51 protein-coding genes (1 of these 51 running past the window's edge) are annotated in these 55,652 nt (G+C 72.3%); 29 read left to right on the top strand and 22 right to left on the bottom strand.

Annotation, left to right across the window (positions count from 1 at the left end; all coding sequences use genetic code 11):
* On the top strand, positions 1-830 hold the 3' portion of the coding sequence (locus ACIBQZ_RS19685) for an RNA polymerase sigma factor (RefSeq protein WP_396090332.1). Its footprint begins 397 nt before the window's first position; the window shows 830 of its 1,227 coding nt (coding positions 398-1,227); its start codon lies off the left edge, out of view; it ends in the stop codon at positions 828-830.
* Between the two features lie 85 nt (positions 831-915).
* Here the strand turns inward: ACIBQZ_RS19685 and ACIBQZ_RS19680 are convergent, their stop codons facing one another.
* Positions 916-2,139 (bottom strand): MFS transporter, encoded by a 1,224-nt coding sequence (locus tag ACIBQZ_RS19680; RefSeq protein ID WP_396090153.1) that lies wholly within the window; start codon positions 2,137-2,139, stop codon positions 916-918.
* A gap of 93 nt (positions 2,140-2,232) precedes the next feature.
* Between ACIBQZ_RS19680 and ACIBQZ_RS19675 the strand changes: the two genes are divergently transcribed.
* Positions 2,233-2,733, top strand: coding sequence for an Lrp/AsnC family transcriptional regulator (locus tag ACIBQZ_RS19675; protein WP_396090152.1), 501 nt, complete (start codon positions 2,233-2,235; stop codon positions 2,731-2,733).
* Between the two features lie 41 nt (positions 2,734-2,774).
* Here the strand turns inward: ACIBQZ_RS19675 and ACIBQZ_RS19670 are convergent, their stop codons facing one another.
* Together ACIBQZ_RS19670 and ACIBQZ_RS19665 are read right to left on the bottom strand one after the other, a co-directional pair.
* Positions 2,775-3,227 (bottom strand): pyridoxamine 5'-phosphate oxidase family protein, encoded by a 453-nt coding sequence (locus ACIBQZ_RS19670; protein ID WP_396090151.1) that lies wholly within the window; start codon positions 3,225-3,227, stop codon positions 2,775-2,777.
* Positions 3,228-3,268: 41 nt separating this feature from the next.
* Positions 3,269-4,546: a tetratricopeptide repeat protein gene (locus ACIBQZ_RS19665; RefSeq protein ID WP_396090150.1), complete on the bottom strand. Its 1,278-nt coding sequence runs from the start codon at positions 4,544-4,546 to the stop codon at positions 3,269-3,271.
* Positions 4,547-4,722: 176 nt separating this feature from the next.
* Here ACIBQZ_RS19665 and ACIBQZ_RS19660 point away from each other — a divergent pair, with 176 nt between their 5' ends.
* From ACIBQZ_RS19660 to ACIBQZ_RS19645, 4 genes are read left to right on the top strand one after another with little or no spacing between them, the layout of a single operon-like run.
* Positions 4,723-6,132, top strand: coding sequence for a DUF4331 domain-containing protein (locus ACIBQZ_RS19660; RefSeq protein ID WP_396090149.1), 1,410 nt, complete (start codon positions 4,723-4,725; stop codon positions 6,130-6,132).
* A gap of 50 nt (positions 6,133-6,182) precedes the next feature.
* Positions 6,183-6,623, top strand: a complete 441-nt coding sequence (locus ACIBQZ_RS19655) for a hypothetical protein (protein WP_396090148.1) — start codon at positions 6,183-6,185, stop codon at positions 6,621-6,623.
* Positions 6,624-6,636: 13 nt separating this feature from the next.
* Complete coding sequence (locus ACIBQZ_RS19650) at positions 6,637-7,230, top strand: sigma-70 family RNA polymerase sigma factor (protein ID WP_396090147.1); 594 nt, start codon at positions 6,637-6,639, stop codon at positions 7,228-7,230.
* Positions 7,227-8,258 (top strand): maleylpyruvate isomerase family mycothiol-dependent enzyme, encoded by a 1,032-nt coding sequence (locus ACIBQZ_RS19645; RefSeq protein WP_396090146.1) that lies wholly within the window; start codon positions 7,227-7,229, stop codon positions 8,256-8,258. Before ACIBQZ_RS19650 ends, ACIBQZ_RS19645 begins: the two co-directional genes overlap by 4 nt.
* A gap of 20 nt (positions 8,259-8,278) precedes the next feature.
* On the opposite strand, the gene ACIBQZ_RS19640 is transcribed toward ACIBQZ_RS19645, so the two are convergent.
* Positions 8,279-9,421 carry a N(5)-(carboxyethyl)ornithine synthase gene (locus ACIBQZ_RS19640; protein WP_396090145.1) on the bottom strand — a complete coding sequence of 381 codons (1,143 nt, stop codon included), beginning with the start codon at positions 9,419-9,421 and terminating at the stop codon, positions 8,279-8,281.
* Between the two features lie 347 nt (positions 9,422-9,768).
* Between ACIBQZ_RS19640 and ACIBQZ_RS19635 the strand changes: the two genes are divergently transcribed.
* Positions 9,769-10,209 (top strand): STAS domain-containing protein, encoded by a 441-nt coding sequence (locus ACIBQZ_RS19635; RefSeq protein WP_396090144.1) that lies wholly within the window; start codon positions 9,769-9,771, stop codon positions 10,207-10,209.
* Between the two features lie 21 nt (positions 10,210-10,230).
* On the opposite strand, the gene ACIBQZ_RS19630 is transcribed toward ACIBQZ_RS19635, so the two are convergent.
* Positions 10,231-10,866 carry a GNAT family N-acetyltransferase gene (locus ACIBQZ_RS19630; RefSeq protein WP_396090143.1) on the bottom strand — a complete coding sequence of 212 codons (636 nt, stop codon included), beginning with the start codon at positions 10,864-10,866 and terminating at the stop codon, positions 10,231-10,233.
* A 109-nt stretch (positions 10,867-10,975) separates the two neighbouring features.
* Complete coding sequence (locus ACIBQZ_RS19625; RefSeq protein ID WP_396090142.1) at positions 10,976-11,629, bottom strand: lysophospholipid acyltransferase family protein; 654 nt, start codon at positions 11,627-11,629, stop codon at positions 10,976-10,978.
* 124 nt (positions 11,630-11,753) lie between these two features.
* Between ACIBQZ_RS19625 and ACIBQZ_RS19620 the strand changes: the two genes are divergently transcribed.
* The gene (locus ACIBQZ_RS19620; protein WP_396090141.1) at positions 11,754-11,942 is read left to right on the top strand and encodes a hypothetical protein; all 189 of its coding nucleotides are present in this window, start codon (positions 11,754-11,756) and stop codon (positions 11,940-11,942) included.
* Between the two features lie 64 nt (positions 11,943-12,006).
* Here ACIBQZ_RS19620 and ACIBQZ_RS19615 read toward each other — a convergent pair whose 3' ends face one another.
* The 3 genes from ACIBQZ_RS19615 to ACIBQZ_RS19605 all read right to left on the bottom strand — a co-directional run bounded on the left by ACIBQZ_RS19615 (position 12,007) and on the right by ACIBQZ_RS19605 (position 17,402).
* Entirely contained in the window at positions 12,007-14,961 is a 2,955-nt protein-coding gene (locus tag ACIBQZ_RS19615; protein ID WP_396090140.1) for a glycosyl hydrolase, read from the bottom strand.
* Positions 14,962-15,291: 330 nt separating this feature from the next.
* Entirely contained in the window at positions 15,292-16,818 is a 1,527-nt protein-coding gene (locus tag ACIBQZ_RS19610; protein ID WP_396090139.1) for a glycerol-3-phosphate dehydrogenase/oxidase, read from the bottom strand.
* Positions 16,815-17,402: a TetR/AcrR family transcriptional regulator gene (locus ACIBQZ_RS19605; protein WP_396090138.1), complete on the bottom strand. Its 588-nt coding sequence runs from the start codon at positions 17,400-17,402 to the stop codon at positions 16,815-16,817. The genes ACIBQZ_RS19610 and ACIBQZ_RS19605 overlap by 4 nt, the downstream gene beginning before the upstream one ends.
* Positions 17,403-17,419: 17 nt before the next feature.
* On the opposite strand from ACIBQZ_RS19605, the gene ACIBQZ_RS19600 reads away from it, so the two are divergent.
* A complete protein-coding gene (locus tag ACIBQZ_RS19600) occupies positions 17,420-18,922 on the top strand; it encodes an FAD-binding oxidoreductase (protein WP_396090137.1) in 1,503 nt (500 codons plus the stop codon).
* On the top strand, positions 18,919-19,797 hold the full coding sequence (locus ACIBQZ_RS19595) for a diacylglycerol/lipid kinase family protein (protein ID WP_396090136.1): 879 nt from the start codon (positions 18,919-18,921) through the stop codon (positions 19,795-19,797). The genes ACIBQZ_RS19600 and ACIBQZ_RS19595 overlap by 4 nt, the downstream gene beginning before the upstream one ends.
* 22 nt (positions 19,798-19,819) lie before the next feature.
* On the opposite strand, the gene ACIBQZ_RS19590 is transcribed toward ACIBQZ_RS19595, so the two are convergent.
* From ACIBQZ_RS19590 to ACIBQZ_RS19580, 3 genes are read right to left on the bottom strand one after another with little or no spacing between them, the layout of a single operon-like run.
* Positions 19,820-20,140, bottom strand: a complete 321-nt coding sequence (locus tag ACIBQZ_RS19590) for a hypothetical protein (protein WP_396090135.1) — start codon at positions 20,138-20,140, stop codon at positions 19,820-19,822.
* Between the two features lie 14 nt (positions 20,141-20,154).
* On the bottom strand, positions 20,155-20,817 hold the full coding sequence (locus ACIBQZ_RS19585) for a maleylpyruvate isomerase family mycothiol-dependent enzyme (RefSeq protein ID WP_396090134.1): 663 nt from the start codon (positions 20,815-20,817) through the stop codon (positions 20,155-20,157).
* The gene (locus ACIBQZ_RS19580; RefSeq protein WP_396090133.1) at positions 20,814-21,392 is read right to left on the bottom strand and encodes a TetR/AcrR family transcriptional regulator; all 579 of its coding nucleotides are present in this window, start codon (positions 21,390-21,392) and stop codon (positions 20,814-20,816) included. The genes ACIBQZ_RS19585 and ACIBQZ_RS19580 overlap by 4 nt, the downstream gene beginning before the upstream one ends.
* A 54-nt stretch (positions 21,393-21,446) precedes the next feature.
* Here ACIBQZ_RS19580 and ACIBQZ_RS19575 point away from each other — a divergent pair, with 54 nt between their 5' ends.
* From ACIBQZ_RS19575 to ACIBQZ_RS19560, 4 genes are all read left to right on the top strand, one after another.
* Complete coding sequence (locus ACIBQZ_RS19575) at positions 21,447-22,640, top strand: amidohydrolase family protein (RefSeq protein ID WP_396090132.1); 1,194 nt, start codon at positions 21,447-21,449, stop codon at positions 22,638-22,640.
* 11 nt (positions 22,641-22,651) lie between these two features.
* Positions 22,652-23,107 (top strand): GNAT family N-acetyltransferase, encoded by a 456-nt coding sequence (locus ACIBQZ_RS19570; RefSeq protein ID WP_396090131.1) that lies wholly within the window; start codon positions 22,652-22,654, stop codon positions 23,105-23,107.
* Between the two features lie 353 nt (positions 23,108-23,460).
* Positions 23,461-25,848 (top strand): N,N-dimethylformamidase beta subunit family domain-containing protein, encoded by a 2,388-nt coding sequence (locus ACIBQZ_RS19565; protein ID WP_396090130.1) that lies wholly within the window; start codon positions 23,461-23,463, stop codon positions 25,846-25,848.
* Positions 25,845-26,630, top strand: a complete 786-nt coding sequence (locus ACIBQZ_RS19560; protein WP_396090129.1) for a hypothetical protein — start codon at positions 25,845-25,847, stop codon at positions 26,628-26,630. Before ACIBQZ_RS19565 ends, ACIBQZ_RS19560 begins: the two co-directional genes overlap by 4 nt.
* Before the next feature lie 5 nt (positions 26,631-26,635).
* On the opposite strand, the gene ACIBQZ_RS19555 is transcribed toward ACIBQZ_RS19560, so the two are convergent.
* On the bottom strand, positions 26,636-27,070 hold the full coding sequence (locus tag ACIBQZ_RS19555) for a hypothetical protein (RefSeq protein ID WP_396090128.1): 435 nt from the start codon (positions 27,068-27,070) through the stop codon (positions 26,636-26,638).
* Between the two features lie 347 nt (positions 27,071-27,417).
* Between ACIBQZ_RS19555 and ACIBQZ_RS19550 the strand changes: the two genes are divergently transcribed.
* From ACIBQZ_RS19550 to ACIBQZ_RS19540, 3 genes are read left to right on the top strand one after another with little or no spacing between them, the layout of a single operon-like run.
* Positions 27,418-27,987 (top strand): hypothetical protein, encoded by a 570-nt coding sequence (locus ACIBQZ_RS19550; protein WP_396090127.1) that lies wholly within the window; start codon positions 27,418-27,420, stop codon positions 27,985-27,987.
* Positions 27,988-27,996: 9 nt separating this feature from the next.
* Positions 27,997-28,593, top strand: coding sequence for a hypothetical protein (locus tag ACIBQZ_RS19545; RefSeq protein ID WP_396090126.1), 597 nt, complete (start codon positions 27,997-27,999; stop codon positions 28,591-28,593).
* A gap of 11 nt (positions 28,594-28,604) precedes the next feature.
* Positions 28,605-29,435 (top strand): signal peptidase I, encoded by an 831-nt coding sequence (locus ACIBQZ_RS19540; protein WP_396090125.1) that lies wholly within the window; start codon positions 28,605-28,607, stop codon positions 29,433-29,435.
* 12 nt (positions 29,436-29,447) lie between these two features.
* Here the strand turns inward: ACIBQZ_RS19540 and ACIBQZ_RS19535 are convergent, their stop codons facing one another.
* From ACIBQZ_RS19535 to ACIBQZ_RS19525, 3 genes are all read right to left on the bottom strand, one after another.
* The gene (locus ACIBQZ_RS19535; protein WP_396090124.1) at positions 29,448-31,154 is read right to left on the bottom strand and encodes a RyR domain-containing protein; all 1,707 of its coding nucleotides are present in this window, start codon (positions 31,152-31,154) and stop codon (positions 29,448-29,450) included.
* Positions 31,155-31,265: 111 nt separating this feature from the next.
* Positions 31,266-31,706, bottom strand: a complete 441-nt coding sequence (locus tag ACIBQZ_RS19530) for a CD225/dispanin family protein (RefSeq protein WP_396090123.1) — start codon at positions 31,704-31,706, stop codon at positions 31,266-31,268.
* Positions 31,703-32,686: a TIR domain-containing protein gene (locus ACIBQZ_RS19525; protein ID WP_396090122.1), complete on the bottom strand. Its 984-nt coding sequence runs from the start codon at positions 32,684-32,686 to the stop codon at positions 31,703-31,705. Before ACIBQZ_RS19525 ends, ACIBQZ_RS19530 begins: the two co-directional genes overlap by 4 nt.
* Positions 32,687-32,956: 270 nt before the next feature.
* Here ACIBQZ_RS19525 and ACIBQZ_RS19520 point away from each other — a divergent pair, with 270 nt between their 5' ends.
* The 7 genes from ACIBQZ_RS19520 to ACIBQZ_RS19490 all read left to right on the top strand — a co-directional run bounded on the left by ACIBQZ_RS19520 (position 32,957) and on the right by ACIBQZ_RS19490 (position 44,999).
* Positions 32,957-35,839 carry a patatin-like phospholipase family protein gene (locus ACIBQZ_RS19520; protein ID WP_396090121.1) on the top strand — a complete coding sequence of 961 codons (2,883 nt, stop codon included), beginning with the start codon at positions 32,957-32,959 and terminating at the stop codon, positions 35,837-35,839.
* A 67-nt stretch (positions 35,840-35,906) separates the two neighbouring features.
* On the top strand, positions 35,907-36,215 hold the full coding sequence (locus ACIBQZ_RS19515; RefSeq protein WP_396090120.1) for a hypothetical protein: 309 nt from the start codon (positions 35,907-35,909) through the stop codon (positions 36,213-36,215).
* Positions 36,193-37,848, top strand: coding sequence for a TraM recognition domain-containing protein (locus ACIBQZ_RS19510; RefSeq protein ID WP_396090119.1), 1,656 nt, complete (start codon positions 36,193-36,195; stop codon positions 37,846-37,848). The genes ACIBQZ_RS19515 and ACIBQZ_RS19510 overlap by 23 nt, the downstream gene beginning before the upstream one ends.
* A complete protein-coding gene (locus ACIBQZ_RS19505) occupies positions 37,848-39,218 on the top strand; it encodes a hypothetical protein (RefSeq protein ID WP_396090118.1) in 1,371 nt (456 codons plus the stop codon). The genes ACIBQZ_RS19510 and ACIBQZ_RS19505 overlap by 1 nt, the downstream gene beginning before the upstream one ends.
* Positions 39,219-39,272: 54 nt before the next feature.
* Positions 39,273-40,949 (top strand): hypothetical protein, encoded by a 1,677-nt coding sequence (locus ACIBQZ_RS19500; RefSeq protein WP_396090117.1) that lies wholly within the window; start codon positions 39,273-39,275, stop codon positions 40,947-40,949.
* An 11-nt stretch (positions 40,950-40,960) separates the two neighbouring features.
* The gene (locus tag ACIBQZ_RS19495; protein ID WP_396090116.1) at positions 40,961-43,810 is read left to right on the top strand and encodes a TIR domain-containing protein; all 2,850 of its coding nucleotides are present in this window, start codon (positions 40,961-40,963) and stop codon (positions 43,808-43,810) included.
* A gap of 82 nt (positions 43,811-43,892) precedes the next feature.
* Positions 43,893-44,999 carry a serine hydrolase domain-containing protein gene (locus tag ACIBQZ_RS19490; RefSeq protein WP_396090115.1) on the top strand — a complete coding sequence of 369 codons (1,107 nt, stop codon included), beginning with the start codon at positions 43,893-43,895 and terminating at the stop codon, positions 44,997-44,999.
* Between the two features lie 25 nt (positions 45,000-45,024).
* On the opposite strand, the gene ACIBQZ_RS19485 is transcribed toward ACIBQZ_RS19490, so the two are convergent.
* From ACIBQZ_RS19485 to ACIBQZ_RS19470, 4 genes are all read right to left on the bottom strand, one after another.
* On the bottom strand, positions 45,025-46,269 hold the full coding sequence (locus ACIBQZ_RS19485; RefSeq protein WP_396090114.1) for an MFS transporter: 1,245 nt from the start codon (positions 46,267-46,269) through the stop codon (positions 45,025-45,027).
* A 6-nt stretch (positions 46,270-46,275) separates the two neighbouring features.
* Positions 46,276-46,455 carry a hypothetical protein gene (locus ACIBQZ_RS19480; protein ID WP_396090113.1) on the bottom strand — a complete coding sequence of 60 codons (180 nt, stop codon included), beginning with the start codon at positions 46,453-46,455 and terminating at the stop codon, positions 46,276-46,278.
* 18 nt (positions 46,456-46,473) lie between these two features.
* Positions 46,474-47,658: a YcaO-like family protein gene (locus ACIBQZ_RS19475; protein ID WP_396090112.1), complete on the bottom strand. Its 1,185-nt coding sequence runs from the start codon at positions 47,656-47,658 to the stop codon at positions 46,474-46,476.
* A gap of 82 nt (positions 47,659-47,740) precedes the next feature.
* On the bottom strand, positions 47,741-49,237 hold the full coding sequence (locus ACIBQZ_RS19470) for a protein kinase (protein ID WP_396090111.1): 1,497 nt from the start codon (positions 49,235-49,237) through the stop codon (positions 47,741-47,743).
* Positions 49,238-49,580: 343 nt separating this feature from the next.
* Between ACIBQZ_RS19470 and ACIBQZ_RS19465 the strand changes: the two genes are divergently transcribed.
* Entirely contained in the window at positions 49,581-50,078 is a 498-nt protein-coding gene (locus ACIBQZ_RS19465; RefSeq protein WP_396090110.1) for an NUDIX domain-containing protein, read from the top strand.
* Here ACIBQZ_RS19465 and ACIBQZ_RS19460 read toward each other — a convergent pair.
* On the bottom strand, positions 50,075-50,470 hold the full coding sequence (locus ACIBQZ_RS19460; RefSeq protein WP_396090109.1) for a hypothetical protein: 396 nt from the start codon (positions 50,468-50,470) through the stop codon (positions 50,075-50,077). The two genes, ACIBQZ_RS19465 and ACIBQZ_RS19460, sit on opposite strands and share 4 nt — an antisense overlap.
* Before the next feature lie 500 nt (positions 50,471-50,970).
* Between ACIBQZ_RS19460 and ACIBQZ_RS19455 the strand changes: the two genes are divergently transcribed.
* Complete coding sequence (locus ACIBQZ_RS19455) at positions 50,971-51,603, top strand: hypothetical protein (protein ID WP_396090108.1); 633 nt, start codon at positions 50,971-50,973, stop codon at positions 51,601-51,603.
* 38 nt (positions 51,604-51,641) lie between these two features.
* Positions 51,642-51,929 (top strand): hypothetical protein, encoded by a 288-nt coding sequence (locus ACIBQZ_RS19450; RefSeq protein ID WP_396090107.1) that lies wholly within the window; start codon positions 51,642-51,644, stop codon positions 51,927-51,929.
* Positions 51,930-52,093: 164 nt separating this feature from the next.
* Here ACIBQZ_RS19450 and ACIBQZ_RS19445 read toward each other — a convergent pair whose 3' ends face one another.
* Positions 52,094-53,533, bottom strand: a complete 1,440-nt coding sequence (locus ACIBQZ_RS19445) for an alpha/beta hydrolase family protein (protein ID WP_396090331.1) — start codon at positions 53,531-53,533, stop codon at positions 52,094-52,096.
* Between the two features lie 861 nt (positions 53,534-54,394).
* Here ACIBQZ_RS19445 and ACIBQZ_RS19440 point away from each other — a divergent pair.
* The gene (locus ACIBQZ_RS19440; RefSeq protein ID WP_396090106.1) at positions 54,395-54,892 is read left to right on the top strand and encodes a DUF4265 domain-containing protein; all 498 of its coding nucleotides are present in this window, start codon (positions 54,395-54,397) and stop codon (positions 54,890-54,892) included.
* Between the two features lie 308 nt (positions 54,893-55,200).
* On the top strand, positions 55,201-55,560 hold the full coding sequence (locus ACIBQZ_RS19435) for a hypothetical protein (RefSeq protein ID WP_396090105.1): 360 nt from the start codon (positions 55,201-55,203) through the stop codon (positions 55,558-55,560).
* Positions 55,561-55,652: the final 92 nt, after the last annotated feature.

The raw sequence follows: 55,652 nt of genomic DNA, 5'->3' as shown, positions 1-55,652 counted from the left end.
TGACCGTGTCCGAGATCGCGCGGGCCTTCCTGGTGCAGGAGACCGCGATGGGGCAGCGGATCACCCGGGCCAAAGCCAAGATCAAGGCGGCACGCATCCCCTACCGGGTGCCGGCCGCGGCGGATCTGCCGGTACGCGTCTCCGGCGTGCTGGCCGTGCTGTTCCTCGTCTTCAACGAGGGCTACCTGGCGACCGGGCCCGACAGCGATCCCGTCCGGCAGGACCTGACCGCCGAGGCGATCCGGCTCACCCGCCTGATCCGGGCGCTGCTGCCCGAGGACGGTGAGGTGGCCGGCCTGCTGGCGCTGATGCTGCTCACCGAGGCCCGGCGCGCCGCCCGGGTCTCGGCGACCGGCGAACTGGTCGCGCTCGCCGAGCAGGACCGCGGGGCGTGGGACACCGCCCTGGTCACCGAGGGTCACCGGCTGGTGCGCGAGCGCCTGGCCGCCGGGGTGGCGCCGGGCCGCTTCCAGATCCTCGCCGCGATCAACGCCGTGCACACCTCTGCCCGGGACGTCCGCGACACCGACTGGTCGCAGATCGTCGCCCTCTACGACCAGCTCGTCCGGCTCGACGCCTCGCCGATCGTCGCGCTCAACCGGGCCGTGGCGGTCGCCGAACTCGACGGGCCGGAGGTGGCGCTCGCCGTGGTCGACCGGCTCGGCGACAAGCTGTCCGGCTATCACGCCTACCATGCGACCCGGGCCGAACTGCTGCGCCGATCGGGCCACAGCGAGCAGGCGCGCACGGCGTACGGCAGGGCCATCGAGCTGGCCGGCAACACCGCCGAGACCGCCTACCTGACCCGGCGCCGCGACCAGCTCGCGTAGCCGGACCCGGCGGCGATGCTCAGGGCAGGCGGTACGCGGCGACCTGCTGGCCTCGCCGGGCGGGAAGGTAACAGCAGGAAGCCGTTCACCGCCGGGGCAGCGACCACCGCACCTGCCGGGCCAGCAACGGCAGCGGCCCGACCGCGATCAGTCCCCCCAGGACGGCCACCACCCGGAAGCCGCCCGCGGCGAAGGCCGCGCCGGCGGCGAGACTGACCGCGATGGACGCGGCGAAGACCACCGCGTCGACGCCGCCCTGCACCTCCGCCCGCCGGTCGGCGCCCAGGTCGCGGCTGAGCAGGCCGCTGCTGCCGACGAAGACCAGGTTCCAGCCGTAGCCGAGCAGGAACAGCGCCGCGGGCAGGCCCAGGGTGTACGCGCCGGGAGCGGAGAGCACCAGCAGCGCCGCGGCCACCAGCAGCGCGATGCCGACCGCGATGGTGAACCGGCCGCCCCACCGGTCGGCGATCCGGCCGGACAACGGGGCCAGCGCGAACATCCCCACCATGTGCGCGCCCAGCACCCACCCGATGGCGCCCAGCCCCTGGTGGTGCGCGTGCAGCTGCAGCGGGGTCATCGTCATGATGGTGACCATCGCCAGGTGCGCGGCCAGCATGGCGACCAGCGGGGTACGCACCGCCGGCTGACGCAGCGCGGCCGCGAGCGCCGGCCAGGACAGCCGGGGCCGGCCACCGCGGGCCGCCGCGCCGGTGGCGACGGGCAGCGCGAGCGTGACGACGACCGCCGCCACCGTCAGCACTGCGGCGGCCAGCAGCGCGCCGGACAGATCGGGCAGCCCCCAGCTCTGCGCGAGGCGTCCGGCGGGCGCGATGAGGGCCGGCCCGGCGAGCGCGCCGACCGTGCCCGCCCACACGATGACCGACAGGCCGTACGCCTTGCGGTGCTCGGGATACAGCTCCGCGGCGAGGTACCGGCAGACCTGCGCGCCGCCGTTGCCGACGCCGACCGCGACCATGCCGATCAGCAGCGCGGGCAGCACCGTGGTGGCCGCGCCGGCCAGGGCGAGCCCGCAGCCCGCGGCACCCAGCAGGTAGACGGTCAGCAGGGCCCGGCGGCTGCCGCGCCGGACGGTCAGCGCGCCCAGGCCGAAGGCGCCGACCGCCGATCCCAGCACGCCGGCGGCGTTGGCAAGGCCGCCGGCGCCCAGTCCGGCGGTGTCCGCGACGATCAGCGTGCTGACCGTGGTCGCGGCCACCATGGCGGTGTTGGTCAGCGCCACGGCGGCGAACAGCAGCGGCATCGCGCGTCGCCGGATGGCCGATGCGTCCGCGTCGAGGGTGATCTCCATCAGTCAAGCGTAGAAAGGACTTCATCGTTGATGAATGGCCTATCGACGGCTCCGCGCCCCATGAGTCCGCGCACCGGAAGGTAGTTTGTCGATATGACCATTCGATCGGAAAGGGTGTTGGATGCCCTGGACTGGCAGCTCATCACCGAGCTCCAGGCGGACGCCCGACTGTCCTTCAAGGAGCTGGGGCGACGGGTCAACCTCTCCTCGCCGGCGGTCGCCGAACGGGTGCGCCGGCTCGAGGAGACCGGGGTGATCACCGGCTACCGGGCGCAGGTCGACGCCCGGCGCACCGGTCACCCGTTCCTCGCCTTCGTCGAGCTGCGCTGCAACTCGGGGCACTGCCTGCTGCAGAACGGATCGGCGTCGCAGTATCCCGAGGTGAGCGAGGTCCACAAACTCAGCGGCACGCACTGCTCGTTGCTGAAGGTGCGAGCCGTCTCCCTGGAACACCTCGAGGGCCTGCTGGAACGGCTGGGCCGGCACGGTCAGCTGCGCTCGTCGCTGGTGCTCTCCACCCAGTACGACAACGCCGCAATCACGCCCCCGCGCGAGGAACACCACCCCGCCACGCGCCACGAGGGTTGGCAGTAGCGCGGTCGCCGGGTCACCAGCGGACGCCGGCGGGGCACCCGTCAGCCCAGCGCCCGCAGCTCCAGGCCGCGTCCCTCGTGCCACGACTCGACCACGAGCCCCGCCGTCGGCGAGATGTAGGTGTGCACCACCTCGGTGGCGTCGATCCGGAAGACGTTCGACGGCTCGCCGGGCCGGGCCGGGTCGGGCACCTCGACCACGCGGCCGCTGATCTTGGCGTCACCGACCCAGTCGCTGGGCACGGCGGGGACGTCCTCGCCGGCGCTGCTCAGCGCCATCCGCGGGTCCCGGCGCAGATCCCGGGCCTTGAGCGAGCCGCCCATCATCCCCATCACGATCTCGCCGTCGGTGAACTGGGCCTCGATCCCGCTGACCCGGGGCGCGCCGTCCTTGCGGAGCGTGGCCAGCACTTTGTGCTTGTGCGCGTCGAACAGCCGGCGCACCCGCGCGGCGAACTCCGGGACTTCCTTCTCCACGTCAACCCAACTAGCCATGCTGGAATCTAACCATCTCCTCGCCGCCGGCCGGTCCGCCCTCAGTGGAGCGAGGCCAGCGTCGCGCGCGCGAGCGGGGCATGCCGGGTGGAGAAGTGCGGGTTGATCCGGAGCGCGTTCGCCAGCTCCGCCCGGGCAGCCGGCACCTGGCCGAGCCCGGCCAGGATCATGCCGCGGTGGTAGTGCATCAGCGCGCTGCGGGTGCCCAGCCTGAGCGCGCGGTCGGCGTACCGGAGCGCCTCGGCCGGCCGGCCCGCGGCGTACAGGGCCCAGCCCATCGCGTCGGCGCCGGCGATGCCGGGCTGCCGGGCGTAGAGGCGGCGCGCGGCGGCCGGCGCGGCCGGGTCCCGGTGGTCGGCGGCGAACAGCGCGGGGTCGGCCTCCGGCGGGTGGCCGTTCTTCGCCTCCGCGGCCCACGCCGCCCGGGCCCGGGCGTGCTCCTGGGCCCCGGCCTGCGGCTGCCCGCTCGCGGTGAGCAGGTCGCCGACCTCGGCGACGTACGCCGGCTCCAGCACCGTGGTCAGGACGGCACGGTACTCCGCGACGGCCCCGGCGGTGTCGCCGCGCGCCGCGCGTACCCGGGCCAGGCCCGCCCGCAGCGGCGGGTGACCGGGCACGAGCCGCAGTCCCTCGGTGAAGTGGGTCGTCGCGGTGTCCAGGTCGCCGGTGCCGAAGGCCAGCTCGCCCAGGTGCAGCCGCGCGAACGCCTGATCGGCCGGGTTCGGTGCGGCGTCCAGGGCGCGGCGCATCGCCTCGGTCGCGCGCCCGACCTCACCGCGCAGCTCCCAGGTGTACGAGGCCCGGGCGTACGACGCGGCATCCGGCCGCAGGTTCACCATCCGCTGGACGGTCGCGAACGCCTCGGGGTAGCGGCCCAGCTCGGTGAGGGCGTCGGCGACGACACCGAGGGCGGCCGCCCGGTAGGGGTCCACCGCGAGCGCGGCCCGGCCGTGCCGCAACGCGGCCGGGAAGTCGTGGCGGGCGGCGGCGAGCGCGCCCCGGCCGGTCAGCGCGAGCGCGTTGCCCTCCCGCCGGATCGCCAGCGACCGGTCGAGTGCCTGCTCGGCGCGCGGGTAGTCGGCCTGGTTCCCGGTGGTCCGGGCCCGTTGCACGTACGCCAGGCCGAGCTCGGCCCAGGTCTTCCAGTCGTCCGGCAGCCGCTGGAGCCGGCGGTGGGCGGCGGCGATCGGGTCGGTGTCACGGGCGGCGCTCCGGCTCACCGGTGAGCGGTCCCCCACCGGTACGAGCAGCGCGCCGGCCGCCACCACCAGCGCGACGCCCAGGACCGAGACAGCGATGAGCATGACCACGCGGCGCATGAACGCCTCCTTGCTTCGGCGGATGTCGTCGATGGAGGCATTCGCACCGGGCAGCGGTCCGGATGGCGCCCAGTCGCCTAGCCGACTCGACTCATCCGGGTGGCGGGTGGGCCGCGAACGACCTCCGACAGCCACCGCGGCCCGCCCGGGCCGTACCGGCTCCGGAGGAGGATCACATGCTCCAACGCCCAAGCCGCAGACCGGTGATCGGCGTCGTGGCGGCCCTGGCGGCCACGGCCTGCGTAGCGTCGCTGGCGCCGACGGTCACCCAGGCGTCCAGTCACCGGGAGGCCCCGCTGGTCGCCGGCGAGCCCCAGCTGGACAACACCGACGTGTACGCCTTCGTCAGCCCGGACGCGCCGAGCACCGTCACGATGATCGCCAACTGGGTGCCGTTCGAGGAGCCCAACGGCGGGCCGAACTTCTACCCGTTCGCCACCGACGCGGCGTACGACATCAACATCGACAACGACGGTGACGGCCGGCCCGACCTGATCTACCGGTGGACCTTCACCGACAACTACCGCAGCCGGAACACGTTCCTCTACAACACCGACGTGGTGACGTCGCTGGACGACCCGGACCTGAACTACCTGCAGACCTACAAGCTGGAGGCGATCACCGCGTCCGGCAGCACCACGCTGGTGAACAACGGCCGCGTCGCGCCCTCGCGGGTCGGCCCGGCGTCGATGCCGAACTACGCGGCGCTGTCCAACGCGGCGATCACCGGCCTGCCGGGCGGCGGGCGCACCTTCGCCGGGCAGGCGGACGACCCGTTCTTCCTCGACCTGCGCATCTTCGACCTGTTCTACGGCGGGGACCTCTCCGAGGTGGGCCAGGACACCGTGCGCGGCTACAACACCAACACGCTGGCCATCCAGGTGCCCAAGAGCGCGCTGGCGCTCAAGGGCGACGCCACCCGCAACCCGGTCGTCGGCGTCTGGTCCACCACGTCGCGCCAGCGCATCGAGGTGGTCGACACCCAGAACAACCGCAACCGGTACGGCGGCTGGCAGCAGGTGTCGCGGCTGGGCATGCCGCTGGTGAACGAGGTGGTCATCCCGGTCGGCCGCAAGGACGAGTTCAACGCGACCGCGCCACGCAACGACGCCAAGTTCGCGCAGTTCGTCAGCAACCCGGAGGTGCCGAACCGGATCCGGGACATCTACCGGATCCCCGCGCCGGCCACCCCCCGCGACGACCTCACCGAGGTGTTCCTGACCGGCCTGTGCAAGGCCTGCGGCAAGATCGGGATCGATCTCAACTCGCAGCGGCTCAACCGCGACGTCGACCCGGCCAAGTTCGTGGCCGGCGAGCAGCTGCGGCTGAACATGTCGATCCCGCCGGCCGCGACGCCGAAGCGCCTCGGCGTGCTCGACGGTGACAACGCCGGGTTCCCGAACGGCCGCCGGCTGGCCGACGACGTCACCGACGTCACCCTGCGGGTGGCCGAGGGTGTGCTGCTGCCGAACCACCCCGCGGCGGTCGACGGGCTCGGCGACGCGGTCGACGCCAACGCGGTCCCGTTCCGCGGGACGTTCCCCTACGTCGCGCTGCCCAACGTGGTCGCGGTGAACCAGAACTGACCGGACGACCTGGGGCGCCGCCACGGCGGCGCCCCAGCAAGGAGCTGATCGTGAAGCGTCCCATCATCGTCACGGCCGTCCTGTCGGCGGCGACCGTCCTGGTCGGAGCCGTCGCCCTGGCCCAGCGGCCGGCCGCACCCCCGCAGCCGCGGCTCGTGCTGCCGGCGGTGGACCGGTTCGCGCCGGGCGCCTGCCGCGACGCTGCCGAGGCCGTCCGCTCGCTCGCCCGGCTCACCCACCGCGACGACGTCGCGGCGCTGTCGGTGGCCGACCGCGCCGAGCTGCGCCGGGTGCAGGACCGGCTCGTCGCGCTCGGGCCGGCCGCCACCCCGGAGGTGCGCGAGCCGATCGAGGCCGTGGTCCTGTCGCTGGGCTATCTGCGCATCCGGCTGGACAGCAGGACCGCCGAGCCGCGGTACCTGCGGGACGTGGAGACGGCCCGCGCCCTGCTGCAGAAGACATGCGTCAGCGACCGAGGACGCCGAGGCTGAGGTGAACGCCTTGTTGCGGCAGTGTTCAACCGGCGCGGCCGGCGACGACGCGCAGCTGCGGGACCGGCTGGTGTTCGGCGACGAGTCCGCCTTCATCGACCTGTACGAACGGTTCAGCTCCCTGGTCTACAGCATCGCCGCCCGCGTCACCCGGGACGCCCGGGCGGCGGAGGACGTCACCCAGGAGGTGTTCCTGGCCCTCTGGCAGCGCCCGCACGGCTTCGACCCGGCCAAGGGCAGCCTGCGCGGCTGGCTGGCGATGATGGCCCACCGCCGTGCGGTCGACCTGGTGCGCCGCGAGGAGGCGCACCGCCGGACCGCCCTGGACGCCCGCCTGTACGCCGGGACGGTCAGCCGCGGTGACCCGGTCGGCGACCAGGTCTCGGACTCCGACGCGGCCGAACGGCTCACCACCGCGCTGCGCTCCCTGCCCGAGTACCTGAGCCGCGCGATCAGCCTGGCGTACCTGGAGGGCCGCACCTACCGTGAGGTCGCGATCGAGCTGGGCGTGCCGGAGGGCACCGCGAAGTCCCGGCTGCGCGAGGGGCTGCGCCGGCTGGGCGTGGCACTGCGCGGCGTCCACGCTCACGACGGGGAGAAGCCGTGACCGGCACGCAGCACCACGAGACGGTCGTCCACCTCATCGGGGCGTGGGCCCTGAACGCGTGTTCCCCCGCGGAGCGCGAGCTCGTCGAGGCTCACCTGGGCACCTGCCCCGCCTGTGCGCGGGAGTCACGCGAGCTGCGGGAGGCGGCTGCCGACCTCGGCGGCACGTACCTCCGGCCGCCGGCCGGGTCGCTCGCCCGGCTGCGTGCGGCCGCGACGGGCCGGCGACCGGCGGCGATCAGGACCCCGGAGTACGCGGCGCCGTACGCCGCCCAGGTCGCGGCGCTGGAGCTGATGCTGTCCGGCCTCGCTCCCGGGGACTGGCAGCGGATCGCCGCGTACGAGCAGCTGACCGTGCGGGACCTGCTCGCGCACCTGTCCGCCGTCGACGGTCTGGTCGCCGCCGGTCTCGGACTGCCCGTCCAGCCGCCGGTGGAGCCGGGCCAGACGCTGCTCGCGCGCACGGAGGCCGTCCTGCGCTTCGAGCAGGGCCGGTCGCCGGAGCAGACCCTGCGGTCCTGGCGCTCACAGGCCGATGCGCTCTGCCGTTCCCTTGGGGAATGTCCGCCGGCCGGCACCGCGACGGTGTCGCTGGGCCGGGCCCTGCCGCTGGCGGACGCGATGACCGCCCGGGCGTACGAGACGTGGATCCACGGCGAGGACATCGCCGCGGCGACCGGCCGCCCGGCCGTGCCGCCGTTGCCCGAGCATGTGCATCCGATGGCGGATCTCGCCGCCCGGGTGCTGCCCCGCGTCGTCTCGCGGCGGATCGCGGCACCGCACGACCGGCACCTGCGATTGCACCTCACCGGCGCCGGCGGTGGCACGTGGACGGTGCCGCTCGACCCGGCGGCGCCGGCGGTGGCGTCGGCCCGCCCGGCCGCGGTGCTGACCCTCGACGTCGTCGAGTTCTGCCGGCTGGCCGGCGACCGGCGCGATCCGGGGCGGATCGCCGTCGGGGTCACCGGCGACGCCGCCCTGGCCCGGGACTTCCTCGCCGCCGTGCCCGCGATGGCGCCGGTCCCGTGAGCCGATCGCGGCGGCGGCCCTCAGCCGGCGGGATAGGGGTAGTCGGGCGAGCGATGCTGGTAGGACAGGATGCGCGGGTTCTGGATGATGCCGTCCTGGATCTCGATGGCCCGCCGGATGGTCTCGTCCTCGTCCCAGGCCTTGGGGCCGCCGAGCACGGTCGGCAGGTAGGGCAGCAGCGCTTCGCTGATCTCCCAGCTTGCCGAGTTCCAGAGGTAGGACGGGCTGTGGTCGACGGCGTAGTAGCTGATGTTGTCGCCCACGGTCAGCATCGGATGCGCGAACGAGGTCGGCCGCGCCCAGCTGAAGCCCATCCCCTCGTCGCAGGAGACGTCCACGATGAGGGCGCCGGGGGTGAGCGCGGCCAGGTCGTCGCCGGTGAGGAAGGTCAGCGGCGAGTCGGTGTTCTGCAGCACGCAGTTGACGACGATGTCGTGGGCGGCCAGATGTTCCGCCATCGGCACCGGGCCGCTCTCGGTGAGGACGGTGCCTCGACGGGGATCGCGGAGGTCGCGGTCGAAGTGCATGATGCGGGTGGAGTGGATCGGTGAGGCGACGGCTGTGGTGCCGCGGTGCGTGAGCACGTCGACGTCGAGCACGCCGTGCGCGTTGAGGGCGGTGACCGCGCCCCGGCCGGTGGCGCCGAAGCCGATGACGGCGGCCCGCAGGTGGCGGCCGTAGTCGCCGGTGGTCCCGATGAGTTCCAGCGCGTGCAGCACCGAGCAGTAGCCGGCGAGCTCGTTGTTCTTGTGGAAGACGTGCAGGTTGAACTCGCCGTCGTGCGACCAGTGGTTCATGGCTTCGAAGGCGATCAGCGTCAGGCGCCGGTCGATGGCGAGCTGGGTGATCTCCGCGCCCTGCACACAGTGCGGCCAGCCCCACAGGATCTGGCCCTCCCGCAGCTCGGCGAGGTCACGCGGCACCGGTTTGGGCAGCAGGACGACGTCGCAGTCGGCGATCAGCCGGGCCCGGGGCAGCAGCCCGGCCACGTACGGCGCCAGCTGCTCGTCGGGCACGCCGAAGCTCTCGCCGTAGCCGCGTTCGAGAAAGATGCTGCCGCGCAGGTCGGGATCGATCCGCGCGAAGTGCCGCGGATGGATCGGCAGGCGCCGCTCGTGCTCCTTGTGTGAGCGTGCCATGACCGCGATGCTGAGCTGGTCCACGTGCCCTCCTCGGTCCGGAACCGGTGTCCGGTGGCGATCTTGGCCTCCCGAGCACACGACGGCGGGTGGCTTGCCGGTCGCCTGACGCCCCTCCATCCTGCGCGCCGATGCGGCCCGGCGCAGGGGCCGTTGGACCTACCGGCGGGGGTCACCGGGTCGGGCACACCGGCTCGCGGCTGGACAGGGGACGTTCGGCCCTGCCCAACGGCGTCCGGGTCGCGGACAATGGCGAGGGACGCCGTAGCTCGCGCTCGCGCTCGACCGATCGGTCCGCCAGCATTCCACCACGGGTCCGGACCCTGCCCGCTCGCCACGGACGCCGTGGAGATTGTCGGTCAGGAGGACCTATGTCCAGCACCCCGTCACCACTGACCCCACCAGCGCCGCTGCGCGTCGAGCCGAGGTGGCTGTCGGAACGTGCGGTCCGGATCGCCGTGATCGGCGAGATCGATCTCTCCACCGCCGAGGAGCTGTTCGCCGACCTGCTCGGCGTCATTCTCGCCGGGCGCCCGCAGCACATCGAGGTCGACCTCGCCGGGGTCACGTTCCTGGACTGCCGCGGGCTCGGTGTCCTCGTCGTCGCGAGGCGCGTCGCCGCCCGCGCCGGCGGCCGGTTGCGGATCACCGGACCCCAGCCCCTGGTCCGGCGGGTCATGGAGGCGACCGGGCTGCTCGGCATCCTCAGCTCGGAACCGATCGGGCGGATGCACCTTCGCGGTGCGGCCCGGGTCAGCACCCGGGGGCGACCGCGGTGCGCGACGGTGTCATCGTCGCGGCGCCGTCCGTGACCGACCGGCCGGCAGGCGCCCTCACGGTCCCGGCGCCGCCGGGCCTTGGGCGGCGCCGGGTGCGCCATCTCGGGTGAGGCGCTGGACGGCGGCCGTCACGCTGGCGCGGTCCAGGGCGACGGCCGCCTCGGCGAGGCCCGCGTGAATGGCCTGTTTCCCGTCGCCGGCGAGACCGAGCAGGGCACGCACGGGACGGTTCTCGGCGAGGTAGGAGGCGCTGAAGCTGGTGATGCCCCGGCCGAGCGCGGCCTCGGCGAGCATCTCGACCAGCGCGGTGGCCAGTCCGGCCCGGCGCCAGGCCGGGTCGACCGCGACAGCGACCTCGGCGCTGTCCGCTGTCACTGCTTCATATCTGGCGATGCCGACACCCACCCCGGTCGCCGCGTCCGCGGCGACCAGGGCGAACCGCTTCCGGTAGTCGACCGTGCACAGATGCTCGAGCAGTGCCGGCGTGACCCGCGGCGCCGCACCCAGGAAACGGCGGTAGACGGTCTCCGGGTCGGCGGTGCGGATGGCGTGGGCGAGCTGCTCGCTGTCGTCGGGAACGAGGGGACGCAGCCAGATCGCCCGGCCGTCCGACAGCCGGAGCTCGCGTTCGAACTCGCGAGGGTAGCCGGGCGGCACCTCGGCGGGATGCTGCTTCGGTTCCGGTCCCATGAGATCTATTGTGACCGACGCCCGGCCCGGTCCGGCCCGGCCGAAGTCCCCGGTATTCACGACCTTCGACCCTGGAGCTGTCGGGTCTGTCCGGGACGGCGCCGGTTGCTCATGGTCGTACCGATTCCACCACCGGTGCTCGCCGGCGGATCTCGGCGGTCAGCCGCGTGGACAGCTCCTGCGCGGATTCCGTCGCCGCCGGGAGCGCGGGGTCGAAGAACGTCACCCGCAACCGGGGGCGTCGCGGGAACCGGGTGATGTCCACGGTCCCGGTGACCGCGGCGCAGACGATGCGCGCCTGCGGCACGGCCCGGGCCAACCGGCCGGCGCCGCTGCGGGCGCGCAGGTGCCGGCCCCGCGAGACGGTGCCCTCGGGGAAGATCCCGACGCAGCCGCCCGCGGCCAGATGCTGCCCGGCGGCGGCCATCGCGGCCGCGTCCGCACGGCCGCGCTCCACGGGGATCTGCCCCATCCCGTCGAGGACCCGGCCGAGCAGCGGATGCTCCCACAACGATGCCTTGGCCAGCGCATGGATCTGCCGGCGGCGGCGCACCGCGGCGGCGATCACCACCGGGTCCCAGGCGCTGTCATGATTGGCCACGACGATCGTCGCGCCCTCGGTCGGCAGCTGGTGCGCCCCGACCACCTCCAGGCGGCCCCACCAGCGGACGATCGGCCACGCCGCGGCCATGACCATCCGATACACCGGCGAGATCCGAGGGCCGGCGCTCTGCTCGGCGATGACACTTCGGCTCTCCCGCATCGTTCCACCGTCGCCGCCCGCACCCGCGACGACCAGAGGCTTCCGACCCATCTGCGCCGGGCCGGGCCTTTCGACCCTGCCCGCTGAGCCCCACCCGGTACACGCTGGAGGAGAACCGCCCTCGATGAGGGCCTCCCGTCAGGAGGGGATCGACGTGCTTGTCCTGCTCATCGTTCTGCTCGTGCTCTGGCTCATCCTGGCGGTGGTCGGCTTCGCGATCAAAGGCCTGCTGTGGCTGGCCATCATCGGGATCATCCTGTTCCTCGGCACCGCGGCCATCGGCGTGGTCCGGCGCAAGGCCATGCGTCGCTGAGCGGTACGCCCACAACGGGCAGCGCCGCGTGGCCCGGGCCACGCGGCGCTGCTCGTTCGTCAGCTCACTGGTACGGCAGCTGCACCGTGGACAGGCTGCCGAGCGAGACGGTGGACGGCCCGGAGCCGATCGGGCTCCAGATCTCCACCCGCACCGTGCCGTTCGCCAGGTTGCCCAGGGTGCCGGTGGCCGCGGCCAGGCCCGCGGTCTCCCGGTACCGCTCCCAGCCGGCGACCGGGTCGAGGGCGAAGTAGCGGTAGGTCTCGACCCGGTCGAAGCTGCCGTCGCCGGTCAGGTCGTACGAGACCCGCACCTGGGTGGCGTTGCCGACCGTGGTGCCGGCGTCCACCGCCAGGTCGAAGGCGGTCGGCACGCCCGCCCGGTGGGTCAGGGTGAGCCCGGTGGCGGTGAAGGTCACCGGGTCGTGCGGCTGGTCGTCCGGGATGTGCCCGGCCTTCGGCACGCTCAGCGTCCCGGCGGTTCCGGCCGTACCGGCCAGGGCTCCCCCGCTCTGCAGGAAGCGGATCGCGCCACCCGGGGTGGTCGGGGTCGGCGTCGGGTCCGTGGTGACCGTCGGCGTCGGCGTGGGGCTGCCGGTCGGCTCGGTCGGTGTGGGCGTGGTGCCGGTCGGGGTCGGGTTGACGCCGCCGCCGGTGGCGTCGCCGCCGCTCCAGGTGAACCCGCCGGCGGTGGCGGTCCGGCCGGCGGCCGCGGTCAGGGTACGGCCGTCGGAGAACGTCACCGTCAGCGGCTTTGCGGTGATGTTGGACGCCACGTACGTCTTGACGCCGTTCTTGACGAACACCCGGGCCAGGGGGTGGTCGGCGGTGACCGAGGTGTCGGTCGTGCCGAGGGCGGCCAGGTTGCGGATCCAGTGGAAGGTGTGCGCCCTGCTCTCGCCCTCCTCCGGGGTGTAGCCGGCGTTCGCCCGGAACTTGGTCAGCGCCGCGTCGCCGTCGCCGAGCGCCAGGAACGACCAGAGGATGTCCTGCCAGACGGCCGGTTCGCGGCCGGCGTTGCGGACCACCTCGGCGTAGTTGGCGCGCACGTACGCCGGGTCGGTGCCGAGGTAGAAGTGCCCGCCGGTGATCGGCAGCATGTTGATGCCCTGGATCATCTCCGGCGCCGCGGTGAACCAGGTCGAGTACGCGCCGCCGTCGCCCCACACCATGCCCACGGTGGCGTGACCGAACGCCTCGGGGAAGTTCTCGTTGTGGATGTCGAACCAGTACTCGTTGATCGCGGCGGACTGGGTGGTCCAGATGAAGATGCCGGCGTCGCGGACCGCGGTGTTGCCGGTCGCCTGACCCCACTGGATCAGCGCGTTGGCGTAGTTCATGCCCTCGGACGAGGACTCCTGGTTGTTGCCGGCGAAGAACGCGCCGTGCCCGGCCGCCCAGTCGTGGCCGGCGTAGATGTCGAAGTCGCGCAGGTAGGGGAACCGGGTGTCGGCGCGGTCGTAGTTGTTGGCGTCGCGGATGAGCAGGTCGACCATGCCGCCGTAGCGCCCGGTCGAGGCCCACTGCGGGTCGAACTTGGCCAGCGTGGCCGCCGCGGCGATGAAGTAGCCGTAGTGGAAGTGGTGGTCGTTGAGTTCCTGGTCGGAGCCGTACGAGGCGGGGTAGCCGATCAGGGTGCCCCAGTTGCGGTCGTAGTAGAACACCCGCTGGGACTTGTCCTGCGACGCAGTGAACCAGTCGGTGAGCCGTTCACGGATGGCGGTGAGGGCGACGTCGCGTACGTCGGTGCGGCCGAGCTGGTCGGCGATCTCGGCGATCCGGGCGGCGCGGCCGAGGCCCTTGCCGGTCCAGTAGGTGTCGTTGCCGCGCACGTCCATCGGGTCGGACCGCACCGCGTCCAGGTATCCGTTGAGGGTGGTGAGGTCGGCGCCGCTGCTGTCGGCCACCGCCGGCACCTCGGGCAGCACGCCCGAGAAGACCGCCGAGGTGGTGTACGAGGACCGGCCGACCAGCGTCTTCATCGCCCCGCGGGCGCTCACGTAGGTCTGCGCGATCGGGGTGGCCCCGCTCAGCGCCCGCCACTGGTGCGGGTACAGGGCGATGACCGTGCCGGTGCCGCTGCCCTCGCGCGCGGTGGTGGTGTACGAGTAGGTGGTCGACACGCGGCTGGCCGCCTGGTCGTAGGAGTAGGACAACCTGGTGCCGGTGACGTGGTTGTGCGCGTACTGGCCGTAGGTGCCGGCCAGGGTGAGCTTGTCCGCGGTGGTGGTGTCCGGCCTGGTGGGCAGCGCGGCGACGGAGAAGTAGCCCTTGCCGGCCAGGCTGGAGCTGATCACGGTGCCGCTGACCGACCAGGTGGCTCCGGTGGGCGCGTACGCCACGTAGTCCTTGCCCCCGACGGAGTAGCCGATCCGCGTGCCGCTGTTGGACCAGACGGTCGGGGTGCTCTTCGCGGTGATCTGGGCGTCGCCGCCGGTGATCTGGAAGTAGGCGAACGGCAGCCCGTGCCCGATGGTGGCCTTCATGGTGCGGGTGCCGTCGCTCCAGTACGGGGTGACCGTCCAGTCGCTCCAGTCGTCGACGAGCACCCTCGGCGCGTTCATGCCGGTGACGCCGGCGGTGAAGTCCTCGGCGTAGACGTAGTGGTACTCACCGACGCCGGTGGCCGAGCCGCTGATCTGCGGCGTGGTGTTGTAGGAGAAGCCCAGCCCACCCGAGCCGGTGTCGTAGCTGATCGGGTGGGCGTGCAGGTTCTCGCTGTAGCTGCAGTCGAACTTCTTGAAGACCAGCGACGACCACCAGTCGTTGGTCGGCACGGGGCCGGCCGGCGCGCCGGCGGTCAGGAACTGCCGGGGGTTGGTGGACAGCGTGCCGCAGCCGGCGGGTAGCGCGGCGCCGGCGGGCAGGGTCTCGGTGTAGCTGCCCGCGCCGACCGTGGCCGCGTCGGCGGTGGTGGCGACGGCCACCGCCGCGAGCCCCGCGGTGACGGAGGCGATGACGGCCAGCACGAACGCCCTGCCGGTGCTCCCGGCTATCGCACTTCGGACGGATTTCTGCATGTCGCCTCCACTGTGGTGCCGCTTTCGGATGGCCGTGAGAGCGCTCTCTCGTGTCAGGACGGTAGATGTTTCCAATCCATGTCGTCAATGTCTCGACCTATTTAAAAGCGTTGCCGAAGTGGACCCGGCCGCCGTGCGGGATCCGCGTCCCCACGCCTGCCACCGGGCCGTCCACGCAGGCCAGGCCTACACACGGCGTGGCGGCACCTGCCTGGACTCCGGGAATCCGGCGTCGACGACGGGACGGATTCCCGGCTGTTCCCTCACCTGACGGGGGTCGCCGGTCCGCACCGGGCGTCAATTGTGAACATTCTTAAGCGAAGGGCCGCTTCAGGCCGCGGCGAGGGCGGTGCGCGCGGCCGGCCCGGCGCGTTCCCGGTCCGCGGGCACCAGGCCGATCCGGGTACGCCGGTCCAGCAGGTCGTCCTCGGTCAGCGCGCCCTCGTGGCGGACCGCGAAGAGCAGCTCCGCGCCGGTGACCTCAACACCCGGGGCGACCGGTTGCCGCAGCTGCGGGTCGGCCGCGCCGAGCGCGTACACCGCGGGGGCCTCGGCGCCGTAGCGGGCGATCAGCCGGGCGGGCACGGCCAGGCGGCCCAGCCGGTCGGGGGACGCGGCGCCGACCAGGGGCGTGCGCGCGGTGCGGCACGGCCCGGCGGTCAACCCCGCGAGGACCACCGCGGCGTCGACCGCGTCGGCGGCCATCTTCCGGTACGTGGTGAGCTTGCCGCCGACGATCGTGGTGACGCCGCCGGGCGAGGTCAGCACGGCGTGCCGGCGGGACAGGTCGGCGGTGCGGTCCGCGCCGCCGGCGAGCAACGGCCGCAGGCCCGCGAACATGCCCACGACGTCGGCGTCGGTCACCGACACCTCCAGCGCGGTGCCGAGGACGTCGAGCAGGAAGCCCACCTCGGCCGGGCTGGGTTCGGGCACCTCGCTGGCCGGGCCGTCGACCGGCTCGTCGGTGAGCCCGGCGTAGACGAGGCCGCCGGGCTGGGGAAGGGCGAAGACGAACCGGTTCGTCTCGCCGGGCACCGGGATGGTCAGCGCGGCCGTGGGGTGGCCCAGCGCGGCGGCGCGCAGCACCAGGTGGGTGCCGCGGGACGGTCGCAGGTGGACGGTCGGGTCCAGCTCGCCGGCCCAGACACCGGTGGCGTTGACGACCGCCCGGGCGCGGATCTCGTGGCGTTCGCCGGTGAGCGCGTCCCGGACCGCGGCGCCCCGGCCGTGCAGCTCCTCGACGGCGCACCGGGTCAGGATGCGGGCGCCGAAGCCGGCCGCCGTGCGGGCCAGGGCGACGACCAGCCGGGCGTCGTCGACGAGCTGACCGTCCCACTGCACCAGCCCGCCGCGCAGCCCGGTCCGGCGCACGGCCGGCGCCAGCCGCCGGACCTCGACGGCGGAGATGCGCCGGGAGCGGGGCAGGGCGGCGCGCGGGGTGCCGGCCGCGGCGCGCAGGGCGTCACCCGCGGCGAACCCGGCGCGCATGAGCAGGGCCCGCGGCGCGCGGACGAACGGCGTCAGGGGCAGGACGAACGGCAGCGCGCTGACCAGGTGCGGTGCGGTGCGCCGCAGCAGCACGTCGCGCTCGGTGGCGCTCTCGTACGCCAGCGCCACGTGCCCGCCGGCCAGGTAGCGCAGCCCGCCGTGCACCAGCTTGGAGCTCCACCGGGAGGTGCCGAAGGCGAGGTCGACGGCGTCGACCGCGGCCACCGACAGCCCTCGCGACGCCGCGTCCAGGGCGACGCCGGCGCCGGTCACACCGAGGCCGACGACGAGCAGGTCGACCGTGCGCCCGGCGGCGAGCTCGGCCAGTTCGCGCCGGCGGCGTGCCGCGCTGAGCGAGGTGGCGCTCACGGCCGGAGGAACCGGTCGAGGAGCAGGCGCAGCTCGTCGTCGAGGGCGTCCTCGCCGATGTCGCCCTCCGGGCCGGTCATGGTCGAGGCGGAGACGACAAACCCGTGCACGGCCAGGACCGCCGCGCGTCCCAGCAGCACCGGATCCTGCCGGCGCAGCGACCCGTCGCCGCGGCCGGCCTCGATCGAGGCGATGAGGTGGTCGAGGATGGCGTCCTGCACGCTGCCCCGCCGGTCGACCAGGTACGGCAGCAGCACCTCGGGGTCGAGCTCCACCACCCGGCGGAACATCGCGTGCCCACGCAGGGCGCGGGCGCCGCGGACCAGGCCGTCGACGATGCGCTCGCGCGCGGTCCCGCCCACCGCCTCGGTCTCCGCCGTGATCGCCAGCGCACTCCACTCGCGGGTCATCAGATCCGCCATCAGCGTGGCCATGTCCGGCCAGCGCCGGTACATCGTCATCCGGGACACGCCGGCGCGGCGCGCCACGTCGGTCAGCGTCGTGCGCCGCAGCCCGACGGCCAGCACGCAGGCGCGGGCGGCGTCGAGGAGGGCGTCCTCAGCACTGTTACGAACTGACGTCATGTGTCACAGTGTAACGCATGACCCTCTTCCGCTGGGGCGATCCCGCCGACGCCGTCACCCTGCCGTCCGGCGTCCGCGATCTGCTCTCCACCGCGCTCGGGGTGACCGGACCCCGTCCGGTCACCGGGCCGGAGCTGCCCGCCCCGGCGCCGCTGCCCGACTTCCCCGGCCTGGACGTCTCGGCCGGCGCCCGCCTGCGCCACGCGACCGGCATGTCCACGGTGGACCTGCTCACGTCCCGGTCCGGCGCCGTGCCGGACGCCCCCGACGGGGTGGCCCGGCCCGCCTCGCACGACGAGGTGCTCGAGGTCCTGCGGATCGCGGCGGACCACCGGGTGGCGGTCGTGCCGCACGGCGGCCGCACCTCGGTGGTCGGCGGTCTGCGCGCGCTCCGCGACGGCTACGCCGGCGTGGTCGCCCTCGACCTGAGCCGCCTGGTCCGCCTGGTCCGCCTGGACCGGACCTCCCGGACGGCGACCTTCGAGGCGGGCGTCACCGGTCCCCGCGCCGAGCAGATGCTCGCCGAAGCCGGCTTCACCCTCGGCCACTTCCCGCAGTCGTTCCAGTACGCGACCCTGGGCGGGTTCGCCGCCACCCGCTCCAGCGGCCAGGCCTCGGCCGGGTACGGGCGCTTCGACCAGATGGTGGTCGCCCTGCGTGCCGCCACCGGCGCCGGCACGCTCGAGCTCGGCCGGGCGCCGCAGTCCGCCGCGGGCCCCGACCTGCGCCAGCTGCTGCTGGGTTCCGAGGGGGCGTTCGGCGTGATCACCGAGCTCACCCTGCGGATCCGGCCGGCCCGGGAGGTGCGGTACGCGGGCTGGGCCTTCCCGTCGTTCGACGCGGGGATGCGGGCGGTGCGCGCGCTCGCCCAGGACGGCCCGTTGCCGGCCGTGCTCCGGCTCTCCGACGAGGCGGAGACCGCTGTCAACGCGGCGACGGGCGCGAGTGCGGACGCCGGCGGCGGCTGCCTCGCCATCGTGGGGCACCTCGGCGACGCGGACCCCGCCGATCGGCTCACCGAGTACGGCGGCGAACCGCTCGGCGAGGAGCCGGGCAAGGTGTGGGAGGCCGGCCGGTTCCGGGCGCCGTACCTGCGCGACGCGCTGCTGGACGCCGGCGCCCTCGCCGAGACGCTGGAGACCGCCACCTTCTGGGACCGCCTGCCGCAGACCTACACCGCGGTCCGGGACGCGCTGCTCGGGGCGCTGGGCGACGCCGGCACCCCGCCGATCGTCATGTGCCACATCTCGCACGTCTACGAGACCGGCGCCTCGCTGTACTTCACCGTCGTGGCCGCCCAGGCCGAGGATCCGGTCGCGCAGTGGCGGGCGGCCAAGACCAGCGCCGGCGCGGCGATCGTCGCATCCGGCGCGACGATCACCCACCATCACGGCATCGGCCGGGACCACCGGCCCTGGTACGCCCAGGAGATCGGTCCGGTCGGCGCCGCGGTGCTGCACGCGGTCAAACGGGCCCTCGACCCGGCCGGCATCCTCAATCCCGGGATCCTGCTGCCGTGATCCGCGACGCGTTCACTGCCGTGGTCAACCCCGCCGCCGGCTCGGGCACGGCCGCGGCGACGATGATCAGCCTGGCCCGGGCCCTGCGGGAGAGCGGCGCCCGGGTGCGGGTCACGTACAGCCGGAGTCTGCCGCACGCGACGGAGCTCGCCGCCGCGGCAGCCGGCCGGGGCGACACGGTGCTCGCGGCCGGCGGCGACGGCCTGGCCGGCGCGGTGGCGGCCGGGCTCACGGGAACGACCGCGGAGCTGGGCCTGGTCCCGGCCGGCCGGGGCAACGACCTCGCCCGCGCCGTGCCGCTCCCCCGCGACGACCCGGCGACGTTCGCCGCGGCCCTGCGCGAGCGCCCGAGCCGGCCGATCGACGTGGCGATGGCCGGTGACCGGGTGGTGCTCGGCAGCGTCTGCGCGGGCCTGGACTCGGTGGCCAACGACGCGGCCAACCGCTGGCGCCTGCCCCGCCGGCCGATCGCGTACCAGATCGCGGCCGTGCTCGTCCTCGCCCGCTGGCATCCGGTCACCTACGACCTGCGCGTCGACGGGGTGCCGGAACGGGTGCGCGGCAACACGGTGGTGGCCGCCAACTGCGCCTGGTACGGCGGCGCCCTCAAGATCGCCCCGGCGGCGCTGCTGGACGACGGCCTGCTGGAGCTGGTGACGATCGGCGAGATGAGCCGGCGGCGCCTCGTACCGGTGCTGACCGCCATGCGCCGCGGCGCGCACGTGGGCATGCCGGGCATCACCAGCCGCCCGATCCGGGAGGTCACCATCGCCACGGACCGCCCGATCCCGTTCTACGCGGACGGCGAGAAGCTGCCGGCGGGTCCGGTGACGGTCCGGGTACGCCCGGCGGCCCTGCACCTCATCGGCGCCTGACCCGCCGGGCCACGAGCGCCCGCTACACGGCGATGCCGGCGGACGGGATGACGATGCCGCGCGTGTCGAGCTCCTGGACGTGCTCCTCGGGCAGGTCGGCGGGCGGCTCCGAGCCGGCGGGCGCGAGCGTGGCCCAGACCTGGGCGATGACGTCCCGGCCGGCGCGCTCGCGTGATTCCTTCGAGGTCCAGACCTCGAGCAGCCGGAACCCGGTCCCGGTCGGCCAGGCGACGTGTGCGAGCAGCCCGTCCACCTGCCCGCCGGTGTGCTTGAGGAGCGCGGCGTGGAACGTGTCGTACAGCTGGACCGGCGCGGCGATGTCGATGCTGACGGTGTGGGTCATGGCGGGCTCCTCCGTTACTGTCGTCCGGCAGCTGTCTGCGGGGCGAGGCGGGTGGTGAGTTCGGCGACGCCGTCGCCGGAGAGCTGGGGCAGGACGGCCGTGCGGCCGCAGCAGACCAGGAGCAGGGCGGCCATGGGGCCGCGGACGGTCGGGCCGTGGCCGGCCGACCAGGAGATGTCGGTGGCGGTGAGCCGGAGACCGGCCATCTTCTTCGCCGCGGGCAGCGGCGGTGGCCAGCGCATCGACAGCGTCCGGTCGGCCGCGACGGCGGCGGCGCCGGCCGGCAGGTCGAGGTGGCGGCCGAGCGGGATGGCGATGTCCTGGCTGTGCACGAGGATGTCGCAGAGGGTCTCCCGGTACGTGACGCCGAAGATGTGCCGCCGCGAGCCGATGGTGGCCCGGATCCCGGCGATGAGCTGCTCGGTGGTCAGGGCGGTCGCGCGCCGCCGGGCGACGTGCGCGGTGGTGCGGTCGAGGCTGCCCCGCCACTGTCCCAGCCGGCCGAGCACGGCGCCGGGGCCGAGCTGCTGAAGCGTGAGGTGGGCGGCGACGTCGCGGACGGTCCAGCCGGCGCAGAGCGAGGGCCGGCGCCACTGGTCGTCGCCGAGATCGGTGAGAAGGTCGCAGAGCCGGGCGCGTTGCGCGTCGATGGCCTGCCAGATCTGGTCGGGAGTCATGACGGCACCTCCGTCGACAGTGGGCGGATCACGGTGGTGACCAGCGTGGTGATCTGGTCGGTCGGGTCGAACGCCGGGTCCGGGATGGCCAGCTCGTGCAGGACGACGCCGGTGTAGTGGTTCATGATGATCGGCGCGTCGCGCTCGGGGTCGGTCGAACCGGCGACCCGCAGCCAGGTCATGAACCAGGCGTTGACCCGGGCTCCGCCGGCGAGCAGGTGGGCGCGCATGGCCGGGCGGATGCCGGCTTCGACGAGGATCGCGTAGCGGGCCAGGGTCAGCGTGCGCTGCGGGCCGGTCGCGGTCCTGGCCGCGGCGACGAGCACCTCGGCCAGCTCCTGCGGCGTCGTCGGATACATCCGCATCGCCAGCTCCTCCCACAGCGCCCGCTCGCGGTCGACGAACCGGTCCATCACCGCGTCGAGCAGCGCGTCGCGGGTGCGGAAGAGGTTGGAGGCCGAGCCGGCCGGCAGCCCGGCCTGGTTGTCGACGGCGCGGTGGGTCAGCGCGTGGATGCCGCGTTCGCCGAGGACGGTGATCGCGGCGTCCAGCAGTTGTTCGCGTCGGGTCGACATACCCGAACACTACGATAGTAGTGCAGGAGACTGCAACCGTAGTACCGTGGGGACATGGAGGCGTATCGCGCGGAAGTGGCGTTCGACGGCGAGCGGGTGATGCCGGGCGGCGCGCTGGTGCTCGTCCGGGACGGTGTGATCATCGGCGTGCAGCCCGCCGCCGCGGCGGTTCCGGATGGCTGCCCGATGACCTGGCTGCCCGGCACCACCTTGCTGCCGGGGCTCATCGACGCGCACAGCCACCTGTGCGGCAACGACGGGCCCGACGCGCTCGACCGGCTGCCCAGCCTGAGCGCGGACGACCTCGACCGGACCGTCGAAGCGGCACTCGCGGCGCAGCTCGCGGCCGGCGTCACCGCCGTACGCGACCTCGGCGACCACCGGTGGGCCGTGGTCGACCGGCACCGCGACCGTCCCACCGGCCCGACCGTCGTCGCCGCCGGCCCACCGATCACCAGCCCGGGCGGGCACTGCGCCACGATGGGCGGCGAGGCGTCCGGGATCGACGGGCTGCGCCGGGCGGTCCGCGAGCGGGCCGAGCGCGGCGCCGACCTGGTGAAGATCATGGCCAGCGGCGGGGTGATGACCCCCGGCACCGACATCCGGGCCTGCCAGTTCAGCCTGGAGGAGCTGTGCGCCGCGGTCGAGGAGGCGCACCGGCTCGGCCTGCCGGTCACCGCGCACGCCCACGCCCTCACCGCCGTCGAGCAGTGCGCCGCCGCCGGGGTCGACGGCATCGAACACTGCAGTTTCCTCACCGGACAGGGCATCCGCACCCCGCCCCGGCTCGCGGCCGCGATCGCCGCCGCCGGCATCACGGTCTGCCCGACCCTGGGCCACGACCTGGAGGCGATGGCGTCCCTGCCGGCGTCGTTGCTGGCCCTGGCCGCACGCGTCGGCGTCACCCTCGAGCAGCGCCTCGCCCAGGTCGGCGAGCTGCAGGCGGCCGGCGTGTCGTTCGTCAGCGGCGTCGACTCCGGCATCAACCCGGTCAAGCGGCACGGCCTGCTCCCCACCGCCGTCGTGGAGATGGTCGCCGCCGGGGTGCCGCCGGTGACCGCGCTCGCCTCGGCCACCGGCGGCGCCGCCCGGGCGTGCGGGCTGGCCGACCGCACCGGCCGGCTCCGCGCCGGGCTGCAGGCTGATCTGCTCCTCGTCGACGGCGACCCGACCACCGACATCACCGCGGTCCGCGACACCCGGCTGGTCGTCTGCCGCGGCCGGCGGGCACCGCTGCTGACTCGTTAGGTTTGTCGGTCATGACGGACCTGCGGCTGGAGCCGATGACCGAGGATCAGTACCAGCCGTGGCGGGCCGAGGCCGAGGCGCACTACGCGCAGAGCGTCGCCGCGTCTGGCCAGTCGGCGCAGGAGGCGGCCCGCAACGCCGCCGACACTTACGCGCGGCTGCTTCCCGACGAGTACGCCACCCCTGACCACCATTTCTGGTACGCCTACGACGGCGACCGCCGGGTCGGTTTTCTCTGGGTCAAAGTCACCCACGACACCGCATTCATCTACAACATCGCCGTCGAACCCGAGGTACGCCGCCGGGGCTACGGCCGCGCGATCATGCTGGCCGCCGAGCACTGGTGCCACGCCAACGCGCTCGCCAGAATCGGTCTGCACGTCTTCGCCCACAACACCGGCGCCCGGGCCCTCTACGAGCAGCTGGGCTTCACCGAAACCGGCCGCACCATGGCCAAAGACCTGTGACCGCCAGTCACCCGACGGGCCGGGGATTTCCCGCCATGGAATTGCGCATAGGAATATCCCGATTTCCCCCGTCATTCTCGCCCGCTGACCGAAATGATGTTGCAGGCCGAAAGTCCTGACCACAATCAATGACCGGTCGTCGTCCCGCGGAGGTCTATCCTGGACGAGCCGCATGGATTAGCGTTGATGCCAGATTCCGTCCAGCCAACTCCGAGGTCATCCGTTGGAGGCCGACGATGTCCGTTGCGCGACCCGGCGCCAGGTCTCGGCGACATGGCTTGCGGAGCGGCCTACGGAGCTGCCTCGCCGGCGCCGTGGCAACCCTGACGGCCGCGACAGCAGCGGTGCTCCCGGTGACGCCGGCTCTGGCCGCCGTCGACCCGCTGACGTTCACCAACTCGGTGGTGCGGGAGAACCGCAAGCCCGGTTCGACCGGCTGGCAGGTCACCAAGGCGGCCGACGACACCGCCCTGCAGGTCGACGCGTACGCCGACCGGCCCAGCGTGAACAAGGGCGCGACGATCACCTTCCACGTCACGGTGAACCCGGCGCAGCAGTACCGGGTGGAATACTGGCGGATGGGCTGGTACGGCGGCCACCTCGGCCGGCTCGCCGCCGACACCGGCCTGATCGACGGGAGTCCCCAGGGCAGCTGCATGCCGCCCGGCGACCAGTACGTCCAATTCGGTCTCATCGAGTGCCGCTGGACCGCGGGACCGACGCTGACGGTGCCGTCGGACTGGGTCAGCGGCATGTACCTGGCCAAGATCATCAACGCCGAGGGCTACCAGAGCCTGGTGCCGTTCGTGGTCCGTGACGACGCCCGGAGCGCACGGATCCTGATCGCCCAGACCTCCACGACTTACCAGGCCTACAACGTGTGGCCCGACGACGGGCGCACGGGCAAGAGCCTGTACGGCGGGTACGGGCCGAAGGTGGTCGGCTCGGACGGCGTCCGGGCGGTCAAGGTCTCCTACAACCGCCCGTACGCCCTTGCCAACGGTGCCGGCCTGTTCTTCGCCGAGGCGATCCACACCGCCGCCTGGTTCGAGCAGAACGGCTACGACGTCGCGTACGCGGACAACATCGACGTCCACAACGGAACGGTGAATCCGCGCCCCAACACGGTGTTCGTCTCCCCCAGTCATGACGAGTACTGGTCCAAGGCCATGTACGACCGGATCGAGGCGAGTCATCAGGTCGGCACCCGCCTGGCGTTCCTCACCGCGAACAACATCTACTGGCAGACCCGGATGGAACCCGCCGGCTGGACCGGCCAGGCGAACCGGACCATGGTCGTCTACCGGGCGGAGGCCACGGACCCGGTGAAGGGGACGTTGGCCACGATCCGCTGGCGCAATCTGGGCCGGGCCGAACAACGGCTGCTCGGCAGCATGTACATCGCCACCGTCGGCCCGGACGCCGACTGGGTGGTGCACGACTCGGCCGCCCCGATCCATCGGGGCACCGGCGTGGTCCAGGGTACGAAGATCCCCCGAATGGTCGGCGTCGAGGCGGACCGGATCGTCGCCGGTTTCCCGACCCCGCCCAGCCCGCGCGCGTTCTATCAGCTGGCGGAGTCGCCGTACCAGACCCGCAACTGCGGGTGCACCGGCACGACGCACGTCCACCAGGGCACGGTGTACCAGGCGGGCAACGGCATCTGGGTCTTCAACTCCGGCACGTTCAACTGGCCCAAGGGCCTCATCGAGCCGACGTACGCGCACCCGACGGTGCAGCGGATGACCACGAACCTGCTCGCCACCATGCTCAACATGGCCAGCTCGGCCGCCTTCCGCCGGATGAACGGCGCCGACCGGTACGCAACGGCCGCCTACCTGGCCACCGACACGTTCGCCGCCGGCGTGCCCGTCGCCTACGTGGCGACCGGCGAGGACTTCCCCGACGCGATGGTCGGTGGCCCGGCGGCCGCGCACGATCAGGGGCCGATGCTGCTCACCCGATCCACCGCCCTGCCGAGCCCGACGGCGGCGGCGCTGTCCCGGCTCCGGCCGGGCCGGATCGTGCTGGTGGGCCGGCCCGAGACGGTCTCCGACGCGGTCCTGGAGCAGCTGCGCACCTACACCACCAGCGGCCGGGTGGACCGGGTCGCGGGATCCGATCGGTACGCCACCGCCGCCGCCGTGTCCGCCGCCGCCTTCCCCAGCGGGGTGCCGGTGGCGTACGTCGGCAACGGAGTGAGCTTCCCCGACGGGCTGGCCGGATCGGCTGCGGGCGCCGCGCTCGGTGGGCCCGTCCTGCTCACCGAGGCCGCGGCGCTGCCGGCGGCCACCGCGGACGAGCTGGCCCGGCTGCGGCCCGCCCGGATCGTCGTGCTCGGCGGTACGGGCGTGGTCTCCGAAGCCGTCGAGAGCGAGCTGGCGTCGTTCGCCCCGACGACTCGCGCCTCGGGCCTCAACCGCTACGAGACGGCGATCAACGTGTCCCGGGACGGGTACGCACCGGACAGCCCCTCGACGGTGTTCATCGCCGCCGAGCTGAGCTTCCCCGACGCGCTGGCCGCCGGCGCCGCGGCCGGCGTGGCGGGCGGCCCGCTGATCCTGACCGGCACGTCGCTGTCGCCGCAGGTGGCGATCGAGGTGGCCCGCCTCAACCCGTCCCGGGTCGTGGTCCTGGGCGGCACGGGCGCCGTCCCGGCCACGGTGGTCACCCAGCTGCGGTCGATCTTCACCAGCACCACCTACGTCGACGTCGTCTCGACCGGATCGAGTACGCCATGATCAAGCCAGCCCGCACCCGGGTTCGCCGGCTCCGGCTCGGCGCCGTCCTCACCGGCCTGGCCGTGGTGATCATGACCGGCGGCTGCCTCGGCCCCGGCGCGGCACAACCCACGCCGGCCACTCCGCCCGCCGACCCGATCGAGTCCCTGGTCCCCGCGCCGACCCCGACGGCCGCCGGACCCCCGTCCTCCGCGGTCGACGACGCCCAGCTGATCGCCGCGGTCCCGTCCTGCCGCGCGCAACCGTGCCGGCTGCTGGCCCGGGTCAACGACTTCGGTGTCCCAGGCGGCGTGGCGGCCCTGCTCGCCTGGGACCGCACGGACAGCGCCGACCCCAACTATGAACTGATCGTCACCTCCGCGACCGGCGACCTCCTGTGGCGCGCCCCCGACCAGCGCCTCGGCCACGTCAACGGCTACGAACGCTTCACCGTGGACGGACCCGACCGGCTCTTCCTGCCGCTGGCCGCCGAACCCCGCGGCCAGACCCTGACCGTGCTCCAGTGGCGCAACGGCGACGTCGACGACCGCAAATCGCTGTCCACCCCCCGATTCCGCGGCGACTCGGTCGCCTTCGCCGAGGACCGCGACAAGAACGGCACGGCGGAGATCATCACCCAGTCCACCCAGGGCCTCGCCGACGCGGAGTCCGGCGGCCTGGTCGAGGCCACCTACACCCTCGTCGAGGACGACTACCGGCTCACCGGCTGCCGGCAACGCCAGGGCGAAAGCTTCCAGTGGACCACCCGTCCATCCCGCGACGGACGCTGCACGGCAAGCTAGGCGCGTCAGGAGATCACGTCCTCCACCGTCGCTTCCCGGGTCATGCCGCCGTCGTTGACCGAGGCCTTCAGCGGTGTGTACGAGATCGGCGTGCTGTATCCCCGGCCGTACGAGTGCACCGAGAACGACGCCTCCTTGCAGTCCGGAGCGGTGAGGATGCCCTGGGCGATCACCTCGCCGGCGGCGACGGACCGCCACTGCACACCGACCGCCCAGCCGTCACCGCAGAACGAGTCCACCACGGTGAAGGAATTGCGCCCCTTCGCCATGTTGTGGGTGCCGGCGTTGTAGAACACGTAGCCCGCGACGCGGCCACTGGCGTGATAGACGACCGCGCTGCTGGTCGCCGCTTGCGCCGCGGCGGGCACGAGCAGCGCCACACCGGCCACACCGGCGGCCACGGTCGCGCCGAGCACACGGCTCCTGAGGCGGGAGATCATGGTGAAGTCCTTTCGACGAGGATCAGGTACGCCTCGAAGTCAACCGTCGCCCAGCCCCGCACCGGGCGAACGCCGACCGACTCCGGACGACGCCGACGGCTGTGCTGCTGACGGTCCGTCCTGAGTGGAGCGGCACCGGACGGCACCGGATCGCCGGCCCGTCGTTCCCGCGCTGCCGTCGGTCGTGGTGAGGTTGCCTTCGGGTAGCCGATTGGTGCACCGCTCAGCCGCGGCACGGCACGAGCCGATCCTGATCCATGTGGCTGCCGGCGTTCTGCCGGTGCATCGATGCTTCGCAAGGGGGCGGTATGTGCAAGCGGTGTGACGATCTCCGCAGACCTCGGCGGTTGGGCGGCTGGCTCGCCGTTGCCGCGCTCGGCACAGCCGCCGCGGGGCTGACCGGCACCGGGGTGTTCGCGACCTGGGTCAGCACGGCGTCCGTGCAGACCGGCGTGAGCACCGCGGCCGACGTCGCGATGACGCACACCGACACCAACGGCACCACCTTCACCAGCAGCGTGGCCGACCTGCTGCCCGGCGACTATCTCCACCGGTACGCGAACCTCGTCAACACCGGCGCGCTGACCGAGTCGTTCTCCGCCGCGATCAGCGGCACCGGCACGCTGACCGGCGCCGGTGGCCTGCGCGTCGCGGTGGACTCCTGCACCGTCGCGTGGGCCAACGACGGCAGTTGCGCCGGCACCGCCGACCCGGTGGTGACGGTCCGCGACGTGGCAACGGCGGGCACCGTGCCGCTCGGTGACATCCCCGCCGGCGGCACCGAGCACTTGCGGTACACGTTCGTCCTGGACGCCGCCGCCGACCAGAGCACCTTCCAGGGCAGCACCGGCCGGATCACCGCGGCGATCACCGGCACCTCCGCGGTCGCCGGCAACCGCAACCGCACCGCCGGCTGAGACCACGCGATGGCGACGATCAAGACACCGGTCTGCGAGGGCGCCCGACCGTCACGGCTCGGGTCCTGGGTGCTGACCGCCGTTCTCGGCGTGGCGGCGTTACTCGCGCAGCCGCTGCCGGCCGCGGCAGCCTGGTCGGCGACGGCGGCCCCGCGCACCGCCGCCATCGGTATGGCCCGGGCGCAGTACGCCTTCACCGGTCCCACCGCTTCGACGTTCACGATGTCGTTCAACCTGCTCCAGTTCCTCGACACCGAATACGTGACGCTGACGAACACCGGCAGCACGCCGGCGATCTTCGCCGGGGTCGTCAGCAAATCGGCGGTCGTGCCGGGCACAGCGCGTCTGACCGTCACGGCGTGCAGCGTGCCGTGGAATCAGCTGCTCGGGACCTGCAGTCAGGGCGCCACCGTCCTGACGGCCAACACCGCGCTGAGCCCGCCCCCGGTGGTGCACCTCGGCCCCGCTGCCGGCGTCGCCGTGCCTGCCGGGCACCAGCAACATCTGCAGGTCTACGTCGCCAGCCTCGCCTTCTCCGGCTGGCTGGCCCTCACCGTCCCGGCTGCGACGCTGCCCGTCGGCGGCCGCGACCGAACGCACGCCTGAGAGGAACAGGAATGAGCCGGTCCGGTCGGCGAAGCAGCAGCGGCGGCGCACGCCTGCACGGAATTCTGTTCTCCACGGTTCTCCTCATCGCGGTGGCGTTCGTGGCCGGATCCGCCGCCCTGACGGCGCTCGGCGTGAAGGTCATGCCCGTGCTGTCCGGCTCCATGAGTCCCACCATCGCCACCAACGCGCTGGTCGTCGCCACGCCGGTGGCTGCCCATGACGTACGCGTCGGCGACGTCATGGTGTTCAATCCGCCCACCGTCACCGGCAGCGTCATGGTCATGCATCGCGTTGTCGAGCTGCGTACCGTGGACGGCACCCGGACCATGATCACCCGCGGCGACGCCAACCCGGGTCCCGATCCGTGGGCCATCGACCTCAACCGGTCCGCGCTGTACCGGGTCACCTACGCCATCCCGTACGCGGGACGGGCCTACCGGGCTCTGCACGCCACCGCCACCGACCCGCATTCGTCGCTGTTGTGGGCAGGCATCGCCGCCGGCTTCCTCGCGTTCGGGGTCTCCCTGCGGCTCAGGCGCCGTAACCGGCCGGGCGACACGTGGTGTGCCGACCACGGCTCCGGGCACCGGACGAAGCCCGATCCGGTCGGCGAGCACCACCTCCAGTCGGTCAGCCTCGAACTCCGGCACCGGCTCACCAGCATTCTGGGCTACAGCGAGGTGCTCACCGAGCACAACGACCACCGCAGCGTGGCCGACCTGCGCATGGCCACCACCGTCCACGACCACGCCCAGCGACTCTCCGAGGTCCTCGACGAACTGACCGCCCTCGCCGAGGAATCCACCCCGCCCACGCGTGAACTGGCCGAGGCTCACTGACGGGACAGCAGCTCACCGCGTACGGTCGGAACCAGATGGGAACCGGGAAGCCGGTCCGTCGCGATCAGCTCGTCCACGATGGCCGGCGTCGACCACGATGGACTCGCCCGCCTCGGGGCCGAGGCGCACGATCGTCAAGCCGACGTCCCGGAGCAGGTCCGGCAGGCGCCGCACGGCATCGCGGTCCTTGTCCCGTTCGAGCTCCCCGAGGGCCGGCCAGGGCACAAGCGACGGGTGGCGCTTCGCCGCGTTTTCGCGCACGGGACCGTACGTCCATCCGCCGGCCCGTCGCTGACGGCTCCACAGCTCGTGCTCCTGCTCGGCGAGGCGGTCCACCTCGTCGGCGGTGTACCGGAACGTCGGCGCCTCGGCCGTCCAGGGGGCAATCGTGCTGCCGATGGCCTCCAGTTCCGCGCCGATCCGACCGGCCTGGTCGCGGTTCGCAGCCCGGTAGGTGTCCGGCAGTTCCTCCCACGGGACCAGGCCGGAGCGTGATCTCAGCGGCTCACCCTTGCCGGCCTGGTCCCGCAGATACCGGTCGTGGATGCCCCTGGCCAGTTGTTCCGGCAGATCCTCACCGAGGCCGGCGGAACGGCCGGCCAGCTCCCCGACGCTGACGAACGACAGCCGTCCGCCGAGGTCGTCGAGCAGTCGCGACCGGCCGGCCCGCAACGCGGCGGCCTGCCCGGCGATGTGGTCCAGGCGGACGACCACCGAGTGCCGGGGGCCGCTCCACAGGGCGACCGCGCTCAACGCCGTGCGCAGCGCCGATTCCTCGTCCGGGTGACAGAGATACACCCGGTGCGGCACGACGGCGACCTCCGACAGGGTGGTGACGGCCGCCGGTGCGCCGTACTCATGCACCACCGGCCACGCCCGGTCGAGTTCGGCCACCGCCTCAGCGGCGTCCGGGCCGACCAGCGTGACCGGGATCCGACCCGGCTTCCCGCCTCGCCCCCAGGACCGGGCGAGCTCCACGACGACCTGTCGCCCGAAAGCGCCCAGCCCGACGACCACGACCGGACCGGCAGGAACCGGATCGCGGCACACGACCGCCCGGGCGGCCAGATGTTCCGGGTTGAAGATGGTCACCGGCAGATCGGCGCCGCTGCCGACGGCCAGCTGCCGGGCGCGCAGGGCAGTCCCCAGCACAGGATCGCTGACCTGGGCGTACACCGTCAGGCCGGATCCCGGGCCGCGTGCGTTCGCGGCCGCGTACGCCGTGGCGACGTTGATCGCGCAGTCGTGCGTGTCGTCGGCGCACGCATAGAGCACGCGCGCGCCGCGTATTCCGGCTCCGGCGAGACCCTCGGCGGTGGGGTGAGCCTGCCGAACCACCTCCGTGCCGCTCTCACGCAGCGCCGCGGCGAGCGAGCGGGCCGTCGGGGTGTCACCCGTCACGATGGCGTGGCCGCGCAGCCGGCGCAGCCTCCGGCGTTGCCAGCGGTCGGCGGACCAGGTCCGGATGCCCTCGACGGCGGCGTACACCGTGACGGCCGGTGCCAGGAACCGTGCGATCTGCAGGGGCATCGGGAGCGGTCCGCCCTCGCCGATCGGCGCCGGGTCGAGCATGAACAGCTGGAGGTTGTAGTAGGTCAGGTCCAGCGGGCTGCGGCCGAACCGGACGGCGCGCTCGCCGATCAGGTAGTCGCTGAGTCCCCAGTAGCCGAGCGCCAGAGACACGATGATCAGGACGGCCGGGATCACCGCTCGGCGCATGCCGCCGCTCCGTGCGCTGCCGGACGGCGCCGGATCTCCGGCAAGGTCGGGAGCCCGTCGGCCGTCCCGTCCACGCCCACCGGCATCGTTGGTCATCGGACCGGCTCGGGCTCAGTAGTAGTAGTAACCGTCGGACGAGAACAGGCTCATCATGAGGCAGAGACCGATCACGATGCCGACGATGTCGACGATCAGGGCCGTTGTGGAGGCCTTCTTCGCCCCGTTGATGTCCCCGACGGTCCACCGGCTCGTGACCTGCGACGAGAAGTAGATCCCGATCACGCCGGCGATGGGGAAGATCAGGGCGATGATCGACAGCGGCCAGTACGCCGCCGGCTTGGCCGCGGTCAGGCCGGCGGCCGGGGCCACCGGCTGTCCATAGGTGAGTGGCGGGGGCGGGGGTGGCCCGTACCCGGCCGACGGGCCGTACTGCTGTGGCGGCGCGGGCGGCGGGTACGCCGGCGGGGGCGGGTAGCTCGGTGGTGCGTGCCGGGGCCTGGGCCTCCTGGCCTCCTTGTCGTCCGCGGAGCCGGCCGGAGTATTGATGGTCATGGCTGTCCTTCCCTCCCGTTGTCGAAGTACGCGTCCTCGACCTGGACGCCCCCGTCCGCGGCATACTCGGTCCACTCCCCGTCGAACCAGCGCACCTGGTGACGGCCGGAAGGGTCGGGATACCACCCGGCAGGAGGTCGTGCCGTCGCCGGTGGCACCGCAACGGCCGCACGGGCGGCGTCCCGTCGAGCCGGCTGCCGCGGCGGTCCAGGCTTCGTGCCCTCCACCGGAGCCGCCGGCGTCGCCGCCGGCGTCGCCGCCTCCTGTATCGGCCGGATGAAGCCCACTCCGGTAGGGCGCGTCGTCCAATTGCGCCGCGACAGTTCCTCCAGCTCCTTCCACGCCGCGTAATAGAGGTCTCGGCGTTTGCGCAGCGCCTGGAGCAGCTCCAACGCGGCGGCGTGCTCCCGGGGCCGGTCCAGCGCGACGCGCAGGACCGCCACCAGGGCGAGCTGGTCCTCGAGGGACAGGTTCTCCGCCCGGACCCGGTTCGCCACCCCGTTCAGGTAGGAGAGCGGGACTGCCGGGGGCAGCGGCATCGGGTTCGGTGGCGGCGGAGCCGGTGGGAGCGCGGCGATGGCACCGGCCAGCTGGAACGCCGCCAACGGCCCGGCGTTGGTGTAGTCGACCAGCTGCAGCGGGGCCAGATCGGGCGGGAGCAGATCCGTGAGCACGGGAACGATCAGAACCGGCAGCAGCGGCTTGCCGAGCTGCCGGGCGTACTCCCGTTCCTTGGTGGCCGCGTCGGATTCGAGCAGCGCCGGGGACACCGCGATGATCATCGCGTCGCATTCGCGGATGCGGGCCAGGATCTGGTTCCACCACGCCTCGCCACCGTCGAGTTTGCGGTCGATCCAGAACGCGTGATGCAGGGTCTCCAGCCCGTCCTCCACCTCGTGCACCACGTTCTTGTCGGCTCGGGCGTACGAGACGAACAGCTGGAGACTCCTGCCGGTGAGCGGTTGCTGCAGGGTCGTCATGGCATTTCTCCGTTCACCCCGGACGAGGACGGAACGCCGCCTCCCCCATCAGTACCGTGCCCAGACGGATGCGGAAGAGCCCAGAGCACAACGTCCCACCGTCGGTGAGCCTTTACTCCCTGTCATCAAGATCCGGCCGGGCGGCGCCGGACAGCCGTGCCGGGTACGGGACGCATGACCCGCCGGGAAGGGGACCTTCTGCGGTAGGGCCCGCACCGGGGGCATGCGAGTGTCAAGAAGGATGAGTCCAGTGGCATCTGGAGGTCCCCGATGACCGGTGACGCCGCACGATCCATTTTCCGTCGGGATACCGTCGAAGCCCTGGCCCGAGCCTTCCACCGGGTCTACACCAGCGCGCCCGATCCGCAGGGTGCCCGCCATCGCCGGGATGACTGGGACGAGTTGCCCGAGGTCCTCAAGGAGTCCAATCGGGATCTTGCCCGCGACGTCGGGGACAAGGCCCGGCGCATCGGCTGCGCCGTCGAGCCGGGCACCGAGGGCAGCACCGAGATCCAGCCCGACGAGGTCGAGATCCTCGCCCGGCGGGAGCACCAGCGCTGGATGCGGCACCTGCGCCGGGCCGGTTGGCGGTGGGCCGACGGTCCGGCGGACGTGACAGTGCGGACCAGCCCCTACCTGGTGTCGTGGGGCCGGCTCTCCGAGGCCGCCCGGGAGCTGGACCGGCGGATGATCCGGTCATTGCCGCAAGTGCTCGGCGGGGCCGGCCTGCATCTCGCCAGGGTGGGTACCGACCGGGCGCCGGAGACCGCGCCGCTGTCTCCGGCAGCCGTCACCGAGCCTGCCGACCCGGCTGACCGGGCGCCGCGATCGGTGCCGGAGGGAGACACGCCGGCCGGGGCCGCCGAGGTGCTGTCCCTGGTCGCCGGCCTGCGCGCCGAGCGGCAGTGGAGTCGAGCTCGTCAGGTGGTGCGGTCCGCGCTCGGGCGGACGGACCTGGACCCCGCGGAACGCCGGAAACTGCGCCAGCTTCTCGCCGTCTGCACGTACAAGGACAGCGAGCTACGGCTGCTGCCGGCGTTGGAGTCCGGGCTGGCGGCCCTGGCCGCCGACGGCGACGACCTGCGGCGCTGTCAGGACCCGGAAACGCTGGGCATCGCCGGTGCCATCCACAAGCGCATGTGGGACGTCGGCGGCGGCCGTGAGCACCTGGACATGGCGCTCGGTTACTACCTGCGCGGGGTGGCGTGCGCCGACGGGATCGATCAGGGCTACACGATGATCAATGCCGCCTTCCTGCTCGATGTGCTGGCCGATCAGGACGAGCGAGCAGCGCGGCACACCGGGCTGCCCGCTGAGCAGGGCGCAGAGCGCCGGGCCCGCGCCGTCACGCTGCGGACGGAGATCCTGGAGCGCTACGGTCCGGCCGCGGCCACCGCTGCCGAGAACGCCACCGCCGGGCGGGCCGGACCGGACGTCTGGTGGCTGGTCGCCACGGTGGCGGAGGCCGCCTTCGGCACCGGTGACTACACCACCGCCGGGCGGCTGCTGGCCGGGGCGGAAAGGCTGCCGACGCTGCCGGACTGGCAGCTGGAGTCGACCGCTCGCCAGCTCATGGCGCTGGCTCAGCTGCGCCCGGGTGCCGACGGCCGACCGGATCCGGCCGCGCTGCGAATCGTGGCGGATCTCGTCGGCCGGCAGCCGGACCAGCTGACCACGCTCACCGGCCGGGTCGGGCTGGCGCTGTCCGGCGGCGGGTTCCGTGCCTCGTTCTTCCACCTCGGCGTCCTCGCCCGGCTGGCGGAGCTGGACGTGCTGCGCCACGTGGAGGTGCTGTCCTGCGTCTCCGGCGGCTCCATCGTCGGCGCCCACTACTACCTGGAGCTGCGGCGCAGGATGCAGCGGCACACGGACACGGAGATGACCCGTGACGAGTACGTGGACATCGTCCGTGCCGTCCAGCGGGATTTCGTCGCGGCGACCCGAAGGAACCTGCGACGGCGGGCGCTGACCAATCCCGTCGCGGTGCTCAAGACGGTGTTCGTACCCGGGTACAACCGCACCGAACAGGTGGCCCGGCTGCTCGACCGGTACTTCTACCGGCCGGTGCTGCACGGCGAGGAACCGGTGCTGGGCGAGCTCGGGATCACGCCGGTCGAGGGCCCGCAGCCGTTCGATCCGCGGCGCCACAACTGGCGGCGGTGCGCCAAGGTGCCGTTGCTCATCCTCAACGCCAGCACCATGAACACCGGCCACAACTGGCAGTTCACGACCGGCTGGATGGGTGAGCCGTACGCCTTCATCGACGACCGTGTCGACGCGAACTACCGGCTGGGCCGGATCACGCTGGCGACCGCCGAGGAGGGTGATCCGAAGATGCTGGGTCAGGCGGTGGCCGCGTCGGCCAGCGTGCCCGGTCTGCTGGCGCCGCTGCGTCTCGACCGGATCTATCCCGGCAAGAGCATCCGGCTCGTCGACGGTGGCTGCGTGGACAACCACGGCGTGTTCGGCCTGCTCGAGGAGGACTGCCAGTATCTGATCGTCAGCGACGCCAGCGGCCAGATGAACGCCGAGGACAGGCCCGCAGACGGCGCGTTCGCCACGCTTCGACGGTCCAACTCGATCCTGATGAGCGCCATCCGCAACACCCTGTTCACGGAGCTGGACGCCATGCGCCGGTCAGGCCGGCTGCGCGGGGTACTGCACCTGCACCTGAAGCGGGATCTGCACGGCGAGGTGATCACGGCGGACGCCGCCGCGGTAAAGCGGCCCGACACCGATGCCGGAACCACCGACTACGGCATGCCGCGAGCGGTGCAACGGCACATCGCCGGCCTGCGCACGGACCTCAACGTGTTCACCCGCGCGGAGGTGAGCACGCTCATGCTCAGTGGCTACCGCATGACCGCGGCGTCATTCGGGACCGACCTGCCCGGCTTCCCGGTGTGCACGTCCCCACCCGTGCACTGGGACTTCCAGGACATCGCGCTCGCAGTCGACGCGCCACCCGGGTCGCCCCGCGCGCTGGCGCTCGCGGGACTGCTCGGGATGGACCGGCAGCACGCCTGGCTCAGCCCGCGCCGGGGCCGGGCTCCGGGAACGGGCAGGGCACACCCATCGGCGCGGAGGGGGGTTCGAGATGTCGTCGTCGGAAGGGACCGCGCCCGCCCGGCCGGCCAGGCGCGTGTGCGCTGACTGCCGCCACTACCGGCTCCGGACACCGGTACGGCCGTTCGCCGGGGATCAGATCATCGCGGCCGGCGTGCTCAAGGAGCTGAACACCTGGGAACAGGAGGAGCGGCAGCGCGCGCAGCAGGAGTACCAGGCTTTCCTGTCGCGCCAGCCTTTCCTGTACGAGCCACACAGCTACGCATGGTGCGCGGCCGCTTCCCGTGAACAGGAAGTGGCGCTTGCCCAGGCCGGAGACGAGGAGGCTCGTGACCGTCTCCTGGCCGAGGGCGCAGCCACGCTCAACCCGGTCACCGGCGCGCTGTCACCGCTGTACATCCTGTGCGCCTGGCAGAACCCGACAGGGGGGTGCGAGGAGTATGTCGACAAGCGGGAAGGCTGACGCCTCGGTCCTGCGGGGTGACGCCAAGGTGATCGTGGAGGGACTGGTCCACGTCGGGCACCTGCGCGATCTGGTTCAGCAGCAGACCCGCCGGGCCGTGCCGGTGGGCGGCCCGTTCACCGTCGGCCTGCCCGAGTCGGGACTGCTGAACCCGTTCGACATTCCGGTGGGGCCGTCTGCGTCCGGCGTACCGATGGAGAAGCTGGAGTGGACACTGCGGTCCGCGCCCGGCGAGCTGTACCTCCGCGACGCCGGCCTCACCGCCGCCTACGGTCTCTTCGGTGCGCCGGGAAGCGGCAAGACCACGCTGCTGCTCAAGTTGCTGCGGCAGGTGCTGGCCCTGCACCGCGACGATCCGGAGCGCCGGTTCGGCGGCCTCATCCTGGACCCGAAGGCCGCGCTGGTGGAGGACGTGCGGGCGATGGCCGAGAACGCCGGCCGCTCAGCCGACCTGGTGGTGATCAGCGCCGAGGAACTGGCCCGCCGGCAGGAGTCGGTCAACCTCATCGACTACGGCGGCGACCCCCGGGCGCTGGGCCGGCTGCTGGTGCTCGCCGGGCAGAGCGCCGGCGCGGCCGCGTCGGAGCAGTTCTGGTTCGGCGCCTGGAAGAACCTGTTCAGTCCGGCGCTCCAACTCCTCGCCGCCTACGGCGAGGAACCGGTCAACCTCCGGACGCTGGTGGAACACGTCCTCACCGTCCGGCCCGGCGCCGACGGGCAGCCGGAACGCCCGATCCAGGCGCTCGCCCGCAGGGTCGCCCTGGACGTTGCGGAGAACCCTGACCTGCCATCGGAGCAGCGCTCGGACCTGCAGGTGGCGGTCGACGAGATCGAGGGCTTCTACCGGCAGGATGCCGAGAACGTGGAGACCGTGAACGCGTTGATCAGCGGCGCGTACGGGGACTTCCGGTTGGCGCGATGGCGGCGCTTCACCGAGGAGTCCGGGCTGGGGCCCGCGCCGCACACGGCCCGGTTCCACGACCGGATCATCGACGACGGCAAGCTCGTTCTCGTCAGCGTCTCGCCGGACGACCCCGCCATGGCGAAGACGATATGCACGCTCACCAAGGTGCTCTTCCAGCAGGCCGTCATCAGCCGGCTGGGGCGGGTCCGCGCCGGCACGCTGCGGAACTTCACCCGGCCGGTGTTCCTGGCCTGCGACGAATACAGCGGGATCGCGTCCGAGGTGCCGGGTCAGCCGATGGGCGACGGGTACTTCCTGTCGCTGTGCCGGCAGAACGGGTGCCTGGCGCTGATCGCCACGCAGTCGGTCAACATGCTGCAGAGCGGGGCGTTGAAGGACGTGTGGAAGGGCGTCTTCAGCAACTTCGGCGCCACGTTCTTCCTGCGGCTGTCCGACCGGGACACCGCGGAGGAGGCCACCAGGCTGGTCGGCGAGAACGACTGGCTGCCGACCTCGCTCGGTGCCTCGTACCAGGCCGGCGGCGGAGGCTACAGCAGCCAGCGCAGCCTCCAGGAGCACAAGGAACTGCCGACGACGGTGCTGACCCAGGTGCTGCCGCGCGGATTCGGCGTGGCGGTCGGTTCGCTGGACGGCAACAAGACCCGGCCGGGGGCGACCGCCTTCGAGGTGGGCCCGGCGGGAGATCGCACCGGGGAGGTGCAGTGCTGATGTCTACGGTGGAGCACCAGCGGCGGGCGGGTCACTCGACGGCGGCCACTGCGGCAGGCGTTCGCGCCGCGGTGGACAGCCAGATGCGTGGCGTCAACACGAATGCCCAGAACGAGATGCGCCGCCTGGATGACGCGATGGACAAGATGGCGCGCACGCCGGGGGTGTCGCGTGACCAGGTGGAGCGGCTCCGGGAAGACCAGCGACGGCAGCTCGACGGTTTCCGCCGCGGTCGGCAATCCATCCTGGAGCTGTTGCGCGGGGCGGCAGACGATCTGGACGCGCGCCATCAGGGTCAGACCACGGCCTGCCAGGACGATCCCGCCGCCCGCGGGCAGTTGGCGCAGCGACAGAGCGGGCAAAGCCGGGCCCTGGATCGGCTGCGGGAGCGGAGTCTCGACGAGCTTCGCCAGATCGGCGCCCGGCAGGACGGGATGCTCGCCGACCAGCGACGCGGGGTACGCCAGCAGGCCGCGGCGTCCCCGGGGCCGGACGGCGCGGTCGGACATCGGGCCGACGAACTGGCGGCAAAGCGGGCCGAGCAGGAGAAGAAGATCGAAACGCTGGTCCGGGACCTTGCCGATCGGATCCGTGCGGAGTTGACCGCCGGTGCGGGAGCGGCGCCCCCGTCCGGCCCTGGCGGGGACCGGATGCCGGCCGGGCGCAGCCGTGGCGCCCGCGTGGACGCGGATCGCGGCATGTGGGAGACGATGGATCAGCGCCCCGGTCCGCTGTCCGCCGAGGAGAGCGCGCGGGTGGCGCGGGAGACGCTCGCCCGGGACCCGCGGCAGGACCCGATCCGCGCCCTGGTGGATCGGATCGGCAGCCGGGCGGCGGAGATCCTCACCGCCGGGGACCCGCGTTCGCCGCAAGCCGTGCGGGAACGACTGCGGGAAAGGTTCGCGGCCGCCCGCCAGGCGGGCGACGATCGGGCGGCGGGCACGGCCTTCCACCGGGCTGCCGAGCTGGCCGCGCGGGAACGGTCGAAGGACGTCCCGCCGGGCTGGCGGATGGATGCCGAACTGCGGTTGCCGGACCAGCCCGGGAACGTGGACAGCAGGCTCGATCTGCTGTTCCACCGCCCGGGCGAGGCGAAGAACTTCGACTGGAAGACCACCGGCGCCGGTGCGTTGCGTTCGCAGGACGAGATGCAGCGGCACGAGCAGCGCGCCCGCGACTTCGTCGGCTCCCGGTACGGGACGGACCCGGCCGACGTGGCGATGGAGCAGGAATCGCGCTCCTGGAACGAGTACGTCACCAGCGGGTCCGACCCTCGCCTCACCGCCTCCGCCGAGCACGCGATCAAGGAGGAAGCCGCCCGCCAGGAGGCCGCCCGCGAGCGGCAGCGGAACCAATCGAGCCAACCGTAATCGCCCGCGGTCCCGCACCGCCGTTCGCGCCGGGACCAAGGCCAGGGGGACGTCATGACCGCGATCTGCGAGACATGCCACTACTACCGGCGCGTCCGGCCGCCGAGCCAGCTGCTTGCCGCGGCGCTCGACGTCGCCGACGGGCCGGTGGCGAACGCACTAGCCAAGATCGTCGAGGACGAGCAGAAGTGGCTGGAGGCCGAAGCGACCGTGAAGCGGTCCCATGCCACCACCGGTGACGAGTCCTGGCCCGCCCGTCCGTTGATGTCGGCGTACTGCGCCCTGCGGGAGGCCGAGGGCCGCTGGCTCATACCGGAGATCCGTAACCGCGGCGGGCAGTGTGCGACGCACCAACCGGCCGCGGCGGCCGGCGCTCGATGCGCCGACTGTGCGTACCGTCGCGCCGGGCGCGGCTTCGAACGGGATCGGCAGCGGGAGCAGCTGTACGCGGACATGCTGGCCGGTGACACGATGGCACAGACCAAGACGTCCTCCTCGGACGAGTCCCTGCTGACCAGACACCGGGAGGGCGCCGCGGCACTGCAGGCGCTCGAGCTCAGTGGAGCGTACGCCGCCAAAGGCGTCCTGCTCAGCGAGCCACGTTACCTGGACTGGTGCGCACACGACTTCACCGGCGACGAGTACGTGGCGTGCGCGCTGCGCAACCCGTACGGCCGGTGTCCGGACTGGACCGGCGAGCAGACACGCGAAGCATCCACCCACGCCCCCGCCGCCGACCGCGGCGAGGCGTGCCTGCCCGCAGAAGCGGCGGACGACATCCTCGACATGATGGTGTGGCTGCTGGAGATCCAGCTCCCGCCGGACGTACGCGATCGGGCCCGCGCCGAGGTCGTGCGGCTGTGGAGCGCCGAGGACCGAACCCGGCAGTTCGTCCTGACCGTCTGCCTGCCCCTCTACCAGCAGTGCGCGGGCATGCCCGAGGGGCTGGCGGACCTTACCCGGGAGCAGGCGCAGCCGGGGCTGGTTGCGGCGCTGCGGACCAGCCCCAACTGGCTCGCACGCCGCATCGTGGACGAGTACGACCGGGTGAACGCACCGCTGGCGCCGGGAAGCCCGCCGCTGACCCAGGAGATCGCCGACGCGTTCGTGGACGTGCTGACGTTCATGGAGTCGATCGTGTCGGGCGCCGACCCGGCGCCGCCCACCGACCAGGTGCGGGGAAGCTGGATCGCCACCATGGCCGCGGCCTGGCCCGGCCTGCCGCCGCAGGTGCGCCAGTGGTTGACCGAGATGCCTGTCGGCTGGGCCCAGCTCCGCTACCAGTGGCAGACCCTGCGGCCGGACCAGCGCTACGCCTACCAGGAGCAGCTACGCGTCCAACTCGGCATCGTCCACGGCGTGGCCGGTGACGTGGTCAATGCGGCGGGGCAGGCCACCGCAGCGGGTACCGGATCGTGGTACGGACCGGCATACGGCCCCGGCCCGCGGGCATACGGCCCCGGCCCGCAGGCCTATGGCCCGCCGGTCGCGGCCTACCCGCAGCTGCCGGCCTGGGCCCGCGACGACGCCGGCCCGGCACCGACCAGCGAACAGTTGCTGGACCGCATCACCAGCCGCCAGCAGGCACAGGAGGCCGAGGCCGAGCACCAAGATGCGCGCCTCGCGCTGCAGGTGCGCATGCACAACCAGATGGAACGCTCGGCACTGATCAGCAACATGATGAACATGGAGCACGAATCGATCATGTCCATCATCAAGAACATCAAGTAGCGGCGGCGACCATGTCCACCGCGACGAGATCAGGCGGTGCGCAGGCCGAGCCCGGCCCGCGAGCAGCACCGGTGGACGACGTGCCGCCGACCACCCTCAAAAGGTATGACGCCTTTATCTCGTACAGCCATGCCCAGAGCCGGGCCGTGGCTGTGGCCCTGCAGCGAGAACTCGAGCGTTTCGCCAAGCCCTGGTACCGGTCGCGGCGACTACGGATCTTCCGGGATGAGACCGACCTCGCGGCCTCGCCGCACCTGTGGTCCGTGATCGAACAGGCGTTGGCGGCGTCGCAATGGTTGATTCTCATGGCATCATCCGACGCCGCGCGATCCCCGTGGGTGCGCCGGGAGGTCGCGTGGTGGCTGGCGAACAGGTCCGTCGAGCGGATCCTCATCGCTGTCACGGGGGGAGAGGTCGCGTGGGCCGACGACGACGTCGACTGGGACCGGACGGACGCGCTGCCCCAGGAACTCGCCGGATCGTTCGCCGACGAACCACTGTGGGTGGATCTGCGACGCCTCGTGCCGAGCCCATCGGCGAACACAGACCTCGGCACCGCCGGCGGCCGACCGGTGCATCTCGGTGATCTCGTGGCCGAATTCGCCGCCCCGATCCACGGCCGGGACAAGGACAGCCTGGTCGGCGAGCACGTCCGTCAGCTTCGCCGCACCCGGCGCACGGTCCAGTCGGCCGTCGCCGCGCTGACCGTCCTGCTGACCGTCGCCGTCACGGCGGGGATCGTCGCTGTCGGCCAACGCAATGACGCTGTCCGGCAACGCGACCTGGCGAACGCGCGGCGCGTCGCGGCGCAGGCCGATGCCCTCCGCGAACGGCGCCCGGACCTGTCTCTGCTGCTGGCCGTGGAGGCACTGAAGATCGCCCCGGTCGCGGAGGCGCAGGCCAGCATCGCGGCAACGCTCGGTCGGAGCCACTTCGCGGGCTCGTTGCCGGGCAGCCAGGATCAGATCAACGACGTGGACGCGCACCCGGCCGGGCGGACCGTCGCGACGGCGAGCAGCGACGGCGCCGTCGTGTTGTGGGACATCTCCGATCGGCTGCGCCGCACCCGGCTGTCCACGCTGACCGGCTCGGCCGGTCCGGTCGAGGCGATCGACTTCGATCGCGGCGGGCACCTCCTGGCGGCCGCCGGCCCGATGGCCACCGTGCTGTGGGATGTCACCGATCAGGCTCGGCCACGCAGGCTGGCACAGCTCGCCGGATCGGCGGCTGTCAGGTTCAGCCCGACCGTCGATGTCCTGTTCGCGGCCGGCGCACTCTGGGACGTCAGTGATCGAAGCCGTCCGGTGAGGCTGGCGTCCGTGCCGGCCGGCGCTGCGGTGCGCGACGCGGACATCAGCGATGACGGCCGAACGCTCGCCGTGGCCGCCCGGCCGAACCCGACAACCCTGTGGGACGTCACCAACCCTCGCCGGCCGTCACGCCTCGCGGAGATCGGCGAGCCCGGCGATGCGGTGGCCGTGAACGCGGACGGCCGCTTCCTGGCGCTCGCTCCTCGTGACGGTCCCGCCCAGGTCTGGCGCATCAGCAACCGCGCTCGGCCGGTCGCGGCGGGATCACTGGCCGGCGCAACCGGCACGACCGTATTCGACATCGCCTTCAGCCCGGATGCAAGCACGGTCGCCACCGCCGAGGGCGACGGCACCGGGGTATGGAGCTTCAAGGATCCCGAGCATCCGGTGCAGTCGTTCCGGCTGCACGGGCACGCACACGAGGTGTACGCGGTGACGTACGCGATGGGTGGGCAGCGCTTGGTCACCGGCGGCCCCGACGGCGTGGCGCTGGTGTGGTCCACGGTCGATCAGGAGAACGCGATCCAGCTCGCGCGCCTGGGCTGGTACGACGCTGAACCCGACATTCTTCGGTTCAGCCGGGATGATCAGACCCTGGTCACGGCCGGCGACGACGACGTCACCGACATCTGGGAGATCTCCGACCGGGCGGATCCCGTCCACCTGGCCGCCATCGGCTCGGCCGGGGACTTCACTTTCCAGGTCGACCTCAGCCCCGACGGCACGACGATGGTCCGTGGCGTCGCGGACCAGGCACCCACGCTTTGGGACATCACCAACCCGTCGCATCCGACGAGGCTGGCCGACGTGGGCACCGTTCCGGGTCGAGCCGATTTCGCCCCGGACGGTCGCACGCTCGTCCGGCACTCCGCCCTGAGCGGGGCCGACCTCTGGGACGTCTCGCGACGCGACCGTCCGGTCAGAATCGGCGCCGTCGGCCCGATCGCCGACACCGTCGGCAACTGGGCCGCCTTCAGCCCCGACGGGCGGACCCTGGCCATCACCGGTCCGGCCGACACAGAGCTGTGGCGCACCGCCGACCCGTACCGTCCCGTTCGCCTCTCCACGATCCACGGCGTGGGGCGGGGCGTCGCGTTCAGACCGGACGGTCGCATCCTGGCCGGCGTTGATGCCGGGTCCGTGCTGTCGCTGTGGGATGTCACACGAGCGGATCGGCCCGTTCGTGTCGGCTCCGTGCCGGGCACCAACGGCGGCTACAACGTGGTCTTCGTTCCGGACGGCCGCACAGTTGTCACCGGGAGCTCCGACGCAGTCGCCGTCGTGTGGGACGTCACCAACCCGGCAGCGCCGATCCGAGCCGGCCAGGCGAACGGGCACAGCGGCAGTGTCTACAACGTGGCGATGAGCCACGATGGACGCACGCTCGCAACCGGCAGCTCCGACCGTACGGTGGCGCTCTGGGACATGCCGGCCCAGGTCGCCGATCTGCGATCCCCGGTCGCCGTCGCGTGTGCACTCGCCGGGCCGAGCATCAGCCGAGGGGACTGGGAGCAGTACCTGCCCGACCTGCGGCGACGTGACGTCTGCTGACCGAGCGCAGCGCCGCCGGCGCCTCGCCGCACCTGGCGGACCAGGCCCGGCTGGACGTGGGGCGTGGGGTTATGGTCGGTCGATGAGTGACCGGTTCCTGGAAGTTCGGCGGATGTTCGGGGACAACCTGGCCGGCGGCGCGGATGTCGGAGCGTCCTTCTGTGCCACGGTGCGGGGCGAGACCGTCGTGGACCTGTGGGGCGGGTTCGCCGACGAGGCCCGCACGCGGCCCTGGCGCGAGGACACCATCGTCGGCGTCTACTCCACCACCAAGACCATGACCGCGCTGACGGCGCTCCTCGTCGCCGACCGCGGGGAGCTGACGTTCGAGGCGCCGGTGGCTCGTTACTGGCCGGAGTTCGCGGCCGGGGGCAAAGAAGACGTCACGGTCGCCCAGCTGATGAGCCACTCGGCGGGCCTGTGCGGCTGGCGCGAGCCGATCACGAGGGATGACCTGTACGACTGGGAGAAGGTGACCGCGCTGCTGGCCGCGCAGCAGCCGTACTGGAAGCCCGGCACGGCGTCGGGCTATCACGCGATGACCCAGGGGTACCTGGTGGGTGAGGTGGTACGGCGGATCACCGGGCGGACGCTGGGGACGGTGTTCCGGGAGGAGATCGCAGCGCCGCTGGGCGCGGACTTCCACATCGGACTGACGGCGTCCGATGACGCGCGCGTCGCCGACCTGATCCCGCCCCCGGGCCCGCCGCCGATGGGCGCCCCGGACGACAGTGAGCTGCGGGTGAACGTGGCCCGCAACCCGGAGCTCGAGGTCCCGATCACCCGGACGCGCGCGTGGCGGGGCGCGGAGATCCCGGCGGTCGGTGGTATCGGCAACGCCCGCGCGATGGCCGAGATCCACGCGATTCTGGCGAACGGCGGCATCGCGAAGGGGCGGCGGTTCATGTCCGAGGCGGGGTGCCGGCGGGCATTGCAGCCTCAGGTGGACGGCGTTGACCTGATCCTCGGCGTGCCGATGCGGTTCGGGCTGGGATTCGCCCTTGATACCGGGCTCATGCCGCACCCGGACACGCTCTACTGGGGCGGCTACGGCGGCTCGCTGGCCATCATCGACATGGACGCGCGCACCACCATCGCCTATGCGATGAACAAGATGTCCGGCACCACGACGGGCGATTTCCGTGCGCTCGGCCTGGCGATGGCGTTCTGGGCGGCGTCGGCGGCCTGACCCGGCACTTGCGACGGCCCCGGTGCTATTCGGTAGGCAGCCGCAGCCCACGGACCGGCGACGCCAGCAGCCAGCCGAGTGCCAGCGCCGCCGGCACAGCGAGCAGCAGGTACGCGACGCGGACCCCGTACGTCTGCGCGGTGAGGCCGCCGATCAGCGCGCCGAACGGCGTGCCGCCCCAGGAGATCATCCGCCCGGTGGTGTTGACCCGGCCCTGGAGGTCGTCCGGCGTGAGCAGTTGCCGCACGGTGACGCTGTTGGCGTTCACGGCCAGCCGGGCGGTCGCCCACACCGCCCACAGCGCCAGCGCCGGCACGAAGCCCGACGCTCCGGCCAGCGCCACAATGGACACGACGAACACGGCGAAGCCGGCGATCGACACCGCGCCCTGGCCGAATCGGCGGGACAGCCAGGGCAGGGCCACCGCGCCGGCCAGCGACCCGACGGCACCGGCCGCGTAGAGCAGGCCGAGGCGCCCGTCGGTGGTGCCCAGCCCCAGAGCCGTGTGCGCGTGCACGACCAGCAGGCCGATCACCCCGCCGGCCGCGGCGTTGAGGGCGAAACCCGCCAGCGTGAGCGCCCGTACGACGGGCATCTGCCACAGCCAGCGCAGGCCCTCGCCGATCTCGGTGCGCAGCCTGCGCCGGGGACCGGCCTCGCTCGCGTCCAGCGGGGTTCCGATCAGGGTGAGCAGGGCGGCGGAGACGAGGTAGGTCCCGGCGTCGGCGGCCAGCACCGCGCTCGGGTTCGCGATCGTGACCAGCAGGCCGGCGGCGGCCGGGGCGACGATCTCCACGACGATCTCGGTGGACCAGATCAGGCTGTTGGCCCGGGTCAGCCGCGCCTTGCCCACCAGGGCCACGAACGATCCCCAGGCCGCGGCGTCGAACCAGCAGAATCCACACCCGACGGCGAAGGCGACCGCGAGCACGTGCCACGTGCTCAGCACCCCGAGAGCCGCGGCGGCGGGAACAGCGATGAGCGCGGCGGCGCAGCACAGGTCGGCGGTGACCATCATGGACCGGCGCCGCAGCCGATCGGCCGCCGCGCCGGTGAGCAGGCCGAACAGCAGGTAGGGCAGCGCCTCCAGGCCGACGACCGCGGCGGTCAGGGCGGCCGATCCGCTGGTGCGGTAGGCCAGCAGGGGCAGCGCCACGGCGCTCGCGGCGGTGCCGAAGACGGAGACGGCTCTGGCCGCGTACCAGAGGGAGAAATCGCGGTCGAACAGCCGGCGCCTCTCGGCGCCGGCTGCCTCGGTGACCTCGCGCAAGGAGATTCAGATCTTGGCGAGTACGGCCAGAGCCCGCTCGTCGGTCTCGGTGAGCGAGCCGCGCCAGGCGTCGCCGGGGTGGAAACAGATGCGCGGGTCGCGGGGCTCGTCGTCGACCAGCCAGGCGTCGCCCGGGTGGAAGCAGATCCGCGGGTCGCGGGGTTCGTCGTCGGTGGTCAGGGGCATCGTGGGCTCTCCCTCAGGTCAGGCGGCCGGCTGGAGTGCCGGCCACAGGTGGTGCCCGCGCCCGGTCGGGATGACCGGTACGCCGTGCCGCACCAGGCTGAAACGCTCCAGCCCGGGGGCGATGGTGGTCGCGACTGCGATCAGTGAGTCCGCCGGGGCCAGCTCGCACACGTGGTAGTCCACGCCGCGCTCGGCAAGCATCCGGCCGGCCCGGGCCAGCCCGTCCGCCGCCGTGCCGTCGCCGGTGTCGCCGCGCAGGGCCACGCTGCGCACCGGGCCCAGCTCGTCGACCGGCATTTGTACGCAACGTTGCAGCGCGGGCCAGGCGGCGAGGCGGTCGGCGGGCGGGGTGCCGGTGGTCTCGCCGGCCAGGGTGGCGGTCTGGATCAGCTCGCTCAGTGCCCGCTCGGCCGCGTACGAACCCCAGGTCGAGGCGCCGGCGCCCAGCAGATCGGAGCCGCTGACCGCGAGGTAGGCGGGGACGCCGAGGTCGGTGGTCAGGTCGAGCAGGTGCACACTCCCGCCGGCCGCCGCGGTGGCCTCGTCGTGCAGGGTGCGCAGCGGGCGCGGCAGCGCCGCCGGCTCCACGACGTCGACCTCCGGCCGGCCCGCGACGAACCAGCGCAGCAGCGCCTGCGAGAGGGCATCGTGCTCGATCAGCTCACACAGGCCGTGGTAGACGGCCTCGGTCACGGTCAGCCCGGCGGCGGTGCCCAGGCTGGAGGAATAGCGCAGCAGGCTGCGGTAGGGCTCGACCGTGTCGCCGGGCACGGGCGCGCGGTAGTAGCGGGGATCGGCGAGGAAGGTCGGGTAACGGACGGTGCCGGCCGGGCCGCGGTATTCGGCGCAGGCCGCCGGAGCGGCCGGAAATTCCGCCGCCCAGCGCTGAACGACCAGGTCCGCGGCGAGCGCCGGCTGGGCGGCGACGGTCGAGGCGGCTACCAGTACGGTGTTGGGCGCGCTGAATCGGCGGTTGTCGCGTGTGGACATGAGGTAGCGCTCGAGGGCTTCCGCGTACGCGCTCACGGTGCCCTGCGCGCCCCGGCCCTTGCCGTAGCCGAGGGCGACCGGGGTCCCGTCCCGCAGCAGCCGCACCCGCATCGTCGGCCCGACCAGCTCGGCGTCCACCCGCAGGCCGAGGCGGTCGATCTCCGCGAGGACCGTGGCGACGGCCTGCTCGGCGGGCTCGGAACGGAACAGCATGCGGGACTCCCCCCATCCGGGGTGGAATGTCCCAGCAACCGTCCACTGTGTCAAGATCCCCGGCCGGGCATCCGGTGGACCGTCAGCCTCGCCAGTCCAGTCGCGCATCGATCAGGTCGGTGACGGTCTGCCACCAGCCGGCCAGCAGGGCGCTGTCGAGTTGCTGCCAATGTTTGATGTGGTGGCGGCGCGGCCGTCCGGCGACCTGGCGCAGCTCGCTGTCGAACCGGTCGAGCGGGGCGCCGGTGCCCAGGAGCGGGTAGGCCGCCTTGATGTCCAGGGCCAGCGTCAGCTCGCGCGCGATCAGGCCGGTCTTCACGATCAGGTCCGGCAGCCATCGGGCCGGGTCCATCTCCAGGTTGGCCGCGGGGAGACCCAGGTCGTACCGGTTCTCGTCCAGCAACGACAGGTAGGCCCGCGACATCGACTCACGCAGCCGATCCCAGTGCGGTATGCCGTGCAGGTCGTGCTCCGAGGTCGAGAGCGCGAACCCGGCCGCCTGTTCCGGGCGGGGCATCAGCCGGAGCCGCCCGGCGGCGCCGGCGAACACCGGCTTGGTCCACCCGTTGTCCTTCGGCACGTACGCCCGCAGCGTGTAGCCGGTCCGGTCTCCCACCGTCAGCGCGACGAGCTGGACGGGAAAGCCGGCGGGCAGCATGCCCCGCTGCATCGGCGGGTGGAACGGAGCCGGGCTGGGTGTCGGCTGGTGGACCGGCTGCCGGGCCGGAGGCTGGACCGTCGTCCGCGCCGCCGGCGGCGTCCACTGCACGGTGGCGTCGTTCCGGGCCTCGACGGCCAGCAGCGGACGGGCCCGGTCGGCGGTCAGCCGGCGGGCCGGGTCCTTCTCCAGCAGCCCCGCGAGCACCGGCCAGAGGTTCCCGACGCCCACCGGCACCGGCGGCGGCCTGGTGAGGATCGCCGCGATGGTCGCCTGCGTGTCCTCACGGTGGAACGGTGACCGTCCGGTCACCGCGGTGTAGAGGGTGACGCCGAGCGCCCACATGTCGGCGGCCGGGGCAGCGGTGTCGCCGTTGATCCGCTCCGGCGCCAGGTAGGCCGGAGAGCCGAGGATCTGCCCGGTCATGGTGAGCGCGGAAGCGTCCTCCATCGCCGCGATGCCGAAGTCGGTCAGCATGGCGCGGTCGGTGTCGATCAGAATGTTCGCCGGTTTGACGTCGCGGTGCACAGTGCCCCGGCGGTGGGCGGCACTCAGCGCGTCGAGGACCTGCAGCCCTATCTCGGCGGTCCGGGCCGACGGCAGCGCCCCGGCCTTCGCGATGACATCCGCCAGGGAAGGCCCGTCGACCAGCTCCATGACGATCCACGGCCGCCCGGCGTCGAGAGCGACGTCGTGGACGGTGACGATGTTGGCGTGGCGCAGCCGAGCCGCCGCCTGGGCCTCGCGGATCGCCCGCCGGATCCGCGGATCATCAGGATCGACAGGCCCGTGGTCGGCACCCGGCAGGTAGATCTCCTTGACCGCCACATCCCGGTCGAGCAGCGTGTCGGTGCCCTGCCAGACGGCGCCCATCCCGCCCCGGCCCAGGACCTTCCCCAGCCGATACCGACCGGCGATCACCCGAGCATCTCCACCTGTCACGCCGGAAATATAACGAACGCCACCCAAGCGACCGCGAACGCTGCGCCGACGGGAGTCCCGACTCCGCGGCCGGCCACCAGGACGAGAAGCCCTCACCTACCGCCGGGCGGGGTGTTTTGTTGGGGTTTCCGACGCGGCCGCTCTTCGCAGCCGGACCGAACCGACGCACCGGTGCGGGGCTCGCAGCCCATGGTCGGCGGCCTGACGTGCGCGTTTGTGCGAGGTGAGGCCTCAGTGCGACGCGAATACGGGGCAACCGCGAGGGATGATGCTCAAGCCCGGCGGATGGCCGATCGGTCGCGCCGGATCTAGCATGATCTCCATGAGCGACGTCGACGCCGGTGAGCTACCCGAGCCGGCGTTCGTACTCCCGACCATCCCGGCCTCAGCCGGAGCTCTGGTACGTGCCCGCAAGGGCCGCTTGCTCATCCTGAAGCCGACGTACAAGGGCGGTTGGACCATCCCGGGTGGGATTGTCGAGATCGGCGAGTCACCCTGGGAGGCGTGTCGCCGCGAAGCCAGGGAGGAGTGCGGCCTCGACGTCACCACGGGGCGGCTGGTGTGCGTGGACTTCCTGCGCCCACGGCCTGGCCGTCCGGGTGGTATGCGCTTCCTTTTCGACTGCGGCGTCTTCGACGACGCCGTCCTGGACACGGTGATCATCCAGCCGATCGAGATCGCCGAGAGCCGGATCCTGCCGATCGACACGGCGCTGCCGCTGCTGAGCGGACCGGTCCGACGTCGGGTCCGCGCCGCCTGGAAGGCAAAACGGGTGCGCTACCTCGAGGACGGCCGCCCCGTGCAGGGGATCAGCCCTTAGCGGCCGGCCGGCCGGCCGCCCGCTGCCCGGCCGGTGCCGGTCGAGTTCAGTCCGTCGAGGCGCGGGCGAGCACCCGCTCGGTCCGGTCGCTGCTCGGGAGACGGCTCGACCACCGCCTCCACCTCAACGGACAACCCGAGCTCAAGCCGGTACGAGATCCACGCCAGCAGATCCGTGCCCTGGTCCGGCGCATTCGCCGGATTGCCGGTAGTGGCCCTGACAACGCCGCCGCTGACCCGGTCCATCGCCAGCCGGGCGTCATCGAACGGCAACGCGTACCGTTCGGTCAGAACCGCCAGTACGTCACGCCGGCGCGCCCCTTGTTCGTCCGCCGCCCGCAGGTACCGGACCAGGTCCAAGGCCGTAGTTCCCCGGGCCAGGCGCACCGACATGTCTTCCGTCCACTCCACCACTGAAGGATGGCGATGCCCCATGCCACTGGCAAGCGAGCCGAAACCAAGGCAGTCGCAGCTGACAGGGCGTCAGCTGCGGTCGTCACACCGCCGACTTGACCTCAGCTCGTCCGAGGCCGTGGTCGGGGGTGCGTGCGTTGCCCGCGGAGTGGGAGCGCTGTGGTCGCCCTTTCCCCGAAAGCACGCTGCGCAGAGCTCTCGAAATCGGCGGTCGCCTGTCCCGCTCGGAATCAACGCTCGCCGTGAATGGCGATCTGCACTCGGCTCAGGTTCTGGACCCGGCCAGACGAGATCGTCCCCCCAAGGTCCCCGCGCAGCGCTGATTCCTCAGGCCGGGTGCGACTCGGCCGATTGACGGCAGTATGGGTTCCGATTCGGTGGAGGTGCAGTCGGGCTGCACTGCGAGTGCGGCGGACGCTGAGCGAGCGGTCGTCGATATCGTTGCCAGCCGGCGTGGCCGTCACGGCACGATGGTCGCGTTGTCCAGCTCGGGCGCGCGCTGCGTGGTGCTGGCCCGGATCCGCCGGGGTGAGTTCGACGAGGTTGTTGTGGTCGGTGCGCCGGATGTGGACGTGTGTGTCGCCTTGGGGTTCTCGTTGTACGGGTTCGGTGACTGGGTGAAGATCTCCCCGCACGACGCCGACGCGTGGCCCGGTGACGCCGCCACAGCCGCGGCCGTACTGGCCACCGACATTGATGTGTCCCAGCTCGGCATCGCCTGGTGCGACGGCCGGGATGTGGTCCGGTCCCGAGCCGCCCTGCTCGACTTCTTCGGAGCTGCCCGGCAGGTGTTCACGTTGCCTCCGCGGATCGATCAGGAACGCTTGCTCACCTACGATCGCGGCGGTCGCCTGTCCCGTGCGGTGATCGCGATCAGTCGGCCGTCCTCGATCGAGCCGGTGTCGTTGACTCATCTGGAGCAGTGCGGGATCCGGACCGCCGCGGATTTTGTCGGCGCCCAGGTCAACTATCTCTCCGTCCGCCGCACCGCCTACGTCATCCGGCGCGACGGCACGCCACTGCGGATCCGCGGCCTCGGCCCGGACCGGGCGCTGAGCCTTTCCACCTGGCGGCAGCGGATCGACGCCGGCCGGGCGCCGGTCTTCGGCTGACCGGTAGTGATTCGGCCCTCGCGCTACTCGCGCTCGGGGTGATCGCCGCCGGCCCGGGTCCGGTGCTCGGCACTCGGTGGTTCTGGTTCTGGCTGACATACACCGCCCCGTACGGCTTGGGTCTGGTGTTCTGGTTGCTGCGCGACCGTCCGTGGTCACGCTCCGCCCAGCTCGCCCGAACGGCCGGCGGCGAGGAAAAGCGGGACCGCGGATTTCTCGGTCTGCTGATCGGCGTCCTTGCCTCCTTCCCCATCAGCGCCCTCGTCATGGTGCTCAACGTGGCCCTTGGCGACCGGTGGGTGCCGTCGGCAGGCAGCCTGTACTGACCGCACTCTGGTCGCGCTCGCTGACCCACCGGGCGGAGGCGGGGTCGTCGGGTTCGCCACCGTCGCCACCGGCCGGGATCACGGTCCGGAACTCGGCGCCGCCGCGGTGTCACCCGCCACCTGGCCCGGCAGACCGTCGAGGATGCCCGCGCTTCCCTTGGTGGTTACCTTTGGCCCGTCGCGGCCGGGTGTACCCGCAGGTCGCCGTGGCGCGACAGCGTCGTGGGCAGGTCGACGGATCGGCCGCGCAACGTGACGTCGAGGAACGCGGCACAGGTCACGGTGGTCATCCGTACGCTTTCGGTCCGGCCGAGGGAGCCCGCCACGGCGGGTACGGGTGGCAGATAGAGCGAGGCGTCGGTGAAGGTGAGGTGTGCGCTACCGGGCACGGTGAGCCGGTAGCTGGTCGCGGTGCCGCGCTCCAGCACCTTCGACAGGACAGCGATGTAGTCGGTGTCGGCCTGATCCTGGATCGTGTGGGTGAGAGCGAGCACCGGCTGGCGCAGCGGGCCCTGGCCTGAATCGGGACCGCCGTCAAGGTTGATGACCGCGGTGAACCGTGAGTCCTGCTGGGCGGCGCGCATGGCGGCAGCCCCGCCGAGGGAGTGGCCGGTCGCCGCCGCCCGTACGGTGTCGAGCCGTCCGGTGAAAGGACCGGTGAGCTCACCGCGGTCGAGACGACCGAGCTGGGTGAGGACGAAGCTGAGATCCGCGGCCCGCACGGCGATCCAGCCCGCTCTCCGCCTGTCGTCCTCGTCCGGGTCGCCGCTCGCGGCGATCCGGGTCCGCACGGTACGGCCGTCGGCGAGCACAACCGCAGCCGAGTCGTAGGGGTGGTCGACACCGGCGACGAGGTAACCGCGGCTGGCCAGGTCCTCAGCCCACGCGGTGTTCTGCGTGCGCACACCGCCGAGCCCGGGCGAGAACAGCACAACCGGAAAGCGGCCGGCCGCCGGCGCCGCATCAAACGCCGCGTGACTGGTAGCGCGCGGCGGCCCGTCCAGCAGAAAGGACGGTGCTCCCAGGTAGTCGGCCGCCGCGGCGGCGACGGTGTCTGCCTCTCGTCGGGTACGGCCGAGGTATTGCGCCCGGGCCACACCGCGGGCAACCGACCGCGCGGGGTACCAGAGTTGCACGACGACGGTACGCGGGTCCCCGGGGTCCGGCGTGGCCGTCTCCGCACGGCCGGGGTCGGTCCACTGCACGACCGTGGTACCGACCGCAGACGCCCCGGACGGGCGCGGGAATACCGGCGTGGGCAGCGCCCAGGCCGCGATCCCACCGGCGACGACCAGAGCCAGACACGTCAATGAGCCGGGCAGCGCCAGCCACCAGCGAGCCCACCACCCGTCTCGATCGCCGCGCCGGCGCAGCAACCATGCCATCCCGGCTCCCACGCCGACGAGCAGGTCGGCAGCCAGCACCAGCAGCAACTGCCAACGCACCCCGACCGCCGTCAAGGCAACGCCGACAGCCACCACACTGACCGCACCGACGGCGATGCGACGACGGACGGCGGACGGTAGCCACCGGCCCAGGACCAGGACGACCGAGCCCAGCACGACAAGAAGCTCCCGCACGGACAGGTGAAGGCCCGGAATCATGTCAGTCACCGCAAGATCCTGCGACGCCGACGCTGAGAGCACCCTGAGCTGGTCGTGCCACCTCGTGCGAGGACTTCAGCACAGTGGGGAGCGGGCCCGCAGCTCCCCCGCCGCCCACGCGCGCGCCCGCGGAGGACTCCAGGCCTCAAGAGGCGAACAGGTGACGCTGGCACACGCCCGCCGGCTATCCGGACGGCCAACACGAGTTCAACAACGCCCTTCGCCAGCCCGCCACGCGCACTTGACGCAGCAGATGAGGACGCCGGGCGACGGTGTTCTTCCGCCGTGCCGAATCGCTTCTATCGCCGTCGTCGGGACAAGACCCGAGGCGATGAGTTCGACGACTGGAGCCACTCGGTCTGGTCGACTCCGGCGATGAGCGGAGTGGCTTTGAGATTACGGAAACCGAGTTCGAACGCGTCTGGCACTCGGACGGACAGTGACGACCCCGCCGTTCATCGGTGCCGGACCGCGGCAGATCCGGATGCGAGGCGACTACCACAGCTGGCACGGTCTCGGCGTCACTCATGACCCGTGGCTTCCGCTCGTTGTCTCCCGCCCGGGCAATCCTCGGGTGGGGCGTAGGCACGGATGGTGCTGTTGTGCCGCGGGACCTTCCCGTCGGCGGTGAGGGCCACGAAACGTTTACAGACGGGGCAGTGGCCTCGCTGTAGCCGCGAGGGTTGAGTCACCCTTGCCCCTCCTGGGTAGGCGGTTGCGGATCTTCGGCTCACCGCCGAGCCCTGACCGCCATCATGCCGTATCAAGGCCAGACAACCTTGAAGGCTTCGCTACGGAGAGCGACTCCAGGGTGGGTTGGCGCCGGTAGCTCAAGCTGTCTGTGTGCGGCAGACTTCGGCCATGGCATCGACGAATGACGCCGCAGTTGAGCCCCCAACGGGATGGGTGCAGGTGTGGTTCGCGCTACGCGGCTGCAACGCCTCTGCCTTCGGCATGGGCGCCGAGGCGCTCTCCCCCGACCGGGTTCGACTGCCGCGTGCACCCTGGTTTCCGCTGAACGCCACCAAAGGCGACATCTTCCGGGTCCAGGCCGGGGACGAGAACAAGCTCTGGGTGCAGGACAAGATTCAGGCATCTGGTTACTGCGCGATCAAGTTGATGCTTGCGGACGACAGCCCGCTCGGTCCCATCGACACCGGCACGGAGGCCATGGTGGACAAGTTCATCCCGCTGGCCGTTACGGGCTTGGGCATGTTTGGAGTGGCCGTGATCGACGTTCCGCCCGAGGCCGATCTCCGCCGCGTACGCCATCTCCTGGACGAGGGCCAACACGAAGGCTGGTGGGACTACGACGAGCTGTGCGTCACCGATGCCTGGAGGACGGCACTCACCGGATAGGTGTCATCCATCAATAGTCGATGTGCACGTGATCTTGCACCAGAAGCGGCGGCGACATGACGCGCACCGAATACCCAGTCGCAAGACGTCGTCGATGGCTGTACGTTCACCCGACAGACCTGCCCAACGCGCGCGATGCCGGGTAAGCGTGCGTCACTGAACCCAAGGATGGCGGCACCGTTCGAGTCGGGCCAGGTTCCCGCATCCACCGCTGGCAGTACGCCGATGATTCCTGCGTCGAGCCCTCCGGAGCACTATCTGCGGCAAATGAGGACGCGGCAGAGTAGCGACTGCTGCATGATCAGCCAGTGGACATGGAAGCGCGGGTCGATCTGAGCAACCTCACGCCGGTCGAGCGAGAACTGCTTCGGCTCGGCATCACGGAGTGGGAGCGCCCGGAAGGCGACAGGCAGGCCGTCGTCGACCTTCTCGGCTACGGTGATCGCCGCGAACTGCGCTCGGATGTGCCACGGCTCGCCGGCCTCCTCGATGCGTCGCGTCCCATGTCGCGCCGTGATTGCCGCCGTCTTCTGCTCGCCACCGAGTTGGCATTCGCGAGCGAAACACTGGGCTGGTCGCGTGACTGGACCTCCGACACCGGCTTCACCGACCGTGACACCATCACGGTGCTGCGCGGCATCCAGCAGAGACTGGCCGGCATAGTCTGAAGTTCCACCCCGGGACCGGACACCGGAGTTTCATGCCGCGAGGGCGATGGGTGGACGGTAGCAGACACGTGCTTCGCGTGGTGTCTGGTGTT

Origin of the sequence: Actinoplanes sp. NPDC049599, assembly GCF_044465625.1 — a bacterium.
Classification (GTDB): domain Bacteria; phylum Actinomycetota; class Actinomycetes; order Mycobacteriales; family Micromonosporaceae; genus Actinoplanes.
This window is presented reverse-complemented; position numbering and strand designations above follow the sequence as displayed.

What these genes read in the sequence shown, in the direction of transcription:
- ACIBQZ_RS19625 (WP_396090142.1), bottom strand. Translation starts at nt 11,629, where the DNA reads ATGCGGGAGAGCCGAAGTGTCATCGCCGAGCAGAGCGCCGGCCCTCGG.
- ACIBQZ_RS19580 (WP_396090133.1), bottom strand. Translation starts at nt 21,392, where the DNA reads ATGTCGACCCGACGCGAACAACTGCTGGACGCCGCGATCACCGTCCTC.
- ACIBQZ_RS19590 (WP_396090135.1), bottom strand. Translation starts at nt 20,140, where the DNA reads ATGACCCACACCGTCAGCATCGACATCGCCGCGCCGGTCCAGCTGTAC.
- ACIBQZ_RS19570 (WP_396090131.1), top strand. Translation starts at nt 22,652, where the DNA reads ATGACGGACCTGCGGCTGGAGCCGATGACCGAGGATCAGTACCAGCCG.
- ACIBQZ_RS19615 (WP_396090140.1), bottom strand. Translation starts at nt 14,961, where the DNA reads ATGCAGAAATCCGTCCGAAGTGCGATAGCCGGGAGCACCGGCAGGGCG.
- ACIBQZ_RS19630 (WP_396090143.1), bottom strand. Translation starts at nt 10,866, where the DNA reads ATGGGACCGGAACCGAAGCAGCATCCCGCCGAGGTGCCGCCCGGCTAC.
- ACIBQZ_RS19525 (WP_396090122.1), bottom strand. Translation starts at nt 32,686, where the DNA reads ATGACGACCCTGCAGCAACCGCTCACCGGCAGGAGTCTCCAGCTGTTC.
- ACIBQZ_RS19670 (WP_396090151.1), bottom strand. Translation starts at nt 3,227, where the DNA reads ATGGCTAGTTGGGTTGACGTGGAGAAGGAAGTCCCGGAGTTCGCCGCG.
- ACIBQZ_RS19510 (WP_396090119.1), top strand. Translation starts at nt 36,193, where the DNA reads ATGTCGACAAGCGGGAAGGCTGACGCCTCGGTCCTGCGGGGTGACGCC.
- ACIBQZ_RS19500 (WP_396090117.1), top strand. Translation starts at nt 39,273, where the DNA reads ATGACCGCGATCTGCGAGACATGCCACTACTACCGGCGCGTCCGGCCG.
- ACIBQZ_RS19460 (WP_396090109.1), bottom strand. Translation starts at nt 50,470, where the DNA reads ATGTCGGTGCGCCTGGCCCGGGGAACTACGGCCTTGGACCTGGTCCGG.
- ACIBQZ_RS19680 (WP_396090153.1), bottom strand. Translation starts at nt 2,139, where the DNA reads ATGGAGATCACCCTCGACGCGGACGCATCGGCCATCCGGCGACGCGCG.
- ACIBQZ_RS19545 (WP_396090126.1), top strand. Translation starts at nt 27,997, where the DNA reads ATGGCGACGATCAAGACACCGGTCTGCGAGGGCGCCCGACCGTCACGG.
- ACIBQZ_RS19475 (WP_396090112.1), bottom strand. Translation starts at nt 47,658, where the DNA reads ATGCTGTTCCGTTCCGAGCCCGCCGAGCAGGCCGTCGCCACGGTCCTC.
- ACIBQZ_RS19535 (WP_396090124.1), bottom strand. Translation starts at nt 31,154, where the DNA reads ATGCGCCGAGCGGTGATCCCGGCCGTCCTGATCATCGTGTCTCTGGCG.
- ACIBQZ_RS19530 (WP_396090123.1), bottom strand. Translation starts at nt 31,706, where the DNA reads ATGACCATCAATACTCCGGCCGGCTCCGCGGACGACAAGGAGGCCAGG.
- ACIBQZ_RS19490 (WP_396090115.1), top strand. Translation starts at nt 43,893, where the DNA reads ATGAGTGACCGGTTCCTGGAAGTTCGGCGGATGTTCGGGGACAACCTG.
- ACIBQZ_RS19445 (WP_396090331.1), bottom strand. Translation starts at nt 53,533, where the DNA reads ATGATTCCGGGCCTTCACCTGTCCGTGCGGGAGCTTCTTGTCGTGCTG.
- ACIBQZ_RS19560 (WP_396090129.1), top strand. Translation starts at nt 25,845, where the DNA reads ATGATCAAGCCAGCCCGCACCCGGGTTCGCCGGCTCCGGCTCGGCGCC.
- ACIBQZ_RS19620 (WP_396090141.1), top strand. Translation starts at nt 11,754, where the DNA reads ATGAGGGCCTCCCGTCAGGAGGGGATCGACGTGCTTGTCCTGCTCATC.
- ACIBQZ_RS19555 (WP_396090128.1), bottom strand. Translation starts at nt 27,070, where the DNA reads ATGATCTCCCGCCTCAGGAGCCGTGTGCTCGGCGCGACCGTGGCCGCC.
- ACIBQZ_RS19600 (WP_396090137.1), top strand. Translation starts at nt 17,420, where the DNA reads ATGACCCTCTTCCGCTGGGGCGATCCCGCCGACGCCGTCACCCTGCCG.
- ACIBQZ_RS19480 (WP_396090113.1), bottom strand. Translation starts at nt 46,455, where the DNA reads ATGCCCCTGACCACCGACGACGAACCCCGCGACCCGCGGATCTGCTTC.
- ACIBQZ_RS19495 (WP_396090116.1), top strand. Translation starts at nt 40,961, where the DNA reads ATGTCCACCGCGACGAGATCAGGCGGTGCGCAGGCCGAGCCCGGCCCG.
- ACIBQZ_RS19660 (WP_396090149.1), top strand. Translation starts at nt 4,723, where the DNA reads ATGCTCCAACGCCCAAGCCGCAGACCGGTGATCGGCGTCGTGGCGGCC.
- ACIBQZ_RS19585 (WP_396090134.1), bottom strand. Translation starts at nt 20,817, where the DNA reads ATGACTCCCGACCAGATCTGGCAGGCCATCGACGCGCAACGCGCCCGG.
- ACIBQZ_RS19675 (WP_396090152.1), top strand. Translation starts at nt 2,233, where the DNA reads ATGACCATTCGATCGGAAAGGGTGTTGGATGCCCTGGACTGGCAGCTC.
- ACIBQZ_RS19635 (WP_396090144.1), top strand. Translation starts at nt 9,769, where the DNA reads ATGTCCAGCACCCCGTCACCACTGACCCCACCAGCGCCGCTGCGCGTC.
- ACIBQZ_RS19520 (WP_396090121.1), top strand. Translation starts at nt 32,957, where the DNA reads ATGACCGGTGACGCCGCACGATCCATTTTCCGTCGGGATACCGTCGAA.
- ACIBQZ_RS19465 (WP_396090110.1), top strand. Translation starts at nt 49,581, where the DNA reads ATGAGCGACGTCGACGCCGGTGAGCTACCCGAGCCGGCGTTCGTACTC.
- ACIBQZ_RS19505 (WP_396090118.1), top strand. Translation starts at nt 37,848, where the DNA reads ATGTCTACGGTGGAGCACCAGCGGCGGGCGGGTCACTCGACGGCGGCC.
- ACIBQZ_RS19440 (WP_396090106.1), top strand. Translation starts at nt 54,395, where the DNA reads ATGGCATCGACGAATGACGCCGCAGTTGAGCCCCCAACGGGATGGGTG.
- ACIBQZ_RS19540 (WP_396090125.1), top strand. Translation starts at nt 28,605, where the DNA reads ATGAGCCGGTCCGGTCGGCGAAGCAGCAGCGGCGGCGCACGCCTGCAC.
- ACIBQZ_RS19665 (WP_396090150.1), bottom strand. Translation starts at nt 4,546, where the DNA reads ATGCGCCGCGTGGTCATGCTCATCGCTGTCTCGGTCCTGGGCGTCGCG.
- ACIBQZ_RS19605 (WP_396090138.1), bottom strand. Translation starts at nt 17,402, where the DNA reads ATGACGTCAGTTCGTAACAGTGCTGAGGACGCCCTCCTCGACGCCGCC.
- ACIBQZ_RS19575 (WP_396090132.1), top strand. Translation starts at nt 21,447, where the DNA reads ATGGAGGCGTATCGCGCGGAAGTGGCGTTCGACGGCGAGCGGGTGATG.